At 61.4% G+C, this 55,884-nt stretch carries 55 protein-coding genes and 1 tRNA gene (1 of these 56 only partly in view); 36 read left to right on the forward strand and 20 right to left on the reverse strand.

The window, feature by feature from the left end; translation table 11 throughout:
• On the reverse strand, positions 1 to 848 hold an 848-nt coding region (locus tag POF53_RS18415; RefSeq protein WP_498968882.1), incomplete at its 3' end, for a sulfurtransferase.
• 35 nt (positions 849 to 883) lie between these two features.
• The gene (locus POF53_RS18420; protein WP_050707373.1) at positions 884 to 1,549 is read right to left on the reverse strand and encodes a TetR/AcrR family transcriptional regulator; all 666 of its coding nucleotides are present in this window, start codon (positions 1,547 to 1,549) and stop codon (positions 884 to 886) included.
• A 173-nt stretch (positions 1,550 to 1,722) separates the two neighbouring features.
• Between POF53_RS18420 and POF53_RS18425 the strand changes: the two genes are divergently transcribed.
• From POF53_RS18425 to ggt, 6 genes are all read left to right on the forward strand, one after another.
• The gene (locus POF53_RS18425) at positions 1,723 to 3,126 is read left to right on the forward strand and encodes a coniferyl aldehyde dehydrogenase (RefSeq protein WP_498968931.1); all 1,404 of its coding nucleotides are present in this window, start codon (positions 1,723 to 1,725) and stop codon (positions 3,124 to 3,126) included.
• Between the two features lie 13 nt (positions 3,127 to 3,139).
• Complete coding sequence (locus POF53_RS18430) at positions 3,140 to 3,625, forward strand: twin-arginine translocation pathway signal protein (RefSeq protein WP_203648564.1); 486 nt, start codon at positions 3,140 to 3,142, stop codon at positions 3,623 to 3,625.
• A gap of 135 nt (positions 3,626 to 3,760) precedes the next feature.
• Complete coding sequence (locus POF53_RS18435; RefSeq protein WP_254465150.1) at positions 3,761 to 5,368, forward strand: GMC family oxidoreductase; 1,608 nt, start codon at positions 3,761 to 3,763, stop codon at positions 5,366 to 5,368.
• Positions 5,369 to 5,469: 101 nt separating this feature from the next.
• On the forward strand, positions 5,470 to 5,949 hold the full coding sequence (gene coaD, locus POF53_RS18440; RefSeq protein ID WP_028689146.1) for a pantetheine-phosphate adenylyltransferase: 480 nt from the start codon (positions 5,470 to 5,472) through the stop codon (positions 5,947 to 5,949).
• A 109-nt stretch (positions 5,950 to 6,058) separates the two neighbouring features.
• Positions 6,059 to 6,310: a YfhL family 4Fe-4S dicluster ferredoxin gene (locus tag POF53_RS18445; protein ID WP_011531711.1), complete on the forward strand. Its 252-nt coding sequence runs from the start codon at positions 6,059 to 6,061 to the stop codon at positions 6,308 to 6,310.
• The gene (gene ggt, locus POF53_RS18450) at positions 6,310 to 7,992 is read left to right on the forward strand and encodes a gamma-glutamyltransferase (RefSeq protein WP_234562335.1); all 1,683 of its coding nucleotides are present in this window, start codon (positions 6,310 to 6,312) and stop codon (positions 7,990 to 7,992) included. The genes POF53_RS18445 and ggt overlap by 1 nt, the downstream gene beginning before the upstream one ends.
• 162 nt (positions 7,993 to 8,154) lie before the next feature.
• Here ggt and mutM read toward each other — a convergent pair whose 3' ends face one another.
• Positions 8,155 to 8,967: a bifunctional DNA-formamidopyrimidine glycosylase/DNA-(apurinic or apyrimidinic site) lyase gene (gene mutM / locus POF53_RS18455; protein ID WP_498968886.1), complete on the reverse strand. Its 813-nt coding sequence runs from the start codon at positions 8,965 to 8,967 to the stop codon at positions 8,155 to 8,157.
• A 3-nt stretch (positions 8,968 to 8,970) separates the two neighbouring features.
• Positions 8,971 to 9,843 (reverse strand): HDOD domain-containing protein, encoded by an 873-nt coding sequence (locus POF53_RS18460; RefSeq protein WP_267967221.1) that lies wholly within the window; start codon positions 9,841 to 9,843, stop codon positions 8,971 to 8,973.
• 180 nt (positions 9,844 to 10,023) lie between these two features.
• Between POF53_RS18460 and POF53_RS18465 the strand changes: the two genes are divergently transcribed.
• Entirely contained in the window at positions 10,024 to 11,220 is a 1,197-nt protein-coding gene (locus POF53_RS18465) for a class I SAM-dependent rRNA methyltransferase (RefSeq protein WP_232854885.1), read from the forward strand.
• A 171-nt stretch (positions 11,221 to 11,391) separates the two neighbouring features.
• Here POF53_RS18465 and POF53_RS18470 read toward each other — a convergent pair whose 3' ends face one another.
• Positions 11,392 to 13,068: a DUF4153 domain-containing protein gene (locus POF53_RS18470; protein ID WP_234562337.1), complete on the reverse strand. Its 1,677-nt coding sequence runs from the start codon at positions 13,066 to 13,068 to the stop codon at positions 11,392 to 11,394.
• 317 nt (positions 13,069 to 13,385) lie between these two features.
• On the opposite strand from POF53_RS18470, the gene ilvD reads away from it, so the two are divergent.
• Entirely contained in the window at positions 13,386 to 15,227 is a 1,842-nt protein-coding gene (gene ilvD / locus POF53_RS18475) for a dihydroxy-acid dehydratase (RefSeq protein ID WP_232854883.1), read from the forward strand.
• Positions 15,228 to 15,498: 271 nt separating this feature from the next.
• On the opposite strand, the gene POF53_RS18480 is transcribed toward ilvD, so the two are convergent.
• The 4 genes from POF53_RS18480 to serA all read right to left on the reverse strand — a co-directional run bounded on the left by POF53_RS18480 (position 15,499) and on the right by serA (position 20,750).
• The gene (locus POF53_RS18480; protein ID WP_254465152.1) at positions 15,499 to 16,521 is read right to left on the reverse strand and encodes a putative 2-aminoethylphosphonate ABC transporter substrate-binding protein; all 1,023 of its coding nucleotides are present in this window, start codon (positions 16,519 to 16,521) and stop codon (positions 15,499 to 15,501) included.
• 30 nt (positions 16,522 to 16,551) lie between these two features.
• A complete protein-coding gene (locus POF53_RS18485; RefSeq protein ID WP_232854881.1) occupies positions 16,552 to 18,276 on the reverse strand; it encodes a putative 2-aminoethylphosphonate ABC transporter permease subunit in 1,725 nt (574 codons plus the stop codon).
• A gap of 1 nt (position 18,277) precedes the next feature.
• Positions 18,278 to 19,336, reverse strand: a complete 1,059-nt coding sequence (locus tag POF53_RS18490) for a putative 2-aminoethylphosphonate ABC transporter ATP-binding protein (RefSeq protein ID WP_203648586.1) — start codon at positions 19,334 to 19,336, stop codon at positions 18,278 to 18,280.
• 184 nt (positions 19,337 to 19,520) lie between these two features.
• On the reverse strand, positions 19,521 to 20,750 hold the full coding sequence (gene serA, locus POF53_RS18495) for a phosphoglycerate dehydrogenase (RefSeq protein WP_203648588.1): 1,230 nt from the start codon (positions 20,748 to 20,750) through the stop codon (positions 19,521 to 19,523).
• Between the two features lie 170 nt (positions 20,751 to 20,920).
• On the opposite strand from serA, the gene POF53_RS18500 reads away from it, so the two are divergent.
• The 4 genes from POF53_RS18500 (at position 20,921) to POF53_RS18515 (ending at position 25,073) form a co-directional block, all read left to right on the forward strand.
• Positions 20,921 to 22,318, forward strand: a complete 1,398-nt coding sequence (locus POF53_RS18500) for a D-2-hydroxyglutarate dehydrogenase (RefSeq protein ID WP_232854880.1) — start codon at positions 20,921 to 20,923, stop codon at positions 22,316 to 22,318.
• A 25-nt stretch (positions 22,319 to 22,343) separates the two neighbouring features.
• Positions 22,344 to 23,009, forward strand: coding sequence for a fumarylacetoacetate hydrolase family protein (locus POF53_RS18505; protein ID WP_498968891.1), 666 nt, complete (start codon positions 22,344 to 22,346; stop codon positions 23,007 to 23,009).
• A 151-nt stretch (positions 23,010 to 23,160) separates the two neighbouring features.
• Positions 23,161 to 24,081 carry an SdiA-regulated domain-containing protein gene (locus POF53_RS18510; protein WP_203648594.1) on the forward strand — a complete coding sequence of 307 codons (921 nt, stop codon included), beginning with the start codon at positions 23,161 to 23,163 and terminating at the stop codon, positions 24,079 to 24,081.
• A gap of 86 nt (positions 24,082 to 24,167) precedes the next feature.
• Positions 24,168 to 25,073: an SdiA-regulated domain-containing protein gene (locus POF53_RS18515; protein ID WP_232854878.1), complete on the forward strand. Its 906-nt coding sequence runs from the start codon at positions 24,168 to 24,170 to the stop codon at positions 25,071 to 25,073.
• Between the two features lie 171 nt (positions 25,074 to 25,244).
• Here POF53_RS18515 and rpiA read toward each other — a convergent pair whose 3' ends face one another.
• Complete coding sequence (rpiA, locus tag POF53_RS18520; protein ID WP_011536226.1) at positions 25,245 to 25,919, reverse strand: ribose-5-phosphate isomerase RpiA; 675 nt, start codon at positions 25,917 to 25,919, stop codon at positions 25,245 to 25,247.
• A 133-nt stretch (positions 25,920 to 26,052) separates the two neighbouring features.
• Here rpiA and ilvA point away from each other — a divergent pair, with 133 nt between their 5' ends.
• Positions 26,053 to 27,567 carry a threonine ammonia-lyase, biosynthetic gene (ilvA, locus tag POF53_RS18525; protein WP_203648598.1) on the forward strand — a complete coding sequence of 505 codons (1,515 nt, stop codon included), beginning with the start codon at positions 26,053 to 26,055 and terminating at the stop codon, positions 27,565 to 27,567.
• 128 nt (positions 27,568 to 27,695) lie between these two features.
• Positions 27,696 to 28,121 carry a DUF2269 family protein gene (locus tag POF53_RS18530; RefSeq protein ID WP_203648600.1) on the forward strand — a complete coding sequence of 142 codons (426 nt, stop codon included), beginning with the start codon at positions 27,696 to 27,698 and terminating at the stop codon, positions 28,119 to 28,121.
• Between the two features lie 115 nt (positions 28,122 to 28,236).
• Here POF53_RS18530 and POF53_RS18535 read toward each other — a convergent pair whose 3' ends face one another.
• Positions 28,237 to 28,893: a histidinol-phosphatase gene (locus POF53_RS18535; protein WP_498968895.1), complete on the reverse strand. Its 657-nt coding sequence runs from the start codon at positions 28,891 to 28,893 to the stop codon at positions 28,237 to 28,239.
• A 141-nt stretch (positions 28,894 to 29,034) separates the two neighbouring features.
• On the opposite strand from POF53_RS18535, the gene POF53_RS18540 reads away from it, so the two are divergent.
• From POF53_RS18540 to POF53_RS18550, 3 genes are all read left to right on the forward strand, one after another.
• Positions 29,035 to 29,514 (forward strand): RNA pyrophosphohydrolase, encoded by a 480-nt coding sequence (locus POF53_RS18540; protein WP_028688498.1) that lies wholly within the window; start codon positions 29,035 to 29,037, stop codon positions 29,512 to 29,514.
• Positions 29,515 to 29,536: 22 nt separating this feature from the next.
• Positions 29,537 to 31,810, forward strand: a complete 2,274-nt coding sequence (ptsP, locus tag POF53_RS18545) for a phosphoenolpyruvate--protein phosphotransferase (RefSeq protein WP_232854875.1) — start codon at positions 29,537 to 29,539, stop codon at positions 31,808 to 31,810.
• 137 nt (positions 31,811 to 31,947) lie between these two features.
• A complete protein-coding gene (locus POF53_RS18550; RefSeq protein WP_203648604.1) occupies positions 31,948 to 32,391 on the forward strand; it encodes a hypothetical protein in 444 nt (147 codons plus the stop codon).
• Between the two features lie 163 nt (positions 32,392 to 32,554).
• Here POF53_RS18550 and gabP read toward each other — a convergent pair whose 3' ends face one another.
• The gene (gabP, locus tag POF53_RS18555) at positions 32,555 to 33,940 is read right to left on the reverse strand and encodes a GABA permease (RefSeq protein ID WP_203648614.1); all 1,386 of its coding nucleotides are present in this window, start codon (positions 33,938 to 33,940) and stop codon (positions 32,555 to 32,557) included.
• 606 nt (positions 33,941 to 34,546) lie between these two features.
• Here gabP and POF53_RS18560 point away from each other — a divergent pair.
• The 5 genes from POF53_RS18560 (at position 34,547) to POF53_RS18580 (ending at position 38,853) form a co-directional block, all read left to right on the forward strand.
• Positions 34,547 to 35,320 carry an ABC transporter ATP-binding protein gene (locus tag POF53_RS18560; protein ID WP_498968898.1) on the forward strand — a complete coding sequence of 258 codons (774 nt, stop codon included), beginning with the start codon at positions 34,547 to 34,549 and terminating at the stop codon, positions 35,318 to 35,320.
• 13 nt (positions 35,321 to 35,333) lie between these two features.
• The gene (locus POF53_RS18565) at positions 35,334 to 36,095 is read left to right on the forward strand and encodes an ABC transporter substrate-binding protein (RefSeq protein WP_498968900.1); all 762 of its coding nucleotides are present in this window, start codon (positions 35,334 to 35,336) and stop codon (positions 36,093 to 36,095) included.
• A gap of 57 nt (positions 36,096 to 36,152) precedes the next feature.
• Positions 36,153 to 36,845, forward strand: a complete 693-nt coding sequence (locus tag POF53_RS18570; protein ID WP_203648618.1) for an ABC transporter permease — start codon at positions 36,153 to 36,155, stop codon at positions 36,843 to 36,845.
• Positions 36,846 to 37,535: an ABC transporter permease gene (locus tag POF53_RS18575; RefSeq protein ID WP_232854873.1), complete on the forward strand. Its 690-nt coding sequence runs from the start codon at positions 36,846 to 36,848 to the stop codon at positions 37,533 to 37,535.
• 94 nt (positions 37,536 to 37,629) lie between these two features.
• The gene (locus POF53_RS18580) at positions 37,630 to 38,853 is read left to right on the forward strand and encodes a methyltransferase (protein WP_498968902.1); all 1,224 of its coding nucleotides are present in this window, start codon (positions 37,630 to 37,632) and stop codon (positions 38,851 to 38,853) included.
• Between the two features lie 225 nt (positions 38,854 to 39,078).
• On the opposite strand, the gene mdtI is transcribed toward POF53_RS18580, so the two are convergent.
• Together mdtI and POF53_RS18590 are read right to left on the reverse strand one after the other, a co-directional pair.
• The gene (mdtI, locus tag POF53_RS18585; protein ID WP_050703396.1) at positions 39,079 to 39,396 is read right to left on the reverse strand and encodes a multidrug/spermidine efflux SMR transporter subunit MdtI; all 318 of its coding nucleotides are present in this window, start codon (positions 39,394 to 39,396) and stop codon (positions 39,079 to 39,081) included.
• A complete protein-coding gene (locus POF53_RS18590; protein WP_498968904.1) occupies positions 39,390 to 39,749 on the reverse strand; it encodes an SMR family transporter in 360 nt (119 codons plus the stop codon). Before POF53_RS18590 ends, mdtI begins: the two co-directional genes overlap by 7 nt.
• Before the next feature lie 527 nt (positions 39,750 to 40,276).
• On the opposite strand from POF53_RS18590, the gene POF53_RS18595 reads away from it, so the two are divergent.
• From POF53_RS18595 to POF53_RS18635, 9 genes are all read left to right on the forward strand, one after another.
• Positions 40,277 to 40,855: a hypothetical protein gene (locus POF53_RS18595; RefSeq protein ID WP_203648623.1), complete on the forward strand. Its 579-nt coding sequence runs from the start codon at positions 40,277 to 40,279 to the stop codon at positions 40,853 to 40,855.
• Positions 40,856 to 40,864: 9 nt separating this feature from the next.
• Entirely contained in the window at positions 40,865 to 41,071 is a 207-nt protein-coding gene (locus tag POF53_RS18600; protein ID WP_023629980.1) for a helix-turn-helix domain-containing protein, read from the forward strand.
• A gap of 18 nt (positions 41,072 to 41,089) precedes the next feature.
• Positions 41,090 to 41,476, forward strand: a complete 387-nt coding sequence (locus POF53_RS18605) for an Aq_678 family protein (protein WP_203648624.1) — start codon at positions 41,090 to 41,092, stop codon at positions 41,474 to 41,476.
• Between the two features lie 22 nt (positions 41,477 to 41,498).
• Positions 41,499 to 41,750, forward strand: a complete 252-nt coding sequence (locus POF53_RS18610; protein ID WP_028688480.1) for a hypothetical protein — start codon at positions 41,499 to 41,501, stop codon at positions 41,748 to 41,750.
• A gap of 98 nt (positions 41,751 to 41,848) precedes the next feature.
• A tRNA-Thr gene (locus POF53_RS18615) sits at positions 41,849 to 41,924 on the forward strand.
• Between the two features lie 163 nt (positions 41,925 to 42,087).
• Positions 42,088 to 43,407 (forward strand): tyrosine-type recombinase/integrase, encoded by a 1,320-nt coding sequence (locus tag POF53_RS18620; protein WP_498968907.1) that lies wholly within the window; start codon positions 42,088 to 42,090, stop codon positions 43,405 to 43,407.
• Between the two features lie 928 nt (positions 43,408 to 44,335).
• Positions 44,336 to 45,319, forward strand: coding sequence for an integrase domain-containing protein (locus POF53_RS18625; RefSeq protein ID WP_498968909.1), 984 nt, complete (start codon positions 44,336 to 44,338; stop codon positions 45,317 to 45,319).
• 468 nt (positions 45,320 to 45,787) lie between these two features.
• Positions 45,788 to 46,912 carry a DUF262 domain-containing protein gene (locus POF53_RS18630; RefSeq protein ID WP_498968911.1) on the forward strand — a complete coding sequence of 375 codons (1,125 nt, stop codon included), beginning with the start codon at positions 45,788 to 45,790 and terminating at the stop codon, positions 46,910 to 46,912.
• Between the two features lie 24 nt (positions 46,913 to 46,936).
• A complete protein-coding gene (locus POF53_RS18635) occupies positions 46,937 to 47,611 on the forward strand; it encodes an MAE_28990/MAE_18760 family HEPN-like nuclease (protein ID WP_498968913.1) in 675 nt (224 codons plus the stop codon).
• 176 nt (positions 47,612 to 47,787) lie between these two features.
• Here the strand turns inward: POF53_RS18635 and POF53_RS18640 are convergent, their stop codons facing one another.
• The 3 genes from POF53_RS18640 to POF53_RS18650 are packed head-to-tail and all read right to left on the reverse strand — an operon-like array spanning position 47,788 to position 51,159.
• Complete coding sequence (locus tag POF53_RS18640) at positions 47,788 to 49,677, reverse strand: hypothetical protein (RefSeq protein ID WP_498968915.1); 1,890 nt, start codon at positions 49,675 to 49,677, stop codon at positions 47,788 to 47,790.
• Entirely contained in the window at positions 49,667 to 50,173 is a 507-nt protein-coding gene (locus POF53_RS18645; RefSeq protein ID WP_498968917.1) for an ABC-three component system middle component 2, read from the reverse strand. The genes POF53_RS18640 and POF53_RS18645 overlap by 11 nt, the downstream gene beginning before the upstream one ends.
• Positions 50,161 to 51,159 carry an ABC-three component system protein gene (locus tag POF53_RS18650; RefSeq protein ID WP_498968919.1) on the reverse strand — a complete coding sequence of 333 codons (999 nt, stop codon included), beginning with the start codon at positions 51,157 to 51,159 and terminating at the stop codon, positions 50,161 to 50,163. Before POF53_RS18650 ends, POF53_RS18645 begins: the two co-directional genes overlap by 13 nt.
• Positions 51,160 to 51,580: 421 nt before the next feature.
• Between POF53_RS18650 and POF53_RS18655 the strand changes: the two genes are divergently transcribed.
• Complete coding sequence (locus POF53_RS18655) at positions 51,581 to 51,775, forward strand: hypothetical protein (RefSeq protein WP_498968921.1); 195 nt, start codon at positions 51,581 to 51,583, stop codon at positions 51,773 to 51,775.
• A gap of 406 nt (positions 51,776 to 52,181) precedes the next feature.
• Here the strand turns inward: POF53_RS18655 and POF53_RS18660 are convergent, their stop codons facing one another.
• From POF53_RS18660 to POF53_RS18670, 3 genes are all read right to left on the reverse strand, one after another.
• The gene (locus POF53_RS18660) at positions 52,182 to 52,634 is read right to left on the reverse strand and encodes a DUF2442 domain-containing protein (protein WP_498968923.1); all 453 of its coding nucleotides are present in this window, start codon (positions 52,632 to 52,634) and stop codon (positions 52,182 to 52,184) included.
• On the reverse strand, positions 52,622 to 52,852 hold the full coding sequence (locus tag POF53_RS18665) for a DUF4160 domain-containing protein (protein WP_498968925.1): 231 nt from the start codon (positions 52,850 to 52,852) through the stop codon (positions 52,622 to 52,624). The genes POF53_RS18660 and POF53_RS18665 overlap by 13 nt, the downstream gene beginning before the upstream one ends.
• Before the next feature lie 397 nt (positions 52,853 to 53,249).
• Positions 53,250 to 53,585, reverse strand: a complete 336-nt coding sequence (locus POF53_RS18670) for a hypothetical protein (RefSeq protein ID WP_234563084.1) — start codon at positions 53,583 to 53,585, stop codon at positions 53,250 to 53,252.
• Positions 53,586 to 53,809: 224 nt separating this feature from the next.
• Between POF53_RS18670 and nirK the strand changes: the two genes are divergently transcribed.
• From nirK to POF53_RS18690, 4 genes are all read left to right on the forward strand, one after another.
• On the forward strand, positions 53,810 to 54,955 hold the full coding sequence (gene nirK / locus POF53_RS18675; protein ID WP_254465159.1) for a copper-containing nitrite reductase: 1,146 nt from the start codon (positions 53,810 to 53,812) through the stop codon (positions 54,953 to 54,955).
• Positions 54,956 to 55,032: 77 nt separating this feature from the next.
• A complete protein-coding gene (locus POF53_RS18680) occupies positions 55,033 to 55,245 on the forward strand; it encodes a DUF3079 domain-containing protein (RefSeq protein WP_254465160.1) in 213 nt (70 codons plus the stop codon).
• A 79-nt stretch (positions 55,246 to 55,324) separates the two neighbouring features.
• Positions 55,325 to 55,573: a type II toxin-antitoxin system Phd/YefM family antitoxin gene (locus POF53_RS18685; protein WP_203648638.1), complete on the forward strand. Its 249-nt coding sequence runs from the start codon at positions 55,325 to 55,327 to the stop codon at positions 55,571 to 55,573.
• Positions 55,574 to 55,583: 10 nt separating this feature from the next.
• Positions 55,584 to 55,884, forward strand: the 5' portion of a protein-coding gene (locus POF53_RS18690; RefSeq protein WP_254465161.1) for a type II toxin-antitoxin system RelE/ParE family toxin. The gene runs 47 nt beyond the window's last position; 301 of the gene's 348 nt are visible here — the first part of the coding sequence; the start codon lies at positions 55,584 to 55,586; its stop codon lies beyond the right edge, outside the window.

Genomic DNA, 55,884 nt, shown 5'->3' on the forward strand with positions numbered 1-55,884 from the left:
CCAGTCGCCACGCCACGCTGCGGATCGTTGATCCACTCACTCCACGACCCGGCATACAGCCGCCCCAGCGGATACCCCGCCAGCGCCAGGGCAAACAGGTTGTGGCAGGCGGTCACGCCAGAGCCGCAATAGGCCACCAGATCCTCCGGCGAACGACCGGCCAGCTTTTCGGCAAAACGCTGCTTCAGCTTGTCGGTCGGCAGGAAGCGCCCGTCGGCTCCAAGATTGTCGGTGAACGCCGCACATTTGGCGCCCGGGATGTGCCCGGCCACCGGGTCGATCGGTTCCACCTCGCCAAGGAAACGCGGCAGCCCGCGGGCATCTATCAGGGTCAGTGCCGGATCGTCCAGGCGCTTGCCCAGGTGCGTGGCGTCGATCAGCAGCTTCATGTCCGGATCGCCACTGAACGTTCCCTCTCGGCGCGCCGGCGAATCCAGGCTCAGTGGCAGGTGGGCGGCGTGCCAGGCCTTGAGGCCGCCGTCGAGGATGAACACCGCCTCGCGCTTGCCCAGCCAGGCCAGCAGCCACCAGGCGCGGGCGGCGAAGGCGCCGGGGCCATCGTCGTAGAGCACCACCTGGCTGTCGTTGTCCACACCCCACTCGCGCAGGCGTTCCACCAGCCGCTGCGGATCGGGCAACGGGTGACGCCCCGTGCGGCCCTTGACCACCGGCCCGCTCAGGTCACGCTCAAGGTCGGCGAAATGCGCCCCGGCGATATGCCCCTCGGCATAGCTGCGTTGGCCGTAGTCGACGTCCTCCAGGGCAAAGCGGCAATCGAGGATCACCAGGCCGGGCGCGTCCAGGCATTCGGCCAGCTGTTGCGGGGTGATCAGTTGCGCAAGGGGCATGACAATCTCCTGATGAATGGCTCGAAGACCCCGGTTCACTGCTCCAGGGCCTGGTTGAAAGGAACGTGGAACTCATCGCACAACGCCTGCACCGCGGCACGCGAGCCTGGGGTGACATACCCCAGTTCCAGCACCACCACCTGATAGACGCCGCGCATGAACGCTTCTTCACCCAGGTGCGCGCAATGCTCGCGGGTGGTGCTGAGAAAACGCACCCAGGAGGTCAGCACGATCCACGCGTTGATGGTCAGCGACTCGATCTGCGGGCCGTCCATGCTCAGGATGCCAGCCTCGACAAAGCCCCGGTAGATCGCCTGCCCCTGCAGCAGGCAGCGCCGCGAGAAACGCCGGTAACGGGCGGCCAGCTCCGGGTCGCTGTCGAGCAGGTGCTCCAGGTCACGGTGCAGGAAACGGTAGTTCCACATCGCCGCCAGCAGCGCCTTGAGGTAGAAGCGCTTGTCCTCGACGGTGGCGATGCGGCCCTGGGGCGGGCGCAGGAAGCTGTCGACCAGTTCTTCGTACTGGTTGAACAGCACGGCGATGATCGCCTGCTTGTTGGGGAAGTGGTAGTACAGGTTGCCGGGCGAGATTTCCATGTGCGCGGCAATGTGGTTGGTGCTGACGCAACGCTCGCCCTGCTGGTTGAACAGCTCCAGGCTGCTCTGCACGATGCGCTCTCGGGTCTTCATGCGCGGGGCCATGCTCAGCTCCAGTCTCCAGCTTGATTGATCGGACCCATCTTACGGCTTCCCGTAGGTCGGGTGCACCGCCGGCCAGGTGAAAAAGAGTGCACCATCGTACCAATTAGAGTATATGCTCTATTCACTTGTCACCCCCCGGAGCCGCCATGACCTCGCCTGCCGTCCTCCCCCCTGTGCAATCCGACCTCGACCTGCAAGCGACGTTCGACGCCCTGCGTCGGGCCTTCGCCGACAACCCGATGCCCCCGGCCGCGCAACGCCGGCAGTGGCTGAAAAGCCTGCGTGAGGCGCTGCTGGCCGAGCAGGAGACGCTGATCGCGACCATCGACGCCGACTTCAGCGGCCGCAGCCGCGACGAGACCCTGATCGCCGAGCTGATGCCGTCGGTCCTCGGCCTGCGCGACGCGGAAAAACAGCTGGGGCGCTGGATGCGCGCCTCGCGGCGCAAGGTCGGCCTGGCCTTCCAGCCCGCCAGCGCGCGGATCGAGTACCAGCCACTGGGGGTGGTGGGGATCATCGTGCCGTGGAACTACCCGCTGTTCCTCGCCATCGGCCCGCTAACCGGTGCCCTGGCCGCCGGCAACCGGGTGATGCTCAAGCTCAGCGAGTCCACGCCCGCCAGCGGGCAGGCCATCAAGGACCTGCTTGGGCGTGTATTCCCCAGCGACCTGGTCAGTGTAGTACTGGGCGAGGTGGAGGTCGGCCAGGCCTTCGCCCGCCTGCCGTTCGACCACCTGCTGTTCACCGGGGCCACCAGCGTCGGCCGCCATGTGATGCTGGCCGCCGCGCAGAACCTCACCCCGGTGACCCTGGAGCTGGGCGGCAAGTCGCCGGCCATCGTCTCGGCCGATGTGCCGCTGGACACCGCCGCCGAACGCATCGCCTTCGGCAAGACCCTCAATGCCGGGCAGACCTGCGTCGCCCCCGACTACGTGCTGGTGCCCCGCGAACGCCTGGACGCCTTCGCCGAGGCTTACCGGCGCGCCGTGCATCGCTTCTATCCGCGCCTGACCGACAACCCCGACTACAGCGCGATCATCAACGAGCGGCAGCTCGGTCGCCTCAATCGCCTGCTCGACGATGCCCTTGAGCAAGGCGCCCAGGTGCTCGACCTCTACCCCGACGAGCCCCGCCAGGGCCGCCATCTGCCGCCACACCTGCTGCTGCAGGTGCACGACGGCATGCAGGTGATGCAGGACGAGATCTTCGGCCCTTTGCTGCCGCTGGTGCCCTACGACCGCCTGGACGACGCCCTGGCCTACATCAACCAGCGCCCCCGGCCCCTGGCGCTCTACTATTTCGGCTATGACAAAGGTGAGCAGGCACGGGTACTGCGCGACACCCACTCAGGCGGCGTCTGCCTCAACGACACCCTGCTGCATGTGGCCCAGGACGACCTGCCGTTCGGCGGCGTCGGCCCGTCCGGCATGGGCCACTACCATGGCCACGAGGGTTTCCTGACCTTCAGCAAGGCCAAGGCCGTGCTGGCCAAGCAGCGCATCAATGCCGCCAAGACGATCTACCCGCCCTATGGCAAAGCCTTGCAGCGCTTGGTCTACAAGCTGTTCATCCGCTGAGCGCAGGCGCCTCATGCATCGTCGCGACCTGCTCAGGTTCAGCTTCGGCGCCAGCCTGTTCCTGGGTGCAACCAGCCTGGTCGGCTGTACGCCGCAGGCGGCCTCGCCCGGTTATCAGGTCCTGCGTGATGACGACCTGCCGCTGCTGCAGGCCCTGATACCCGTCGTGCTGGCGGGTACCCTGGCTTCCACCGAATTGGTGCTGCACAGCCTCGACCACAAGCTGGCGGCGCTGTCGCCCGCCATGCTCAAGCTGACCCGGCAACTGTTCGACGTGCTCACCCTGCCGCTGACCCGAGGGCCGCTGACCGGCATCTGGGGCGGCTGGGCCGGCGCCACGGATACAGAGCTGGACCGCTTTCTCGAACGCTGGCGTGACAGTTCGCTGAACCTGCTGCGCCAGGGCCATGCCTCGCTGCTGCAACTGCTGCTCATGGCCTGGTACGAACGCCCCGAGGCCTGGGCAGCCTGCGGCTATCCAGGGCCGCCGAAGGTCTGACCTGTCACATACTCCTGTAGGAGCGGGCTTGCCCCGCGAACACCGGCAAAGCCGGTGCCAGGCACAGCGCTGCCTGCTTCGCGGGGCAAGCCCGCTCCCACGAACCGCCGACTCGCAAAATAAAAAGGGAAGCCAATGCCCGTCCCCGACCCCTTTCGCCAAGGCCTCGCTCGAGGCTGGATCACCCACGATGGCTCGCGCCTGGCGCAGGACCTGAGCCTCGAAGCCGACGTCGCCGTGATCGGCAGCGGTGCGGGCGGCGCCACTACCGCCGAACGGCTGAGCGCGGCCGGCCTCAAGGTACTGCTGATCGAGGAGGGCCCACTGAAGACCAGCAGCGACTTCCACCTGCTGGAACACGAAGCTTATGCCGACCTCTACCAGGAAGGCCTGGGCCGCCTGAGCAAGGACGGCGCCATCACCATCCTGCAGGGCCGGGCGGTGGGCGGCACCACCCTGGTCAACTGGACCTCGAGTTTCCGCACACCGCCACAGACCCTGGAGCACTGGGCCCGCGAACATGGCGTCAAGGGCTTGGACAGCGACAGCCTGAAGCCCTGGTTCGAACGCATGGAGCAGCACCTGGGCATCAGCCCCTGGATGATGCCGCCCAATGCCAACAACGACGTGTTGCGACGCGGCTGCGAGGCGCTCGGCCTGCGCTGGGCGGTGATCCCGCGCAACGTGCGTGGCTGCTGGAACCTGGGCTACTGCGGCATGGGCTGCCCGGTCAACGCCAAGCAGTCGATGCTGGTCACCAGCATTCCGGCCACCCTCGAGCAAGGCGGCGAACTGCTCTACCTGGCCCGCGCCGAACGCTTCAGCCACGACGGCCAACGCATCGACCACCTGCAATGCCAGGCCCTGGACGCCCAGGGGATCCAGCCCACGGGCCGCCAGGTTCGGGTGCGCGCCCGTCACTACGTACTGGCCGGCGGCGGCATCAACAGCCCGGCCCTGCTGCTGCGCTCCGACGCACCCGACCCTCACCAGCGCCTGGGCAAGCGCACCTTCCTGCACCTGGTCAACTTCAGCGCCGCGCAGTTCGAGGAGAAGATCGACCCGTACTACGGCGCGCCGCAGTCGATCTACAGCGACCAGTTCCAGTGGCAGGACGGCGTCACCGGCCCGGTCGGCTACAAGCTCGAAGTCCCGCCGCTGCACCCGGCCCTGGCCAGCACCCTGCTCGGCGGCCATGGCCAGGACAATGCCCTGCGCATGGCCGAGCTGCCCCATACCCATGTGATGCTGGCGCTGCTGCGCGACGGTTTTCACCCGGACAGCCCCGGCGGCCAGGTGGAATTGCGTAGCGATGGCTCGCCGGTGCTCGACTACCCGGTCACCGACTACCTGCGCGACGGGCTGCGCCGGGCCTGGCACAGCATGGCGCAGATCCAGTTCGCCGCCGGTGCTCGCCGGGTGCTGCCGGTGCATGGCGATGCCCGGTATGTCGATAACCCGGAACAGGCCAAGGCGTTGATCGACAGCCTGCCCCTGGAACTCCACCGCATGCGCCTGGGCAGCGCCCACGTCATGGGCGGCTGCGCCCTGGGCGAGGATCCTCGGCAGGCGGTGTGCGACAGCCTGGGCCGGCATCACCAGCTGGAAAACCTGTCGATCCACGACGGTTCGCTGTTCCCCACCAGCATCGGCGCCAACCCGCAGCTGTCGGTCTATGCCCTGACCGCCCTGCTCAGCGAGGCGCTGGTCGGCCGCCTGGCATCCGCGCATGACAGCCAATAGCCATGCTGTCTATAGTGCCATCGACCAGCCACGCGACTTGGCCGAGCTCAATCGCTGCGCTACCATCCGACTCCCCAACGCACTCCAGCCAGGATGACGCGATGAACCGAGTGTTGTACCCGGGTACTTTCGACCCCATTACCAAAGGCCATGGCGACCTGGTCGAGCGCGCTTCGCGCCTGTTCGACCACGTGATCATTGCCGTGGCGGCCAGCCCCAAGAAAAACCCCCTGTTCCCCCTGGAACAGCGGGTAGCGCTGGCCCGCGAGGTCACCAAGCACCTGCCCAATGTCGAGGTCATCGGCTTCTCCTCGCTACTGGCGCATTTTGCCAAGGAACAGAACGCCAATGTGTTCCTGCGCGGCCTGCGCGCGGTGTCCGACTTCGAATACGAGTTCCAGCTGGCCAACATGAACCGCCAACTGGCGCCGGACGTCGAGAGCCTGTTCCTTACGCCATCCGAGCGCTATTCGTTCATTTCCTCGACGTTGGTCCGGGAAATCGCCGCGTTGGGCGGTGATATCAGCAAGTTCGTCCACCCCGCCGTGGCCGATGCGCTGACTGAGCGCTTTCGCAAGTAAGCCGCGCGGTCACGATGTCGCGCCCGCGTGCACTGCGGGCGCGAATCCGGCACAATTGTGCCCATCGCTTTGAAACATGCCCGGGCCCAACGCCCCGGCCGGAGTCTCCATGTCCCTGATCATCACCGACGATTGCATCAACTGCGACGTCTGCGAACCCGAGTGCCCGAACGCCGCCATCTCGCAAGGCGAGGAGATCTACGTGATCGACCCGAACCTGTGCACCCAGTGCGTCGGCCACTACGACGAGCCCCAGTGCCAGCAGGTCTGCCCGGTGGACTGCATCCCCCTGGATGAAGCCCACCCGGAAACCGAAGACGAGCTGATGGCCAAGTACCGCCGGATCACCGGCAAGGCCTGATGCCGTTCGTCGCCGCGCTCCGCCACGCAGCCCTCGGCGCCCTCCTGGCGCTACTGGCCCATGGCGCCCTGGCCGCCGGGCCAGGCCAGGCGGCGATCGCCAGCCCGCACGGTGAAGCCACCGCGGCGGCAAGGCAGATCCTGCAGCAGGGCGGCAACGCCTTCGATGCCGCCGTGGCCATCGGCGCCACGCTGGCCGTTGTCGAGCCCTACGGCTCCGGCCTTGGCGGTGGCGGGTTCTTCCTTCTGCGCGAGAGCGCCGACAGCCCACGCTATGCCTTCCTCGACGCCCGCGAGCGCGCCCCGGCCGCCGCCCGGGCCGACATGTATCTAAAGGACGGCAAGGTACAGCCGGGCCTGTCGGTCAATGGCCCACTGGCCGCGGCGATCCCGGGCCTGCCCCAGGCGCTGGCCGACCTGGCCGCGACCCACGGCAGGCTGCCGCTCAAGGACAGCCTGGCCCCGGCCATTCGCCTGGCCAACCAGGGCTTTGCCGTCGACCGCATCTACCGTGACCGCGCCACCATGCGCCTGAGTGCCCTGCGCGACAATGCCGAAAGCGCCCGGTTGTTCCTTGCCGACAATGACGTACCGGCGCTAGGCACGGTGATTCGCCAGCCGGAACTGGCCGCGACCCTGCAGGCCATGGCCGAACACGGCCGCGACGGTTTCTATCAAGGCCCGACGGCCCACCGCCTGGTCGAAGGCGTGCGCCAGGCCGGCGGTGTCTGGACCCTCGATGACCTCGCCGGCTACCGCACCGCCTGGCGCGAGCCACTGCGTTATCCACTGGCCGACCAGCGCGAGCTGATCAGCAGCCCGCCGCCCTCGGCTGGTGGCGTGGCCCTGGCCCAGAGCCTGGCCATGCTCCAGCGCCTGCCCTGGCAGAGCGCCGAACCGGTGCAGCGCAGCCATTATGTGATCGAAGTACTGCGCCGGGCCTACCGCGACCGCGGGCTGCTGGGCGACCCGGACTACGTGGCGAACCCCATCAACCGCCTGCTGGGGCGCCAGTACCTGACCGGCCTGGCCGACAGCATCGACGTGCACCAAGCCACCCCCAGCAGCGCCCTTCCCCCCTCACCGGCCTGGCGCGAGGGCGACCACACCACCCACTTCACGGTGATCGACGCCGACGGTAATGCGGTTTCCGCCACGCTCTCGGTCAACCTGCCGTTCGGCGCGGCGTTCAGCGTGCCCGGCACCGGCGTGGTGCTGAACAACGAGATGGACGACTTTGCCGCCGATCCCACCGGCAGCAACAGCTATGGACTGGCCGGCAGCCAGGCCAACGCAGTGGCGGCGGGCAAGCGGCCCTTGTCGAGCATGAGCCCGACCTTCATCGAAAGCCCAAGCCAGTTCGCCAGCTTCGGCACGCCCGGCGGCAGCCGGATTCCGAGCATGGTGCTGCTGTCGGTGATGGGGTTCCTCGAAGGGCGGCCGGTGGCCGAGTGGCCGGCGACGCCGCGCTATCACCATCAGTACCTGCCGGATGTGGTGGAGCATGAGCCGGGGACGTTCAGCGCCGCACAAAAAGCCGAGCTGCAGGCGCGCGGGTATAGGTTGAAGGATGTGGGGCGTAACTATGGCAACCAGCAGGTGCTGTATTGGGACAAGGCTGCCGGGACCGTGGAGGCGGCCAGTGACCCCAGGGGTGTAGGGCAGGCGGCGGTAGTCGACTGATCCGGCCCGGGGCAAGCCCGCTCCTACAGATCCCCTGCTACCCCTTGAGGCAGCAAAAATCCTGTGGGAGCGGGTTCACCCGCGAACACCGGCGAAGCCGGTGCCATCCTCCGCGCCACCTTCTTCGCGGGTAAACCCGCTCCCACAGGGCTCGCATGTCACTTAACGCTGGCATTTCGGGCAGAACACGCTCGCCCGCTGCCCCAGCTTCACTTCGCGCAGCTCGGTACCACACAGCTTGCAAGGCTGGCCACCGCGCCCATAAACGTACAGTTCCTGCTGGAAATACCCCGGCTGGCCATCGCCACCGATGAAGTCGCGCAGGGTGGTCCCACCCTGCTCGATGGCCGCCGCCAGCACCCGCTTGATCTCGATCGCCAGCTTCAGGTAGCGCGCCCGGGAGATCCCGCCCGCCTCGCGGCGCGGGTCGATCCCGGCGGCGAACAGCGCTTCGGTCGCGTAGATGTTACCCACCCCCACCACCACCGCGTTGTCCATGATGAACGGCTTGACCGCCATCGACCGACCCCGCGACAGCAGGAACAGCCGCTCGCCGTCGAACAGGTCGGTCAGCGGCTCCGGCCCCAGCCGTATCAGCAATTCGTGGTTGAGCGGGTCGAGGCTCCAGAGCATGGCCCCGAAGCGGCGCGGGTCGGTGTAACGCAGCATCAACCCCGACTCGAGCTCGATATCCACATGTTCGTGCTTGGCCGCTGGCAAGCCCAGTTCGACCAGGCGCAGGTTGCCCGACATGCCCAGGTGGCTGATCAAGGTGCCGACCTCGGCGTTGATCAGCAGGTACTTGGCGCGGCGCTCGACGCTGACGATGCGCTGCCCCGACAGACGCACGTCGAGGTCTTCCGGGATCGGCCAGCGCAGGCGCCGGTCGCGCACCACCACGCGGCTGACCCGTTGGCCTTCCAGATGGGGCGCGATGCCGCGCCGCGTCGTCTCGACCTCTGGCAGTTCCGGCATGGCTCAGTGCCCGCCCGATTCGCGGATGTCCTGCTTGAGCTGCTCGAAGTCGTATTCGGTCAGGCCGATGTATTCCAGCACCAGCGGTCCGACCATCTCCCACTCGTGGTCCACGGTCTGGTTGCCCAGCACGCGGTAGGACGCACAGATGTGCTCGGACATCTTCAGCACCGCCAGCAGGTTCTTCAGCTGGGTCTGGGTATTGCGCGAGGACTCGTCACGGAACACCGCCAGGGCGTTGTGGTGGTTGGCGATGGCGGCGCTGATGTGCTCCGGCAGGCGCCAGGACTTGGCGGTGAAATAGCCGACCACCGAGTGGTTGGTGTTGAACACGCGGTTCTCGGTGTCCACCACGCGAATCTCGTCATTGGCCTTGGCGTAGGACTCTTCCAGCACTTCCATGTAGTTGGGGAAGCGCTTGTGCATCAGCGGCACGCCGCAGTCGTGGAACAGGCCCAGGGTGTAGGCCTCGTCCACCGCCTGGATACCGGTGCGCTTGGCCAGGGTCAGGCAGGTCATGGCCACGTCCTGGGCGGTGTCCCAGAACGGGTTGAGGGTGACGATGGTCTCGTCGCTCATCTCGCCCCTGATCGACTGGGCGTTGATCAGGTTGATGATCGAGCGGCTGCCCAGCAGGTTCACCGCGCGCTGGATCGAGCCGATCTTGTTCGCCAGGCCGAACTGCGCCGAATTGACCAGTTTCAGCAGGGCGCCAGACAAGCCCGGATCCTGGCTGATCAGCTTGGCGATGGTCTCGAGGTCCGGGTCGGGCATGTACTGCTCGAACTGCAGGTCGACCATGATCTGCGGCTGCGGCGGGATGGTGATGCCCTGCAGGGCTTGCTGGATCTGTTCGGCGGTAAGTTCCTGGGACATTCGTGCATTCTCGCTGGGGACGGGGGATTCTAACCCTGTACGCCGGCAGGGTAACTATCAGTGGATCGTTGGATCCAAGAATTTCTTTAGCCCCGCGATGATGCCAACGTTTGGTCGCGCCCCACAGCGAAGCCTTGGCCAACACGGTATACTCCCGCTCTTTTTTCCCGGAGCGACGTCATGTCCCTGCCCAGCCTTCGCCTCAAAGCCAATGCCGACCGCCGCCTGCGCGCCGGCCATCTGTGGGTCTACAGCAATGAAGTCGACGTCGCCGCGACCCCGCTGCAAGGCCTGAAGGCGGGCCAGCAGGCCATCCTCGAAGCCGCCAACGGCAAGCCCCTGGGTGTGGTGGCGATGAGCCCGAACAACCTGATCTGCGCCCGCCTGCTGTCGCGCGACATCAAGCTGCCGCTGGACAAGTCGCTGCTGGTGCACCGCCTGAACGTCGCCCTGTCACTGCGCGAGCGTCTGTTCGACAAGCCGTGCTACCGCCTGGTCTACGGCGACTCCGACCTGCTCCCGGGCCTGGTGGTCGACCGCTTCTTCGACATCCTCGTGGTGCAACTGGCCTCGGCCACCATGGACGCGCACAAGGACGACGTCATCGCCGCCCTGGTCCAGGTCCTGAAACCAAGCGGCATCCTGTTCAAGAACGATTCCGCCGCCCGCGACGCCGAAGGCCTCGGCCGCTATGTCGAGACCGTCTACGGCGAAGTACCAGACTGGGTCGCGCTGGAAGAAAACGGCGTGAAGTTCGAGGCCCCGGTGCGCGAAGGCCAGAAGACCGGCTGGTTCTACGACCACCGCATGAACCGCGCCCGCCTGGCCCCCTACGTCAAGGGCAAGCGCGTGCTGGACCTGTTCAGCTACATCGGTGGCTGGGGCGTGCAGGCCGGCGCATTCGGCGCCAGCGAAGTGTTCTGCGTGGATGCCTCCGGCTTCGCCCTCGACGGTGTCGAGCGCAACGCCGCGCTGAACGGCATCAGCGAGAAGCTGACCTGCATCGAAGGTGACGTGTTCGAAGCGCTGCGCGAGCTGAAGGCCGCCGAAGAGCGTTTCGACGTGATCATTGCCGACCCGCCCGCCTTCATCAAGCGCAAGAAAGACCTGAAGAACGGCGAGGCCGCCTACCGCCGCCTCAATGAACAGGCCATGCGCATGCTGAACAAGGATGGCATCCTGGTCAGCGCCTCGTGCTCGATGCACCTGCCCGAGGACGACCTGAACAACATCCTGCTGACCAGCGCCCGCCACCTGGACCGCAACCTGCAACTGCTCGAGCGCGGCGGCCAGGGACCGGACCACCCGGTGCACCCGGCGATCGCCGAGACCCGCTACATCAAGAGCATCACCTGCCGGTTGCTGCCCAACAGCTAAGCAACGTTTGTTTGAGGCTGCTGCGCAGCCTTTCGCGGCACAAGGCCGCTCCTACAGTGGTTGATTACGCGGTCACTGTAGGAGCGGCCTTGCCGAGGCGTCGGACCGGCCGGAAAGGGCCGCAGAGCGGCCCCGGCTCCCTCAAACGCTCACGCTCATGCCCGTCAACCACTATCGCCTGAAGTCCGGCACCAGTTCCTGCCCATCAATACTGAGCGTCTTGTAACGCGGAGCCACCAGTTTCACCGCACCCTCGCGAATCCCCTTGGCCAGGCCCTCGAGGTTTTCCATCCGGCCGCTCAGGCTGCCCACCTCACGCCACTCGCGCTCCTCCCAGGTGAACACGAACACACTCGATGCATAGGTGTGCCGGGGGATCATCAGCACTTCATTGTGCCCATCACCATCCAGATCGACCGCCCACAAATAGCATCCCTTACCACCGCACTGGCTTTGTCCAAGGGTCGAGTCGGCCAGTGACTCGCTGGTGGATTGCACAGGCCCCAGCCACTCGAACTTCGGACCATGGGTTTCGACCACCTCCGGCCGACGCACCTGCGCCATCAACCCCAGCAATTGCTCGCGGCGCCCCGCATCGAACAGTTCATCGGTTTCCAGCCGCTTCTCCAGTTGCTCGAAGGCTGCACGCCCAGGCTGACCGAGGTCGCGGTACAAGGTCCCGGCATCGAACTCGGTGATTGGCGTGCGTCCACCGAGCAGGCGCTCGACCTGACTCTTCGCACTCAACACCTGCGGGTCGAGCAACGGTGTGTAGAACAGCACTATCAGCACCGCGCTGAGCAAGGCGATCAACGGGTTGCTCAGCCGCAGGCTATTCAGCCAGGCCTGCCGTGAGCTCACCACCGCCCACACCGCCGCCAGGCTGTGCGCCAGCATCACACCCACCAACAGCATGGCCATGATGCGCGACGGGGTCAGGCCGTACTGGTCGATGCGCATCCAGCTGGCATAAGCCGCCAGGCCCACCAGTACCGGCAGGCAGAACAGGCTGGCTTCGACCAAGCGTTTGAGCGGCGCAGGATAGGCATTGCCCTGATGGCCGTCCTGAAACACGCCATTGGCCAGGAACAGGTTGATACCTGCCAGCACCAACAGCAGAGCGGTCGAATAACCCGTGTCCCACACCGGCTGCAGGCCGCTGAAGGGCAGTGTCAGGGTGAACACCACGGCGATCAGCGCACTCAACGGCAACAGGAAGCGACAGAGTGTCAACAGAATGCCGCGCAACAACCCGATGACCTTCTCGTTGTCCCGCCCCATGCGCATCCCCAGGGAGAACACCACCGGCAGCACCAGCCAGAGAAACACCGGGGACTCCACTACATCCGTGACCTGCGGTATGCCGAGCATGCCGAACAGCAACGCACACAACCACAGCAACTGCCAGAACAGGCCGGTCAACAGTTGCGCCAGGAAAAGAATGAACACGTTGTTCCAGGCATGCCGGAACAGGTCCTCATAGCGCGGCCGCCCATTTTCTCGGGTCGGCCAGGCAAGAATGAACGCGGTGCCGATATAGCCCAGCACGATGGCGGCCAGGAACCAGGTCTGCTGCAGCCAGCCCATGCGCCCGCTATCCAGGACCCAGGCACTGATCCCGCTGATCAGCAGGGTCAGGCCCAGCACCAGCCAGCCGGTGCCACGCTGGCGCACCGCGCTGCCGAGCAGTTGCAGGTTCACGCCGGCCACCACCACCGCGGCGCACAGGGCGACCGACAGGTTGAAACCGAGCAGCTCGCCCTGCCCCTTCACGGTGGCGAGCAACACCAGGCCCTGGATCAGGCCGATGACGACATAGAACAATAAGGAGCGGCTAGGCGCTGGCATTGCAAATCCTTTTGGCCAGTGGGACAGGAAGCGCGCAAGTCTACCCAAACCCGCCCGAACCACGCCAAGGCCTTTACCTTGCGGGCTGGCGACAGCCAATTATCACAACGCCATTCCCTCGCGGGCGCGGCGGTGTAGAATCGATCCATTCATCGCCAGACATCCCCGGCGGGTTTATGAGCTCTGGTCGAGCCTGCGGCGATCCCGCGCGGTCTTCGGCCCCCATCCTTGCCAGCGGCAACCGGCCTTCGGCGTTTCAGGACAAGAGAAGCTCACTCCCTATTTACGTGACGTGATTTAGCCGCCAGGAGCGCTCCATGCCTGATTATCGTTCCAAGACTTCCACCCAAGGCCGCAACATGGCCGGTGCCCGTGCCCTGTGGCGCGCCACCGGGATGAAGGACGAAGACTTCAAGAAACCGATCATCGCCATCGCCAACTCGTTCACCCAGTTCGTCCCGGGGCATGTGCACCTGAAGGACCTGGGCCAGCTGGTCGCCCGCGAGATCGAACGCGCCGGTGGCGTGGCGAAAGAGTTCAACACCATCGCCGTGGATGACGGCATCGCCATGGGCCACGACGGCATGCTCTACTCGCTGCCCAGCCGCGAGATCATCGCCGACGCCGTCGAGTACATGGTCAACGCCCACTGCGCCGACGCCATCGTCTGCATCTCCAACTGCGACAAGATCACCCCCGGCATGCTGATGGCCGCCCTGCGCCTGAACATCCCGGTGATCTTCGTCTCCGGCGGCCCGATGGAAGCTGGCAAGACCAAGCTGGCCAGCCACGGCCTGGACCTGGTCGACGCCATGGTCATCGCCGCCGACTCCTCGGCCTCGGACGAAAAAGTCGCCGAGTACGAGCGCAGCGCCTGCCCGACCTGCGGTTCGTGCTCCGGCATGTTCACCGCCAACTCGATGAACTGCCTGACCGAAGCCCTGGGACTGGCCCTGCCGGGCAACGGCTCGACCCTGGCCACCCACTCCGACCGCGAGCAGCTGTTCCTCACCGCCGGTCGCACCATCGTCGAGCTGTGCAAGCGCTACTACGGCGAGAACGATGAGTCGGTACTGCCGCGCAGCATCGCCAACTTCAAGGCGTTCGAAAACGCCATGATGCTCGACATCGCCATGGGCGGTTCGACCAACACCATCCTGCACCTGCTGGCCGCGGCCCAGGAGGGCGAGGTGGACTTCGACCTGCGCGACATCGATCGCCTGTCGCGCAAGGTGCCGCAGCTGTGCAAGGTGGCGCCGAACATCCAGAAGTACCACATGGAAGACGTGCACCGCGCCGGCGGCATCTTCAGCATCCTCGGCTCGCTGGCCCGTGGCGGCCTGCTGCACACCGACCTGCCGACCGTGCACAGCCCAAGCATGGAAGAAGCCATCGCCAAGTGGGACATCACCCAGACCGATGACGAAGCCGTGCACACCTTCTTCAAGGCAGGCCCGGCCGGCATCCCGACGCAGACCGCGTTCAGCCAGTCGACCCGCTGGGAAACCCTCGACGATGACCGCGAGAACGGCTGCATCCGCAGCTTCGAGCACGCCTACTCGCAGGAAGGCGGCCTGGCCGTGCTGTACGGCAACATTGCCCTGGACGGCTGCGTGGTGAAGACCGCAGGTGTCGATGAGTCGATCCACGTGTTCGAAGGCACCGCGAAGATCTTCGAGAGCCAGGACAGCGCCGTGCGCGGCATCCTCGCCGACGAAGTGCAGGCCGGTGACATCGTCATCATCCGCTACGAAGGCCCGAAAGGCGGCCCGGGCATGCAGGAGATGCTGTACCCGACCTCGTACCTGAAGTCCAAAGGCCTGGGCAAGGCCTGCGCCCTGCTCACCGACGGTCGTTTCTCCGGCGGTACCTCGGGCCTGTCGATCGGCCACGCCTCGCCGGAAGCGGCAGCGGGCGGCGCCATCGGCCTGGTGCGCGATGGCGACAAGGTGCTGATCGACATCCCCAACCGTTCGATCAACCTGCTGGTCAGCGACGAAGAGCTGGCCGAACGTCGCGTCGAGCAGGACAAGAAGGGCTGGAAGCCGGCCGAGGTGCGTCCACGCAAGGTGACCACCGCGCTCAAGGCTTACGCCCTGCTGGCCACCAGCGCCGACAAGGGCGCGGTGCGCAACAAGGCAATGCTCGAAGGGCTGTGAGGCTCTGACGGCATAAAAAAACCGGCGCCTGGTGCGCCGGTTTTTTTATGCCTGTGGCCCCTGCATTGCCCATGCAGGCCCTTTGGGCTGCGTTGTCGCGCTGGGAACTGTCCCCTGTGGGAGCGGGTTCACCCGCGAACACCGGCGCAGCCGGTGCCATACACCGCGCTGGATTCTTCGCGGGTAAACCCGCTCCCACAGGGTCAAGCTAAATCAATAGGTTACGTGTTGTTCCATAGGAGCGGGTTTACCCGCCAATGAGGTCGACGCGTTATTGCTGCGCGACCTTTTCCGACTTGCCGTCATAGCGCTTGCGCCACTCGCTGAGGATCTGGTCGCGGTTCTTCGAGGCCCAGGCGAAGTCGTTCTTGATCAGGCGCTGCTCGTAGTCCGCCGGCAACTCGGTCTGCGGCTTGGCGATGCCGGGCGCGGCGAGCACGGCGAAGTTCTCCTTGTACAGCTCCATGGCCGCGGGGCTGGCGGAGAAGTCGGCCAGGCGCCTGGCGGCATCGGCCTTCGGCGAGCCCTTGATCACTGCGGTGGCTTCGATCTCCCAGCCCAGGCCTTCCTTGGGCAGCACGATATCCAGCGGCGCGCCCTGGCGCTTGAGCTGCACGGCCGGGTATTCGAACGAGATGCCGATCGGGAATTCACCGGCGGCGGCCAGCTTGCACGGCTTGGAGCCGGAATGAACGTACTGGCCGATGTTCTGGTGCAGCGCATCCATGTAGGCCCAGCCCTGCGGTTCGCCAAAGGTCTGCAGCCAGGCGCTCACATCCAGGAAGCCGGTGCCGGACGAAGCCGGGTTGGGCATGACGATCTTGCCCTTGTACTCAGGCTTGGTCAGGTCCTGCCAGCTCACCGGCTTGCTCAGGCCCTGCTTCTCGGCCTCGACGGTGTTGAAGCAGAGGGTCGCGGCCCACACGTCCATGCCCACCCAGGCCGGCGGGTTGGCGGCGTCGCGGTAGTTGGGCGAGATCTTGCCCAGGTCCTTGGGCGCATAGGCTTCGAGCATGCCGTTCTGGTCGAGGATGGCCAGGCTGGAAGCGGCCAGGCCCCACACCGCGTCGGCCTGCGGACGTTCCTTCTCGGCCAGCAGTTTGGCAGTGATGATGCCAGTGGAGTCACGCACCCACTTGATCTCGATGTCGGGGTTGGCCTTTTCGAAGGCCTGCTTGTAGCTCTTGAGCTGCTCGGCCTCGAGGGCGGTGTAGACGGTCAGCTGGGTCGCGGCCGAGGCCTGCAGGCTGAAGACGGCGGATACGGCAGCGGCAAGTGCGAGGGGCTTGAACATGATGCGGTTCCTATCAGTGTGGGCAGTCGGTCAATGGCCTGGCGCGCGCTGGCGCCAGGCCTGGGAGCGGCGCAGCAGGCCGCGTGAGGCAGCGGCCAGCAGCAAGGATGCGGCAGCGCTGGTAAGCAGGATCAGGGTCGACATGGCGGCGGCACCGCCAACGTTGCCGGCGTCGTCCATGTTCAGCACGGCGACGGCGGCGAGGATGGTGTCGGGGCTGTACAGGAAGATCGCCGCCGACACGGTGGTCATCGCCGAGACGAACAGGTAGCGGATGATGTCCAGCAGCGCCGGCAGGCAGATCGGCACGGTGACCCGCATGAAGTGCCTGTACAGCGGCGCCTTGAGCGACAGCGCGGCGGCCTCGAACTCGCCGTCGAGCTGGCGCAGGGCGGTGGTGGCGGTCATCTGCGCGGTGGTCAGGTAGTGGGCGATGGTGCACACCACCAGCAGCGCCATGCTGCCGTAGAACACATGCAGTGGGTTGCCATTGAGGTTGAAGAAGAACACGTAGCCCAGGCCCAGCACCAGGCCAGGCACCGCCATCGGGATGAAGCTCAGCAAGCGCAGCAGCTGGTTGAGCATGCGCTGCCCCTGGGTCTTCTCCATCAGGTAGGCGCCGGTGAAAATCACCACGCTGCCGATCAGCGCGGTGCCGATGGCCATGGTCACGCTGTTGCGGTAGGCCAGCCAGCCGCCACCGGCGGTGTCCTCGAACATGTAGTGCTTGAGCGACAGCGACAGGTTGTACGGCCAGAACTTGACCAGCGACGAGTACACCGCCATGCCGATCACCGCCAGCAGTGCCGCGCACACCAGCAGCACGATGGCCAGGAAGCAGCCATCGCGCAGCCTGGAAGGCTTGGGCTCGAACACCTGGGCGCGGCCGCTCATGGCCTCGCCCTGGCGGCGACGCAACCAGGCATCGACGGCGAAGCTGAGCAGCGCCGGCACCAGCAGCACCATGCCGATCAGCGCGCCGCGACCGAACTGTTGCTGGCCGACCACCGCCTTGTAGGCTTCCAGGGCCAGCACCTGGTAATCCCCACCCACCACGACCGGCACGCCGAAGTCGGTGATGGTCAGGGTGAACACCAGGCAGAACGCGGCGAACACCGCCTGGCGCGTGGCCGGCCAGGTGATGCTGAAGAACGCCCGCGTCGGCCCCGCCCCCATGCTCGAGGCCGCATCGAACAGCCTTGCGTCGGCCAGCGACAGCGCCGAGAGCAGGATCATCAGGGCGTGGGGGAAGGTGTAGATGACCTCGCCGAGGACGATGCCCCAGAAGCCGTAGATATTGTCGCTGAGCAGCCCGCGCAGCAGGCCCTGGTTGCCGAACAGGTAGACCAGCGCGATGGCCGGCAGCATCGACGGCGCCAGCAGCGGCAGCAGCGAGATGCCGCGCCACAGGCCCTTGGCCGGGATCAGCGTGCGTTGCAGGGCATAGGCGAACAGGTAGGCCAGCGGCACGACGATGGCGGCGACGGTGAAGGCCACCGACAGGCTGTTGCCGAGCAGCCAATGGAAGTTCTCGCTGGCGAACAGTTCACGGGCAGCTGGCAGGCCGCCGCCCTGCCCGGCTTCAGCGCTGAAGCCGCGCCAGAAGATCGCCAGCAACGGCATCAGCACCGCCAGCACCAGCAGGATCAGCAGCAGGCTCTTGCCACCGATCACGAACAGACGGTCCCCCAGGGCAACACCACTGCGAGGTGCGGCATTGGTTGAGGTGAGCGGCAGGGTCATCGGCGCGGCCATCTCAGGCAAACACCTGCAGGCTCTGCGGCGGCAGGGCCACCCAGATGTCCTGCGAACCCAGGCGCGGCATCGCCTCCGGCGCCAGCTCCGCGAGCAACGCATGGCCCGGGAAGGCCTTGAACTCGAAGCTCATGCGGCAGCGGTTGCCGAGGAAGGTGATCTCGCGAACCTTGGCCGGGAACAGGTTTTCCTCGTGTACCACCGGGTTGACGGTGATCGCCTCGGGTCGGCAGAACAGCCGGCCGCTGCTGGCTCCTGCGGCGTTGGCTGCCAGGCGCATGTGCAGGCCACCGACCTGGGCATGGCTGTCGCCGCTGCGCTGGAACGGCAGCCAGTTGCCCTGGCCGACGAATTCGGCGACGAACGGCGTGGCCGGCTGGTCGTAGATTTCCTGGGGCGTGGCGTACTGCTCGACCTGGCCGTTGTTCATCACGGCAATGCGGTCGGCCATCAGCATGGCCTCGTCCTGGTTGTGGGTGACCATCAGCGTGGTGATGCCCAGCTGGCGCTGCAGTTGGCGCAGCTCGGTGCACAGGTGCTCGCGCACGCGCGCGTCCAGTGCCGACATCGGCTCGTCGAGCAGCAGCAGCGACGGTGAGGGCGCCAGGGCGCGGGCCAGGGCCACGCGCTGTTGCTGGCCGCCGGATAGCTGGCCGGGGTATTTCTTTTCGCTGCCCGTCAGGCCGACCAGTTCGAGCATTTCACCGACCCGCTGGCGCGAGGCCTCACGATTGCTGCCGGTCAGGCCGTAGGCGATGTTGGCTTCGACGGTGAGGTTGGGGAACAACGCGTAGGACTGGAACAGGATGCCGTAGTCGCGGGCCTGGGGCGGCAGCTCGGAGATATCGCGGTCGCCAATGTACAGCGTGCCACGATCCTGGCGCTCGAGCCCGGCGATGCAGCGCAGCAGGGTGGTCTTGCCACAGCCCGACGGGCCGAGCAGGCACACCAGCTCGCCGGCGGCGATGTCGAGGGAGACGTCGTTGAGTGCGGTGAAGGCGCCGAAGCGCTTGTGGATACCGCGCACTTTCATCTGTGCGCCTGGAGTGGCGTTGTTCATGGCAAGGCCTCATCGAAGAGATGGGGCCATGCTAGGAGGGCTGTGAGACGGTTGTGTGGCGAGGGGGCAAAAACGAGTGATAGTGGTATTGGTGGATTTTTGTAGCGACCATCCGGTTTTCAGGCGTTAGCTGATAAAAAAAGGGAGGCCACCAGGGCCTCCCTTTTTCTTGACGCAGTGAAACTCAGAACAGTACGCGCGAGCGGATGGTGCCCTTCACGTGCTGCAGTTTCTCCTGGGCCAGGTCCGAGTACTCGGCGTCGACGTCGATGACCACGTAACCCACTTTCTCGTTGGTCTGCAGGAACTGACCGGAGATGTTGATGGCGTTCTCGGCGAACACTTTGTTGATCTCGCTGAGCACGCCCGGGATGTTTTCGTGGATGTGCAGCAGGCGGTGCTTGCCTGGGTGGGCCGGCAGGGCCACTTCCGGGAAGTTGACCGACGACACGGAGGTGCCGTTGTCGCTGTACTTGACCAGCTTCTCGGCCACTTCCAGGCCGATGTTGGCCTGGGCCTCGGCGGTGGAACCACCGATGTGCGGGGTCAGGATCACGTTGTCCAGGCCACGCAGCGGGCTTTCGAACTCTTCGTCGTTGGAGCGCGGCTCGACCGGGAACACGTCGATGGCGGCGCCGATCAGGTGCTTGTCCTTGATCGCGGCGGCCAGGTGGTCCAGCTCGACCACGGTGCCACGGGCGGCGTTGATCAGGATCGAGCCCTTCTTCATCGCGCGGATTTCCTTCTCGCCGATCATCCACTGGGTGGACGGCAGCTCAGGCACGTGCAGCGAGACGATGTCGGCCAGGCCCAGCAGCTCGTGCAGGCTGGTGACCTGTACCGCGTTGCCCAGCGGCAGCTTGGTCAGCGGGTCGAAGAAGTACACCTGCATGCCCAGGCTCTCGGCCAGGACCGACAGCTGGGTGCCGATCGAGCCGTAGCCGACGATGCCCAGTTTCTTGCCACGGATCTCGAAGGAGTTGGCCGCGCTCTTGATCCAGCCGCCACGGTGGCAGGAAGCGTTCTTCTCGGGGATGCCGCGCAGCAGCAGGATGGCTTCGGCCAGCACCAGCTCGGCCACCGAACGGGTGTTCGAGTAGGGGGCGTTGAACACGGCGATACCGCGCTCGCGGGCCGCTGCCAGGTCAACCTGGTTGGTGCCGATGCAGAAGCAGCCGACCGCGACCAGTTTCTTCGCGCAGTCGAAGATCTCTTCGGTCAGTTGGGTGCGCGAACGGATGCCGATGAAGTGGGCATCAGCGATCTTTTCCTTCAGCTCGGCTTCCGGCAGCGAACCAGTGAGGTATTCGATGTTGGTGTAGCCGGCGGCCTTGAGGGTATCGACCGCGTTCTGGTGCACACCTTCAAGAAGAAGGAACCTGATCTTGCTCTTGTCGAGAGAAGTCTTGCTCATCTGCGTAAACCTGTATCCCGGAGAAAAATGGCGAGGAGAGTGGAGCGGCGCGGCGTCGGCCTTAGCACGAACGGCGGGAGGGCTATGCTAGCATACGCGACACAACCTGAGCTTATCCCGACAGGTGAAGCGTGCTCAGGGTGACTATGAATAAGTCGAGAGTTCCGGCGATGACCCAGTCCGTGGTAATTGATGAGCTGATGACCCTGGTCGACCCTGGCAAGGTCCTCACCGACCCGGCCTCGCTCGAGGCCTACGGCAAGGACTGGACCAAGCACTACCCGCCGGCGCCGAGCGCCATCGTCTTCCCCAAGTCCGTCGAGCAGGTGCAGGCCATCGTGCGCTGGGCCAACCGGCACAAGGTCGCCCTGGTGCCGTCGGGCGGGCGTACCGGGCTGTCGGGCGCCGCCGTGGCCGCCCATGGCGAGGTGGTGGTGGCCTTCGACTACATGAACCAAATCCTCGCCTTCAACGAATTCGACCGTACCGTGGTCTGCCAGCCGGGGGTCGTCACCCGCCAGTTGCAACAGTTCGCCGAGGACCAGGGCCTCTACTACCCGGTGGACTTCGCCTCGAGCGGCTCCAGCCAGATCGGCGGCAATATCGGTACCAACGCCGGCGGGATCAAGGTGATTCGCTACGGCATGACCCGCAACTGGGTGGCCGGGCTGAAGGTGGTCACCGGCAAGGGTGAGCTGCTCGAGCTGAACAAGGACCTGATCAAGAACGCCACCGGCTACGACCTGCGCCAGCTGTTCATCGGCGCCGAAGGCACCCTGGGCTTCGTAGTCGAGGCGACCATGCGCCTGGACCGCGCGCCGCGCAACCTCACCGCCATGGTGCTGGGCACGCCCGATTTCGACGCGATCATGCCGGTGCTGCACGCCTTCCAGGGCAAGCTTGACCTGACGGCCTTCGAGTTCTTCTCCGACAAGGGCCTGGCCAGGATCCTCGCCCGGGGCGATGTGCCCGCACCGTTCGAGACCGACTGCCCGTTCTATGCGCTGCTGGAGTTCGAAGCCAGCACCGAGGAGGTGGCCAACGAAGCCCTGGCCACCTTCGAGCACTGCGTCGAGCAGGGCTGGGTACTGGACGGGGTGATGAGCCAGAGCGAGACCCAGCTGAAGAACCTGTGGAAGCTGCGCGAGTACCTGTCCGAGACCATCTCCCACTGGACGCCTTACAAGAACGACATCTCGGTCACCGTATCGAAGGTGCCGGCGTTCCTGCGCGATATCGACGCCACCGTCGGCGAGCACTACCCGGACTACGAAGTGGTCTGGTATGGCCACATCGGCGACGGCAACCTGCACCTGAACATCCTCAAGCCCGACCACATGACCAAGGACGACTTCTTCGCCTCCTGCGCCAAGGTCAACAAGTGGGTGTTCGAGATCGTCGAACGCTACAACGGCTCGATCTCCGCCGAGCATGGCGTGGGCATGACCAAGCGCGACTACCTGGGCTACAGCCGCTCGCCGGAGGAAATCGCCTGCATGAGGGCGATCAAGGCGGTGTTCGACCCGAACGGCATCATGAATCCGGGTAAGATCTTCGCTCCCGAATAAAAAGCAGTATTCACAGGAGTCGGCCATGAGTTACCAGCACCAGTACGTAGACGGCACGCGCATCCACTTCCCGCTGGGCAAGGTGGTATGCATCGGCCGCAACTACGCCGAGCATGCCAAGGAACTGGACAACCCCATCCCCAGCGAGCCGCTGCTGTTCATCAAGCCCGGCAGCTGCGTGGTGCCCCTGGAAGGCGGCTTCAAGATTCCGACCGAGCGTGGCTCGGTACATTACGAGGCGGAGATTGCCGTGCTGCTGGGCAAGCCCCTGTCCACCCACCCTTCCGAGGAAGAGGTGCTCGACGCCATCTCCGGCTTTGCCCCGGCGCTGGACCTCACTCTGCGCGATGTGCAGGCGAAGCTGAAGGAAAAGGGCCTGCCCTGGGAACTGGCCAAGTGCTTCGATGGTGCCTGCGTGCTGCCGCCGTTCGTGTCAGCCGATACCTTCGAGGGCCTGACCGATATCGGCATTCGCCTGACCATCAACGGCGAGGTGCGCCAGGACGGCAACAGCGCGCTGATGCTCAACCCGATCGTGCCGATGATCCAGCACATCGCGGCGCACTTCTCCCTGCAGGCAGGCGATGTCATCCTCACTGGCACCCCGGCGGGCGTGGGGCCGTTCAATGTCGGCGATGAGCTGGTGCTGGAACTTCCCGGTGCAAGCCGGTTCGAAGGCCGGGTGCTTTGACTCCGGGCGACGACGGTGCAATGCCGTCGTCGCTGCTTGTGCCGGTGGGATTTGTCGTTTTTTTCACAATTGATCCGGATAATTCGTCTATTAACCTTCATTTGCCGACAGTGGCGACCACGCTGCCGCCTACTTTCAGGATCTCCATTCGATGACCAATCCTTCCAGCGCATCCCTTCCGCCAAAGCGACGCCTGATCACCCGCTGGTCGCTGTGGCTGCTTGCGCTGGCGATCATCGCCTATGGCCTGGTGGTAGCCATGCACTGGGATGACCGTGGCCTGCTGTGGATAAAGGAAGGCTTCGAAAGCCAGACCGAGCGCCAGGAAAGCATCTGGCTGCCGGATTACGTGGCCGACATCGATGCCAAACCGTTGCCGGGGATGGAGCGTGACGAGGCGTCGGACCTGGCGTTCAATCCGCACACCCGTACCTTGTTCGCGGTCATGGGCAAGCACCCGTTCCTGGTCGAACTCAACCTCGACGGTGACGTGCTGCGCAAGATCCCGCTGGTGGGTTGGTCCAATCCGGAAGGCGTGGCGGTACTCGAGAACGGCCAGATCGCCATTGTCGACGAGCGCAACCATGATCTGACACTGGTCAAGGTGGATGCCGCCACGACATCGCTGAACCGCGCCGACTACCAGCCCTACGACCTGGGCGATACGGAGGATGGCAACAAGGGCTTCGAGGCCATTGCCTGGGACCTGATCCGGCAGCGACTGATCATTGGTGCCGAGCGGCCACCGAAGATGTTCATCTGGAGCACCGATGGCCACGGCCCGCTCAAGGGCGACAAGCAACCGCTGCCCAGTGACGAACTGGACCTGCGCAACCTGTCCGCGCTGGGCATCGACCCACGCACCGGGCACCTGCTGGCTTTGTCGGCGGACTCCAACATGCTGCTCGAGCTGGACGAGAAGGGTGAGCAGGTCAGTTTCATGACCTTGCTGGGCGGCTTCAATGGCCTGGCTGACACCATTCCCCGGGCAGAAGGGGTGGCAATGGATGACCAGGGCAACCTGTACATCGTCAGCGAGCCCAACCTGTTCTATCGCTTCAAAAAGCACTGATCGATCAGATATTTCTGATGGTGGCATTAAGCTTTGCTTCAGTTGATAGTGGTTAGATACGTGCTCCTTTCGCCGAGTCCGACCGCATGCGCCGCCACCTTCGCCTGATCTTAGCCTTCATCGTGCTTGTTGCCCTGCTCGTCCTGGGCGCCGCCGGGCATGAGTTCCGCCTGTTCGAGCGCGGCTGGTTCAACCTCAAGACCTGGTGGCAGCCGGCCGAGCAGAGCATCGGCCTGGATCGCTACCAGGTGGCGATCGAAGCGCAGCCCATCGTCGGGCTGGACGATGACATCTCGGCGCTGACCTACGATCCCGACCGCAAGAGCCTGTTCACCGTCACCAATGCCCGCTCGGAGCTGATCGAGCTGTCGCTGGACGGCCGCATCCTGCGCCGTGTTCCACTGACCGGCTTCGGCGACCCCGAGGCGGTGGAGTATGTAGGGCCCAACAGCTACGTGATCACCGACGAGCGCCAGCAGCGGCTGATTCGCGTGCGTCTTGACGATGACACCCTGTTCCTCGACGCCAGCGATGCCGAGCAGCTGTCCCTGGGCATCGGCCTCAATGGCAACAAGGGTTTCGAGGGGCTGGCCTACGACTCGGCGGGCAAGCGCCTGTTCGTGGCCAAGGAACGGGACCCGATGATGATCTACGAAGTCCATGGTTTCCCTCATGACAATCCCGACAAGCCCTATGCGGTGCATGTGGTACAGGACCGCAAGCGTGACCGGCGCTTGTTCGTGAGGGATTTGTCGAGCCTGCAGTTCGACGAGCGCAGCGGGCATCTGCTGGCGCTGTCGGACGAGTCGCGGCTGGTGCTGGAGCTGGATGTGAAGGGCAAACCGCTGAGTACGCTGTCGCTGCGCAAGGGGTCTCAGGGTTTGAAGCAGACCGTGCCGCAGGCGGAGGGGATTGCGATGGATGACGCCGGGACCATCTACCTGGTCAGCGAGCCGAACCTGTTCTATGTGTTCAAGCAGCCGGCTGATTGATTGCCTGGGCTGGCGATATCGCGTTTACGTCTACCCCTGTAGGAGCGGCCTTGTGCCGCGAAAGGGCCGCAAGGCGGCCCCGGCAATCTTTGTTCAACGCTGAAATCTGGGGCTGCTACGCAGCCCTTTCGCGGCACAAGGCCGCTCCTACAAGGATCGCGCAAGGCTTGTTTACTCGGCCTTGAGGGTTTTCACGCCTTCAGCGGTCCCCAGCAGCAGCACATCCGCCGGACGCGCCGCGAACAGGCCATTGGTGACCACGCCGACGATGGCGTTGATCTGGCTCTCCAGCTCCACCGGGTTGGTGATCTGCAGGTTGTGCACATCCAGGATGACGTTGCCGTTGTCGGTCACCACGCCTTCACGGTAGACCGGGTCGCCGCCCAGCTTGACCAGCTGGCGCGCGACATGGCTGCGGGCCATCGGAATCACCTCGACCGGCAGCGGGAAGGCGCCCAGTACCGGCACCAGCTTGCTGGCGTCGGCGATGCAGATGAAGGTCTTGGCCACCGCCGCGACGATCTTCTCGCGGGTCAGGGCCGCGCCGCCGCCCTTGATCAGGTTGAGGTGGGCGTCGCTCTCGTCGGCGCCGTCGACGTAGAACTCCAGCTCGCTGACGCTGTTCAGCTCGTAGACCGGGATGCCATGGCCCTTCAGGCGCTGGGCGGTGGCCTCGGAGCTGGCGACGGCGCCGTCGAAGGCGGTCTTGTGCTGGGCCAGGGCGTCGATGAAGAAGTTGGCGGTCGAACCGGTACCGACGCCGACGACGCTTTTCTCATCCAGTTTCGGCAGGATGAGATCGACGGCGGCCTGGGCGACGGCCTGTTTGAGTTGGTCCTGGGTCATGCGGGCTCCGGGAGGGGCTGGGCGGATTTCAAAGTTGCCTAGTATAACGGCTCCCACGGCTTTGCTGTGGTCGCCCGACGTGACGCTGCGGTAGACTCCCAGCCCTTGTCCCGCGGCCCAGTGATGCTTTCCGATGCTCGAACAGTACGTCAAGAAGATCCTCACCTCGCGCGTCTACGACGTTGCCGTCGAAACCCCGCTGCACAGCGCCGGGCAGTTGAGCAAGCGCCTGGGCAACACGGTGCTGCTCAAGCGCGAGGACCTGCAGCCGGTGTTCTCGTTCAAGATCCGCGGGGCCTACAACAAGCTGGCGCAACTGAGCGCCGAGGAACTGGCCCGCGGCGTGGTCACCGCTTCGGCCGGCAACCACGCCCAGGGCCTGGCCCTGGCGGCGCGGGAGCTGGGGATCAAGGCGACCATCGTCATGCCCAAGACCACCCCGGAGATCAAGATCGAAGGCGTGCGGTCCCGGGGCGGCAAGGTGGTGCTGCACGGTGACACCTTCCCCGAGGCGCTGGCCTACTCGCTGAAGCTGGTGGAGGAGAAGGGCTTCGTCTACATCCACCCCTACGACGATCCGCACACCATCGCCGGGCAAGGCACGGTGGCCATGGAAATCCTGCGCCAGCACCCGGGCCAGCTGGATGCGATCTTCGTGCCGGTCGGCGGCGGCGGGCTGATCGCTGGCATCGCCGCGTACGTGAAATACCTGCGCCCCGAGATCAAGGTGATCGGCGTCGAGCCGGACGACTCCAACTGCCTGCAGGCGGCCATGGCCGCGGGTGAGCGCGTGGTGCTGCCACAGGTCGGGCTGTTCGCCGATGGCGTGGCGGTGGCGCAGATCGGCCAGCATACCTTCGACATCTGCCGTCACCATGTGGACGAGGTGATCACCGTCAGCACCGACGAAATCTGTGCAGCGATCAAGGATATCTACGACGATACCCGCTCGATCACCGAACCTGCCGGCGCGCTGGGCGTAGCCGGCATCAAGAAGTACGTCGAGCTCAAGGGCGTCGCCGGGCAGACCTTGGTGGCCATCGACTCGGGCGCCAACGTCAATTTCGACCGCCTGCGCCATGTGGCCGAGCGCGCTGAACTGGGCGAGAAGCGCGAGGCGATCATCGCCGTGACCATCCCGGAGCGTCCGGGCAGCTTCAAGGCCTTCTGCGAAGCCATCGGCAAGCGCCAGATCACCGAATTCAACTACCGCAAGCACACCTCGGACGAGGCGCATATCTTCGTCGGCGTGCAGACCCACCCGGAAACCGACCCGCGCGCGGTGTTGGTGCAGCAGTTGATCGAGCAAGGCTTCCCGGTTACCGACCTGACCGACAACGAACTGGCCAAGCTGCACATCCGCCACATGGTCGGCGGCCACTCGGCCGGAGCCAGCGACGAGATGGTGTTGCGCTTCGAGTTCCCCGAGCGGCCGGGTGCGCTGTTCAACTTCCTCAACAAGCTGGGTGGGCGCTGGAACATCTCGATGTTCCACTACCGCAACCACGGCGCCGCCGATGGCCGGGTGGTCGCGGGCCTGCAGGTGCCGGAGGACGAGCGCCACCTGGTGCCGGCGGCGCTGGCCAAGATCGGCTATCCGTACTGGGACGAGACCGAGAACCCGGCTTACCGGCTGTTCTTGGGTTAACTGACTAAGCTGGGCGTATGGTCCTTCGCGGGTAAACCCGCTCCCACAAGGTTGGCGCGTCACCTGTGGGAGCGGGTTTACCCGCGAAGAGACGGGCGCGAATTACCCTGCTGAAGGACGATGAAGACATGGAACACCTGACCACCCTCAAGACCCTGCACATCCTCGCCACTGCCCTGTTGCTGCTGGGCGGCCTGGGCCTGGCGACCTGGACTGTCCGCGCCCGCCGCCAGGGCGATGCCGAGGCCTACGGCAAACTGTTGCGCCGACCGCTGGTGTTCGTCTGGCTGCTGATGGGGCTGTGCCTGGTGAGCATGCCGTTCACCGGCTGGTGGCTGGTGCACCTGGTCGGCTGGCCGCTGGGGCAGACCTGGGTACTGGCGTCCAGCGTCATCTATACGCTTGGCGCGCTTGCCGTGTGGTGGCTGGTGGTACGCCTGAACCGGCTGCGCAAGGCTGAAACCGTGGGTTTGAAGTTCACCTTGGCATTGGCGGTGTTCAGTGGCGTCTGCTTCCTGTCCATTGCCGGCTTGATGGGCGCCAAGCCGATCTGAGACAGCAGGAGGGCTCCGCCCTCCCTCGCGGCACAAGGCCGCTCCTACAAGCAATCACAGCCCCCTGTAGGAGCGGCCTCGTGCCGCGAAAGGGCCGCAAAGCGGCCCCGCGCCCTCAATCGCGCAACGAAATAACCTGCCACCCCCGCCGCTCGGCCTCGACCCGCAGCCTCGGATCCGGATCCACCGCCACCGGGTTCGCCACCACCTCCAGCAACGGCACATCGTTCAGCGAGTCGCTGTAGAAGTAGCTGCCTTCCAGATCGAACCCGTTCTCCAGCATCCAGCGTGCAAGCCGCGCCACCTTGCCTTCACGGAAACAAGGTATATCGGTGCTACGCCCGGTATAGCGACCATCGCGCACCTCGCACTCGGTCGCCAGCAAGGTACGCACACCCAGGCGGCGGGCGATGGGCGCGGTGACGAAGCGGTTGGTGGCGGTGATGATCACCAACTGGTCGCCGGCCTCGCGGTGCTGGCGCAACAGGGCTTCGGCCCTGGGCAGGATGATCGGCTCGATGCAGTCACGCATGAACTCTCGGTGCCATTGCTCCAGCTGCGCAGGTTCGCTGGCCGCGAGGATCTCCATGGAGAAGGCCAGGTAGGCCTGCATGTCCAGGGTGCCGTTGAGGTAGTCCTGGTAGAAGGCGTCGTTGCGTTGCTTGTAGGCGACCGGGTCGAGAATGCCCCGCTCGCACAGGTAGTCACCCCAGGCGTGGTCGCTGTCGCCACCGAGGAGGGTATTGTCCAGGTCGAATAAAGCCAGGCGCATCGCGGTCACTCGCATCAGCCACGGAAGAGCCCCGCAGAATACGGAGTTTTCACCTCGCTGCACATAAGCTTGGCGGGCGCGTTGCTGCGCGCTCAGGCTTTGTGGAACAATGCGGTGACATGCGTTTGCGAGGTTGCTGCCGTGATCGACCCGGATGGTTTTCGCCCCAATGTCGGGATCATTCTCACGAATGATGCCGGGCAGGTGCTATGGGCTCGGCGGATCAACCAGGATGCCTGGCAGTTCCCCCAGGGTGGCATCAACCCTGACGAGACGCCGGAAGATGCCCTGTACCGCGAGCTGAACGAAGAAGTGGGCCTGGAACGCCAGGACGTGGAAATTCTTGCCTGCACCCGTGGCTGGTTGCGTTATCGTTTACCCCAGCGCCTGGTGCGCACCCACAGCCAGCCGCTGTGCATCGGCCAGAAACAGAAGTGGTTCCTGCTGCGCCTGGTGAGCAATGAGCAACGGGTGCGCATGGACCTCACCGGCAAACCGGAATTCGATGGCTGGCGCTGGGTCAGCTACTGGTATCCGCTGGGCCAGGTGGTGACATTCAAGCGCGAGGTATACCGTCGCGCCCTGAAAGAGCTAGCCCCGCGCCTGCTGACGCGCGACTGACGACGGAGTCCGACCCCGAGCCATGCTCAATACGCTGCGCAAGATCGTCCAGGAAGTGAACTCCGCCAAAGATCTCAAGACGGCGTTGGGTATCATTGTCTTGCGCGTCAAGGAGGCGATGGGCAGCCAGGTCTGCTCGGTCTACCTGCTCGACCCGGACAGCAACCGCTTCGTGCTGATGGCCTCCGAGGGCCTGAACAAGCGCTCCATCGGCAAGGTCAGCATGGCCCCCAACGAGGGCCTGGTCGGCCTGGTCGGCACCCGCGAGGAGCCGTTGAACCTCGAGAACGCCGCCGACCACCCCCGCTACCGCTACTTCGCCGAGACCGGCGAAGAGAAATTCGCCTCCTTCCTTGGTGCGCCGATCATCCACCACCGTCGCGTGGTGGGGGTACTGGTCATCCAGCAGAAGGAGCGCCGCCAGTTCGACGAAGGCGAAGAAGCTTTCCTGGTCACCATGAGCGCCCAGCTCGCCGGGGTTATCGCCCACGCCGAGGCCACCGGCTCGATCCGCGGCCTGGGCCGCCAGGGCAAGGGTATCCAGGAAGCCCGCTTCGTCGGCGTGCCGGGCTCCCCGGGCGCTGCCGTCGGCCGCTCGGTGGTGATGCTGCCGCCCGCCGACCTCGAGGTGGTGCCGGATCGCACCGTCGAAGACATAGACACCGAACTCAAGCTGTTCAACAACGCCCTCGAAGGCGTGCGCGAGGACATGCGCAAGCTGTCGGCCAAGCTCGCCACCCAGCTGCGCCCCGAAGAGCGCGCGTTGTTCGACGTCTACCTGATGATGCTCGAGGACGCCGCCCTCGGTGGCGAGGTGGTCGAGGTCATCAAGACCGGCCAGTGGGCCCAGGGTGCCCTGCGCCAGGTGGTCGGCGAGCACGTCAACCGCTTCGAGCTGATGGACGACGACTACCTGCGCGAGCGTGCCTCGGACGTCAAGGACCTGGGCCGGCGCCTGCTGGCGTATCTCCAGGAGGCCCGCTCGCAGTCGCTGGTCTATGAGGACAACACCATCCTGGTCAGCGAGGAGCTGACCCCCGCCATGCTCGGCGAGGTGCCGGAAGGCAAGCTGGTGGGCCTGGTCTCGGTACTCGGCTCGGGCAACTCCCACGTGGCGATCCTCGCCCGGGCGATGGGTATCCCCACCGTCATGGGTGTGGTCGACCTGCCGTATTCGAAGGCCGACGGCATCGAGATGATCGTCGACGGCTACAAGGGCGAGGTGTTCACCAACCCGGGTGAAGTGCTGCGCAAGCAATACAGCGATGTGGTCGAGGAGGAGCGCGAACTGGCCAAGGGCCTCGATGCCCTACGCGAACTGCCGTGCGTCACCCCGGACGGCCACCGCATGCCGCTGTGGGTCAACACCGGCCTGCTCGCCGACGTGGCCCGCGCCCAGCAGCGTGGCGCCGAGGGCGTCGGCCTGTACCGCACCGAAGTGCCGTTCATGATCAACCAGCGCTTCCCCAGCGAGAAGGAACAGCTGGCGATCTACCGCGAGCAGCTGCAGGCGTTCCACCCGCTGCCGGTAACCATGCGCAGCCTCGACATCGGCGGCGACAAGTCGCTGTCGTACTTCCCGATCAAGGAAGAGAACCCGTTCCTCGGTTGGCGCGGCATCCGCGTCACCCTCGATCACCCGGAAATCTTCCTGGTGCAGACCCGCGCCATGCTCAAGGCCAGCGAGGGCCTGAACAACCTGCGCATCCTGCTGCCGATGATTTCCGGCATCCACGAACTGGAAGAAGCCCAGCACCTGATCCACCGCGCCTGGGGCGAGGTGCGCGACGAAGGCACCGACGTGCCGATGCCGCCGGTGGGGGTGATGGTGGAAATTCCCGCCGCCGTGTACCAGACCCGCGAGCTGGCGCGCCAGGTCGACTTCCTCTCGGTCGGCTCCAACGACCTGACCCAGTACCTGCTGGCGGTCGACCGCAACAACCCGCGGGTCGCCGACCTGTACGACTACCTGCACCCGGCGGTGCTGCAGGCGTTGCAGACCGTGGTCAGCGTCGCCCACGAGGAAGGCAAGCCGGTGAGCATCTGCGGTGAGATGGCCGGCGACCCGGCCGCGGCGATCCTGCTGATGGCCATGGGCTTCGACAGCCTGTCGATGAACGCCACCAACCTGCCGAAGGTGAAGTGGATGCTGCGCCAGATCAACCTGAGCAAGGCCAGGGAACTGCTGGCCGACGCCATGAGCCATGACAACCCGCAGGTTATCCACAGCTCGCTGCAACTGGCGCTGAAGAACCTTGGCCTGGCGCGGATGATCGGGCCGAACAAGACCCTCTGAGATCCTGGGCCCGCTTTGCGGGCCTTATGTCGCGAAAGGGGCGCAGAGCGCCCCGACGATCTCGAATACCTGCTTGGGTTTCCCTGGCAACTACGCTTCAATACGCGCCTTTACCAGTCGTCCAAGGATCCGCCCCCATGGCCACCAACACCAAACAACAGAAACGCGCCAAGCGCGCCGCCACCAAGGCCAAGCAGAACCGCATGGTGCGCAGCGGCCAGGCAGTCAAGGCCAGTGCCGGCGACAGCGCCAGCGTCGAGCAGGTGTTCAACAAGGCCATGGAGTCGGGCAGCTACGACAGCCTGTTCGTGAAAATGAAGGAAGCCCAGGAAGGCGGCCTGGTGCCGATGATCTCGGTATTCCTGGTCGACCCACTGCTGGCGCTGGTGCTCAAGGGCCACAAGGAAGAACACGCCACCGACTACATCGTCCTGGTGTTCACCGCCTACCGCGCGTGGCTCGACGGCATCGACGAGGATGCGACCATGGCCTGGCTGGAGAGCGACGAGTTCCAGGACGCCTATGTCACCGCCTCGGAGGTCGTGGCCAGGCAGCAGCAACAGCAGAAGCAGTTCGGCTGATAGTGACGCTCAACTTGCGCCGGCCTCTTCGCGGGTAAACCCGCCCCCACAGGTTCCCTATCGCCTTTCAGGCTTGTGCGATCCTTGTGGGAGCGGGCCTCACAGGCAAACAAAAAGGCCGCGCCCCTCACAGGACGCGGCCTTTGCATTTCACACCAGCGGATCAGCTATCCAGCGCCACCCGCGCAGCAGCGCCACGCTTGCGGTGCAGCAGCAGGCCAGCCGCCACCACACCAATGCTCAGGATGGCCGTGGCGATGATCTCGGCACGGTGATCTTCACGCAGCGCCATCACCACCAGGATGGCAATGATGAAGGCGATGGTCGCCCAGGTCAGGCCCGGGAACATCCACATCTTGAACGAGATCTTCTCGCCCTTGGCTTCACGCTGGGCACGCATGCGCAGTTGCGACACGGCGATCACCAGGTACACCAGCAGGGCGATGGCGCCGGAGCTGGCCAGCAGGAACTCGAACACCGCGGCCGGGGCCAGGAAGTTGGCGAACACGCACAGGAAGGCCGCGGCGGTGGAGAGCAGCACGGCCCAGTGCGGGGTGCCCGCCTTGGTGGTGCGCTGGGCGATGGCCGGGGCGTCGCCACGCTTGCTCAGGGAGAACAGCATGCGCGAAGAGGTGTACAGCGCCGAGTTCAGGCAGCTGGTCACGGCGATCAGCACGACGATGTCGACGATCAGCTTGGCATTCGGCACGCCGATCAGGCTGAGGACGGTCTGGTAGGAACCTTTCTCGGCGAGGGTCGGATCGTTCCAAGGCACCATGGCCACGACCAGGAAGATCGACACCAGGTAGAACAGGCAGATACGCCAGATCACCGAGTTGGTGGCCTTGCTGATCTGGCGACCCGGGTCTTTCGACTCGGCGGCGGCGATGGTAACGATCTCGGTACCCATGAACGAGAACATGGTGGTCAGCATCGCGGCCAGCACCGCGCCCAGGCCGTTGGGCATGAAGCCCTGGGTATCGAACAGGTGGCTGATGCCGCTGACCTGGCTGCTCGGCACCATGCCGAACATGGCCGCGCAACCGACGACGATGAAGCCGATGATCGCCAGCACCTTGAGCAGGGCGAACCAGAACTCGAACTCACCGTAGTTCTTCACGCTGAACAGGTTGGTGACGGTCAGCGCCAGGGTAATGATCAGGGAGAACGCCCACAGGTCCACCGACGGGAACCAGGCATGCAGGATAGCGGCGGCGGCGTTGGCCTCCAGCGGGATCACCAGGACCCAGAACCACCAGTACAGCCAACCGATGGTGAAACCGGCCCAGCGCCCGATGGCGCGATCGGCGTAGGTGGAGAAGGAACCGGTGTCAGGCGAGGCGACCGCCATTTCGCCGAGCATGCGCATTACCAGCACCACCAGGGTACCGGCGGCGGCGTAGGCCAACAGCACGGCAGGGCCGGCGGCAGCGATGGCATGGCCGGAGCCGACGAACAGACCGGCGCCGATCACGCCGGCAATCGACAGCATGGTCACATGCCGTTGCTTGAGCCCCTGAGCGAGGTCATTGGAATTGTTACCGCTCATAAAACTACCTTTGTAAGGAGGTGGACTACACGAATGACTGGCCAGCGCGCCGGGGTGTGAGTGGGCGTCGCTGCATTCAGTGGTTTCGGGATGGCAATAAGCGGGCCAGCTGAGAATGGCTTTCGTCTGAAATGTTTCTGTAACCAAGAACGACGCGGCTTGCAGGGCATTGTGCCAAGCTTTGACCGAAAGGTCGTCAAATCCCCATGCCAAGTTGGGATTACTGAAATACCCACTTACAAACGCACCAAAGGTGCCCCTCGGTAACACCTGGGCACAAATTCAGGACACGGCAAAGCGCAACCTCAAGGCGCAACCTCGAACCCGCATAACCCGCGACACAGTGCCACCCGGCCAAAAACGGCTTCCCAGATAGGAACAAAGCTGGCACCATCGCGCCTTTTTTCATCAAAGCTCCGGTGCTGGGCAGAACGCCAATGCGGATATCCTGGCGACAGTCCACTGCAGCGATGCGACAAACTGTCCCACCAGCGACCCGAGCCCCCCGCGACCCGGTTGGCCGCCGTTGCGCCGCTATGCTAGCGTGGCGCTCGCCAGGAAGGCCGCCAACAGCTGGGAACGCACCCGAACACATGAGGACCGCACATGGCCCAGGCCACGCCCGCGCTGGAAATCCGCAACCTGCACAAACGCTATGGCGAGCAGGAAATTCTCAAGGGCATTTCGCTGACCGCGCGCGACGGTGACGTGATCTCCATCCTCGGCTCATCCGGCTCTGGCAAGTCCACCCTGCTGCGCTGCATCAACCTGCTGGAGAACCCGCACCAGGGCGAAATCATCGTCGCCGGCGAGTCCCTCAAGCTCAAGGCGCAGAAAAACGGCGACCTGATCGCCGCCGACAACCGCCAGATCAACCGCCTGCGCAGCGAGATCGGCTTCGTCTTCCAGAATTTCAACCTGTGGCCGCACATGTCGATCCTCGACAACATCATCGAGGCGCCGCGCCGCGTGCTCGGCCAGAGCAAGGCCGAGGCCACCGAGCACGCCGAGGCGCTGCTGAACAAGGTCGGCATCTTCGACAAGCGCCACAGCTACCCCGCCCAGCTTTCCGGTGGCCAGCAACAGCGTGCCGCCATCGCCCGTACCTTGGCCATGAAGCCCAAGGTCATCCTGTTCGACGAGCCGACCTCGGCGCTCGATCCGGAAATGGTCCAGGAAGTGCTTAACGTCATCCGCGCATTGGCCGAAGAAGGCCGTACCATGCTGCTGGTGACGCACGAGATGAACTTTGCCCGCCAGGTGTCCAGTGAAGTGGTCTTCCTGCACCAGGGCATGGTCGAAGAGCAGGGATCGCCGCAGCAGGTCTTCGAGAACCCGACCTCGGCGCGTTGCAAGCAATTCATGTCCAGCCACCGCTAACGGAGCAACACGAATGCAGACCTACAAGAAATTCCTCCTGGCCGCTGCCGCCACCCTGGTGTTCTCGGCCAATGCCATGGCAGCCGAGAAACTGAAAATGGGCATCGAGGCGGCCTACCCGCCCTTCAACAACAAGGATGCCAGCGGCCAGGTGGTCGGCTTCGACAAGGATATCGGTGACGCCCTGTGCGCCAAGATGAAGGTCGAATGCGAAGTGGCCGTCTCCGACTGGGACGGCATCATCCCGGCGCTGAACGCCAAGAAGTCCGACTTCATCATCTCCTCGCTGTCGATCACCGACGAACGCAAGCGGGCCGTCGACTTCACCGACCCCTACTACTCGAACAAGCAGCAGTTCATCGCACCGAAAAACGTCGACTTCAAGACCGACCGCGCTTCGCTCAAGGGCAAGACCATCGGCACCCAGCGCGCCACCCAGGCGGCTACCTGGCTGGACGATAACGGCGGCATGGACGGCGAGTTCAAGGTCAACCTGTATGACGGCCAGGAAAATGCCTACCTCGACCTCACCTCCGGCCGCGTCGATGCCATCCTCGCCGACAAGTACGCCAACTACGACTGGCTGAAATCCGAAGCCGGCAAGAACTACGAGTTCAAAGGCGACCCGGTGAACGAAAGCGATAAGGTCGGCATTGCCGTGCGCAAAGGCGACAATGAGCTGCGCAACAAGCTCAACGCCGCACTGAAGGAAATTGTCGCCGACGGCACCTACAAGAAGATCAACGACAAGTACTTCCCGTTCAGCATCTATTGATTCGCCCCGACAGGCATCGCCGCCCTGGCGATGCCTGTCCCTTGAACAAACTTACCCATGAATATCGACCTGCACGGATTCGGCCCGGCCATGATGGCCGGTACCCTGATGACCGTAAAACTGGCGCTCTGCGCCTTGCTGCTGGGGCTGGTCCTGGGCCTGCTCGGCGCCCTGGCCAAGACCTCGCCGGTCAAGCCCTTGCAATGGCTTGGCGGCACTTATTCCACACTGGTGCGCGGCGTACCCGAACTGCTCTGGGTGCTGCTCATCTACTTCGGCACCGTCGGACTGATGAACAGCCTGGGCGAGCTGCTGAACATGCCGGGCCTGGAGCTCAGCGCCTTCACCGCCGGGGTGATCGCCCTCGGCCTGTGCTTCGGCGCCTACGCCACGGAAGTGTTCCGCGGCGCGATCCTGGCCATCCCCAAGGGACACCGTGAAGCGGGCCTGGCACTGGGCCTGTCCAAGGGTCGCATCCTCTCGCGGATCATCCTCCCGCAGATGTGGCGCATCGCCCTGCCGGGCCTGGGCAACCTGTTCATGATCCTGATGAAGGACACCGCGCTGGTGTCGGTGATCGGCCTTGAAGAAATCATGCGCCATGCACAGATCGGCGTGACCGTGAGCAAGGAGCCGTTCACCTTCTACGCGGTCGCCGCCTGCATCTACCTGGGCCTGACCATCATCGCGATGATCGGCATGCACTTCCTGGAAAAGCGCGCCGCTCGCGGCTTCATGAGGGCCGAGTAAATGAACTGGGAAGTCATCATCAAGTGGCTGCCACGCCTGGCCCAGGGCGCGACCCTGACCCTGGAGCTGGTGGCCATCGCCGTCATCGCCGGCCTGATCCTGGCCATTCCGCTGGGTGTGGCGCGCTCTTCGCGGCACTGGTACGTGCGCGCCCTGCCCTACGGCTACATCTTCTTCTTCCGCGGCACACCGCTGCTGGTGCAGCTGTTCCTGGTCTACTACGGCCTGGCCCAGTTCGACGCAGTGCGCAACAGTTCGCTGTGGCCGTACCTGCGCGATCCGTTCTGGTGCACGGTGCTGACCATGACCCTGCATACTGCCGCCTATATCGCCGAGATCCTGCGCGGCGCCCTGCAGGCGATCCCCAAGGGCGAGATCGAGGCGGCCCGGGCGCTGGGCATGTCGCGGGGCAAGACGCTGCTGTACATCATGCTGCCGCGCGCCACGCGCATAGGCCTGCCGGCCTACAGCAACGAAGTGATCCTGATGCTCAAGGCCAGCGCCCTGGCCAGTACCGTGACGCTGCTGGAACTGACCGGCATGGCGCGGACCATCATTGCCCGGACCTACCTGCCGGTGGAGATCTTCTTTGCCGCCGGGGTGTTCTACCTGCTGATCTCGTTCGTGCTGGTGCAGGGCTTCAAGGTGCTGGAGCGCTGGCTGCGCGTGGATGCCTGCCAGGGACGTTGAACCCGGGGCCGCACGCGGCCCCCTCTCTGTAGGAGCGGCCTTGTGCCGCGATGGGCTGCGCAGCAGCCCCTCTCGCTAGCGCCCCGGTGCTCGAATGACCACACCCCCCATCCTGCAAACCAACCAGCTCCTCGAGCGCTTCCAGGCCCTCGACCGCTTCCTCACCCGCCACCAGCCCCTGTGGCACCCACGCCCGTTCACCCACCTGCGCCTGGCGTGGGAAGACCAGCACCCGCAACTGTCCCATTGGCTGCGCCAACGCACCCTCGAGCAAGCTGAATCCTCCGAAACCTCGGAGGCCCCGCCCCCCTTCCCACAACTGGCCGCCGAAGCCGCGCAGCTGTCCGCCGTCGGCGAGCTGCCCGATGCCGGCCTGCATCCCGCCGGCCACCGCCTCGATGTCGGTGTCCCCGGCCGCAAATGGCAGCAGATCGAAGCCTTCAGCCGTCGCCTGGCGTTCAGCCAACCCGCCCGGCACTGGCTCGACTGGTGTTCCGGCAAAGGCCACCTGGGCCGTCGCCTGTTGCAGACCGACCAGCAACTGACCTGCCTGGAGTACGACGCCGAGCTGGTCGACGCCGGCAAGGCCCTGAGCGAGCACCATCACCTGCCTGCCACTCACGTGCACCAGGACGTCATGGCCGCTGACAGCGCCCGCCACCTGGACGGCGACAAGAGCGCGGTCGCCCTGCACGCCTGCGGCGACCTGCATGTTCGGCTCATGCAGCTGGCAAGCCAGCAGGGTTGCCGGCAGATCGCCGTTGCGCCCTGCTGCTACAACCGCATCCAGGGCGCGACCTATCAGCCACTCTCCGGCGCCGCCCGGGCCTCGGCGCTAGCCTTGACCCAGGAAGACCTGGGCCTGCCGCTGAGCGAGGCGGTCACCTCCAGCCTGCGCACCCGCCGCCAGCGCGACACCTCAATGGCCCGCCGCCTGGGCTTCGACCTCTTGCAGCGCCAGCAACGTGGCATCGACGGCTACCTGCCCACGCCATCGCTGCCGGTCAGCTGGCTGGCAAAACCCTTCGAGCAGTACTGCCGCGACCTGGCCGAACTCAAGCAGGTCACGATCAACGGCAACCCCGACTGGGCCACCCTGGAAGCCGCAGGCCAGCGACGCCTGGCCGAGGTGCGTAACCTCGAGCTGGTTCGCAATCTGTTCCGCCGCCCCCTGGAAATGTGGCTGGTGCTCGACCGCGCCCTGTTCCTTCAGGAGCAAGGCTACGTGGTGCGTGTCGGGGTGTTCTGCGATTACCCGCTGACGCCCCGCAACCTGCTGCTGCTAGGCGAGCGTGACACAGCGCCGCAGCACGGTTGACAGCCTGTGGATAACTCTGTGAACAAGCTTGTGATGAAAATCACCAAATCTTGGATCCAGAGGCTATTTGCGCTGCTTTGCTTATTCCACCATGGGCGTCAAAGCCAGTAAAAACAGGACTTTGCGCAAAGACCGATGGTAGCGCTGGCCGGCATGCCTTTCGCGCAAGCGGCCAATGCCCATTGTGCATAAACCATTCGGCCAAGCGCTTTGGCGGGGGTGTTGTCAAGCCAGTTTGAGCAAGCTCATGCCTACCAGCAGCAGCACCAGGCCGAGCCAGCCGCGCCCGGCCAGGCGCTGACCGAACAGGGCCCAACCCATGGCTACGGTGGCGAGAATGCCGAAGCCACCCCAGATCGCGTAGGCCAGCGACAGGTCGATGTCCTTGACCGCCTGGGCCAGCGCGGTGAACGCCGCCAGCACGCAGAGGATCGAGGCCACGCCCAGGCCCTTGCGACGGAAACCGTCGGAATACTTGAGCAGCAGGTTGGCCAGGACTTCCAGCACAATGGCCAGGCCCAGCCAGGCAAATGGCATCAGCATGGCACGGCCTCCCCTTCACGTTCGACAGCCTTGACCCGGGTGCCGGCCTTGACCAGCAAGATGCCGGTGATCATCACCGCCAGGCCCAGGGCCTTGGTCCAGCCCAGGCTTTCGCCGAGCCAGAGCACGCTGATCAAGGTGATCAGCACGATACCGAACCCCTCCCACAGCGCGTAGGCGACACCCACCGGCACACGCTTGACCGCCAGGGCCAGGAAGAAATACGACAGACAGATCATGACGTACATGACGGCATGCCCCAGCACGGGGAAATGGGTGGCGGCGAGTTTCATCGACGCCGTGCCGATCACCTCGAAGGTGATGGCGACGATCAGGTAGATCCAGGAACGCATGATGCCCTCCCATGGGCGACAGCAGCCGAGCGCACAGGCATCGGCACCAGACAGAGACGTTTACGGCTGTAGAGGGAGGGTGGCGCTAGAGGTCGCCGGTCCAGTGACGCTCACGGGAAACCAGGCGGGAGGAAGAGAGGAGCTTGAAAGCTTTACTGTTCAACATAATGAACACAAGATTAGCTGAGCTGATCGATTAAGTCAAAACGATAGGCTAAGACTAAATATTTCTCGCGAAAAATTGCGTGCCTCCAGATTTATCCCCTTAAAGCCTGCTGAAAGCTTCGTAAATTATATTCCCCACAGTCGTTCCTATAGGGATGACCCTGCGACTGCTCTATAGCGTAGGCAAGCTTCCTCAGCGTGGGAGCGGGCTAGCCCCGCGATCACCGGCAAGGCCGGTGCCATGCCTACTCCCTCCTCCTGCGACAAACCGTCGCCACAGGCCAAATAACAAAATTAATTATTGTTTTACGATAATTATTCAAGAATAATCCGCTCCGTTCATCACTGTACGGAGGCACCCCATGAACAGTAGATCCGTGGCCTATGCGCGTTCGCGCCTACGCACCATCGGCGCATTCGCCGCCTACCTGGCGTGGACAACCGCGATCGTCGAGCTGACGATCACCCCGTTGCTTTTTATTTTCGATTTCCCCGACATGCTCAACGGCTACCTGCAAGCCTACGGCGACCAGATGCCCCTGCTGCTGGAACCCGGCTACCAGGCATCCCCCCTGGCCATCGGCCTGGTATTGGTGGTGGACATGATCCCGACGATGATTTCCGTCATCGCCCTCTGCCTGACCGGCCTGTTCTTCCATCGGCTGTCCCGTGGCCAGACCTGGACCTCGGACAATATCAAGCTGCTCTGGTGGGTCGGCCTGCTGTGCATCTTCACCCCGTTGCTGTGGCCGGTGACCTATACCTTGCAGGGCCTGGCCCTGGCCATCGACCTGCCGGCCGGCGAAAGGAGCTTCAGCTTCTCGATCGGTGTATCATCGCAGGCTGTCTACGAGATCATGAAAGGCATCCTGCTGTGTGCCTTCTCGCTGCTCATGCGTGACGCCAAGACCATCAGCGATGAACACAACTGTTATGTCTGACTGCTTCCTATGCCGATAATCATCCGCCTCGACGTCGTCATGGCCCGGAACAAGATGCGTTCCAAGGACCTGGCGGAAATCATCGGTATCACGGAAGCGAACCTGTCGCTGCTGAAAAACGGCAAGATCAAGGGTTTCAAGATCGAGACCCTGGAGAAGCTGTGTCGCGCCCTGAACTGCCAGCCCGGCGATCTGCTGGAGTTCAGCGACGAATGATCAAGGACTGCAACACCCATGGCACTTTTCCACAACAGTTTGGCCGCCCTCGTGCTGGCCTGCCTGGCCTTGGCTCTGGCCGGCTGCGGCCCGAGCTACACCTATAGATACTCGCCACCGCCCAGCGCGCATGGCATGAATTGCATCAACAGCTGTTCGACGGAGCGCAACCACTGCCAGCAGATGGCGCGCCTGCAGGAGAACAGCGAACGTGCGCTGTACCAGGCCGAGATGAGGGCCTACCAGTACTGCCAGAACGGCAAGAGCAAGAAGGAAGCGCGTCACAGTTGCCACTACCCGAGCTACCCCTTCCACACGGGGAGCAGCTACAGTTGCGGCAATGACTACGACTCCTGCTACATGGCCTGCGGCGGCACCATCCAGCGCATCCTGAACAAAGACTGATCCCGGAACGGACTCGAACATCGTGAAACACACCAAGCCTTTCGCCCTGCTGACCCTCGCCCTGGCCATGACCGGCTGCGCCAGCGGCACGCCTTCGAGCAAGCCCGCCCCGCTGAACTGGAACATGCCCGGCATGCAACTGGGCGGCGACCGCGGCCTGCCCCTGCACAACGCCGACGGCAGCTGCCGCAAGCGCGGCTGCGACAATGGCAAGCTGTTCTTCAACCCGGGCCAGCCCGAGCCGAGCGTCAACTCGATCCACCGCGGCTGGTAGGAAATTTCTCCTTTGTGCGCGGTGACTTAGGGGAATGTGCGATGGATGCAACGAAGTGGTTTACAGCGGCAAATCCATCGCTATAATGACGCCCCTGTGCCGGTATAGCTCAGATGGTAGAGCAACTGACTTGTAATCAGTAGGTCCCGGGTTCGATTCCTGGTGCCGGCACCATTCAAGGTTCCATAGAAAGCTTTCAAAATCTCTGGAACCCCCGAAAAACCCGCCTTCTGGCGGGTTTTTTCGTTTTGGCGTTCCGTCGGATTCCGAGGGTAGCCAGCGCTAATAAGGGTAGTTTTAAGGATAGAGGTCCGTTTCGATATCGGAGACTACCCTTATGGCCCGCACCACTGCCCCGCTTACAGACACCGCCTGTCGCACGGCAAAGCCCAGAGAGCGCGAGTACAAGCTCTTCGACGGCGACGGTCTCTACCTGCTTGTGCAACCCAACGGCCGCAAAGGCTGGCGGCTCAGGTACGTGAAACCCGATGGCCGCGAAGGCCTGACCGCCCTCGGCAGCTACCCGGTAGTCGGGCTGGGTGACGCACGCCGCAAGCGCTTCGAGATCAAGCAGCAGCTCGCCAACGGCATAGACCCCATCCAGTACAAGCAACAAACCAAGACCCAGGCCGTGATCAACGGTCGGACCTTCGAAAGCGTTGCACTCGACTGGCACGCCAGCATGGTGCCGAAGTGGGCGCCCGGCCACGCCAAGACAGTGCTCAGCCGATTGAAAACTCACGTATTCCCTTTGATCGGTGCCAGAGCAATCGTTGAGTTGGACACCCACGACCTCATGCAGCCACTGGAGGCCGTGACAAAGCGCGGCACCATCGACGTGGCGCTCAGGATCAAGAACTACCTGCAAAGCATCATGCGTGAAGCCAAACGGCTGCGGCTGATCACAGCGAACCCAGCTCACGACCTCAATGGCTCGATCAAGACACCACGGGTAACTCACAGACCCGCACTACCCTTATCGCGGCTGCCAGAGCTACTGGCATGCATTGAGGACTACAGAGGTCGCCCGCTCACGCGCCTCACGGTGATGCTGTCGTTGCATGTATTCGTACGCTCCAGTGAACTGCGCTTCGCCCGTTGGAACGAGTTCGACCTCAAGCGTGGCATCTGGGAGATCCCCGACACCCGCCCGGCGCTGGACGGAGTACCCTTTTCCACAAGGGGTACAAAAATGGCCGGGGATATCCACGTTGTACCCCTATCGCCGCAGGCAGTGGCCTTGCTTGAGCAGATCCACGCGATCACCGGCAAGTTCGAGCTGGTGTTCGCGGGGGATGCCAAACCGTGGAAGCCGATGTCCGAGAACACGGTGAACGCCGCGCTAAGGACGATGGGCTATGACACCAAGGTGGGTATCTGCGGCCACGGGTTCCGAGCCATGGCGTGCAGTGCGCTGGTCGAGTCCGGGCTGTGGTCGGAGACGGCTATCGAGCGGCAGATGAGCCACAAGGAACGCAACAACGTACGGGCCGCTTATACCCACAAGGCCGAGTTCCTCGAAGAGCGCCGGATGATCATGACCTGGTGGAGCCGGTTTCTGGAGGCGAACCGCGAGGACCATGTGACGCCGCATGAGTTTGCCAAGCAGACGGGCGAGAACGTCACGCGCCTTCGCAGTGCCAAGAGGACCGAGTAACCCGCCGCACCACAACCTCAACTCGCTGTGAAGTTACCCACAGCACCGCATGAAGCTCCTCCGCGCGGGTCCTTCCAAACGGGGCTGCAAAGCCGCCCCGTTTGGAAGGACCATACCTAAGAAAAAACTGCTGGCACAGAGTACGTCTGTGGAAAACCACTGATGTCCACCGGGGGATAGTTTTATCCACAGGCGCTAAATCCCTGAAATCGCTTTGCTTGACGAATATTGTCCACAGGCGTAGACCGGGAGTTGCAAGCGCTGTCGATGACAGCACCCTAGGTGACCCGAACCTTAAAGGTCACGCCGCTCCCGCGGTGGTTCTTCCCAAGGGCGATTCGCATCCGGCAGCTCGCCCGGTCACTACCCATGTGATGGATGCTCTTACACATAAAGCGCTCGTGCGCCAGACGCTCCGTACCTCGCTGCCCTGCAGCAACCTATCCGCTTGGCCGAATACTGCGCCAACCTGTGCCCGTCTCTTTTCCTGAAAAGAGACGGGCACTTCTACCACTGCTGCAGCCCTGATCGCACAAGGCTTTGCGGCATTCCCCCTCGTGACAATCGCCGTGACAAACGCCGATGTCACTAGCAACAGCGATGTAGATGATGGTGCCGCAGACCAAGGAATGGACTGCACCTGACTGACAGTCAGGCACGCCCCGGTCATCGCATTGCTGCTTGCACATGGCTCAGGATCTCGCGGCACTGGTCTCGTCAGCCAATGCAGCCTCCACCCGCCCACCGGTAACGGTACTCAGGAGGCCAGATCATGAGATGCCCTTGCTCCGGGACGTAAGGAGCCGCCAGTCCCGCGCTAGAGGACATCCCCACAGGTCGCAGGGGCCTTGATCCCTGATAACACTCAACATTCTTGGCGGGATGACGTGGGGCGAGGATCGGAGACCAGGCGATGAGGTGATTCGACATGGCATTGGTGGGTAGACGCGATGGCCGTAATTTCGGCTACGGTAGGCAACTGAGCTATGCAGGACCGCAGGCGTTGAAAGACATGTTCGGCGGCGGCCACTACGGCACGGTGAAGACGCACTGTGATCGGTGGCAGGCATTCGTCAGATGGTGCCGCTCCGAACTGGGGCCCGGCATCAATGATGCGCGGCAGATTGATCGCAAATTGTTGGCCGACTACGCGGCGTATCTGCGTGAAGTGGTTAGGCGCGGTGACCTCGCCGTCAGCACCGCACAAAACCGGCTATCTAGCGTTAACAGGACCATGGCGGCGCTTCGCGGTGATCAGTATGTGAAATTGCCCAGTCCGAGCAAGGCGTTGGGTATGCAGCGCAGCGGAGTTCGAGACTCAGTGCCGCAGGGCCAAGACCGCGAACAGGTTAAGCAGGTCGTCGAAGCGCTTTGCCGTCATCATCAGCTTCGGGCCGCTGCGATCGTTTTGTTGGCACGAGCCACCGGCATGCGCTTGCGTGAGGCCATCTTGGCTGACCTGCCACGGCTAAGCCGTGAGGCTAACGACCTAGGCAGGATCAATATTCAGGAAGGCACCAAAGGCGGCCGCGCCGGCGCCTCGGCGCCACGATGGATTGCGGTGGACCACCATGTTCAAGACGCACTTGGGTTTGCACAGCAGGTGTCGCCTGCGAGTAGCCGCAACCTGATTGCGCCAGACGAAAGCTATCTGAATGTTCTGCAGGAAATCATCCGCCCAGCACGGGACGTGCTGCATGCACACAAGCTCAAAGGCTTCCATGAGCTACGAGCGGCGTATGCATGTGAACGCTATGAGCAAATCACCCAACACCCCGCACCAATCAACCGCGGCCAATGTTGTCAGATAGATAGGAACCTCGATCATGAGGCCCGGAGGCAAATCAGCTATGAGCTGGGGCATGGCCGGAGCGACGTGGTCGCTGCCTACATTGGGGGCGAGCGTGTGTAAGCCATTCGATATGGAGATGTTCCTAGCTGGCGTGCTGACCGGGTCACACGCGACACGGCAACGTCATTTGCGCCAAGCGAAAATTATTCAAGTTGAAATCACAAGACGCTGGCAGCGATGTAGTCCTTGGTCTTGGCAGAGAAAGCATGTAGTTTGGTTCCTTGACCACCATTTAAGCGAGCGCAGTGATGCGACACGATACTACTACCGTTTGACTGCACAGTTACTTGCTGCCCGCCTAGAACGGCCATGGATGTTCTGATTAGCAGTGGCGAACCGACTTTGACAATGACAAGCGGTATTCAGACAGTGGGCTAGCGTCACTAAAAACCAAAAAACATTTGCCATGCTTTCATTGTAGCGCTAGCGCGACGAATGAAGTAATGTATTGGGCAATGCCAGCCTGCAAGATTCTCGCGTTGGTTTTTTGACAGCACCATTTATAAAAATTGAAAAAGGAATTTTAAAATGTCAGACATAATTAAGCTTGAAGAACAGATTTATGCTAAGAGACGCGAAGTCAGATATGACATGCGCGATCTCACTGTTGAGTACATATCAGATAAGTACAGAGATGGCATAGAGTATTCTAGTGCAGATGAAGATGAACGAGGTGCCGTCGACATTAAAAGAAACGTTCTTTTCATTCCGGATTATCAACGTGACTTTACTTGGGATGAAAGACGTTCCTCAAAGCTAATTGAATCAATCCTATTGGGCTTACCTATCCCATTTATATTTGTTGCTGAAAATCGTGACGGTGCGTGGGAAATCGTAGACGGCTCACAACGCATTAGAGCGATTCATTATTTCACTGAAAACAAGCTTGTACTCTCCGGTCTTGAGTCACTCAGCCAAGCTAATGGGCTCACATTCCAACAATTAGAGAAGGGGCGACAGGGGAAGTTTCTCGATACCGCCCTTAGGTTAATCATATTGTCTGAAGAAACCACAGACGATGTAAAAAAAGATATGTTTGAGCGCATAAACCGCGGAAGTGACCTTCTCAAACCAATGGAGAAACGCAAAGGCATATATACCGGTCCGTTCACATCCTTCATTTATGAGTATGTTGAGAATAGTACGCTATTCCGAGAACTGCTCCTAATTGATAAATGGCTGGAAAATAGGCAAGAGCGACAAGAGTTACTTTTACGTTTCTTTGCATTATCAGAAAACGATGCTTATATACAAGGTGTACCGGGCAGTCTTTCTGACTTCCTGGACAAATATATCGAAAGAAAAAATATTGAGTTATCTAGACTTAGTCCAGAAGACGCAAAATCAGAAATACAATCGTACACAGATAAAATCGATAGCGTCAACAAAGTTGTCAAGGCAATGTTCCCTTTTGGGTACAGGCATAAATCGAATCCACAGACTAAGCGCTCCGTATTTGAAGCCATATCTATTGGGACGCTGAAAGCTCTTCAAAGCAACAAAATCAATCATGGCTTAACATCCCGCCAAATTGAAACAATGCTACAGAATGATGAATTCAAAAAGAATACCCATGTACCAAATCAACTGCACAGAAAGCAAAAACTTACAGATCGTGTAAATTATATCCGCGACATGCTTATCGAGGCTTGACAAATGTACTCGATAAAGCAAGACATGAACCTAAGACTGTCGGAAACGACAGACCTATTGAATCTTATTTCATCCATAGAAGATGGCCACATAACAAGCCCAAGGAGAATCAATACTCCCGCCTTGAGGGCAACCGTTATACTATCACTATACAACATCGTTGAAGCGACTATCACTCAGACGCTAACCAGATTGCACGACGAAATAAACACAAGCAAAGTAAACTACAACAACCTAAACAAAAACCTAAAAGATCTTGCCTTAGTTTACTTCTACAAGCACAAGGAAAAAAGAGCAAGCATTCACGACTCGCTAGATGTATTGCATCATACAGTTGACCTTTTAAGAGGAAAGGGCTACTTCTCTGTAAACTATGAAGAGATGACTGAGAGCTATCAGCTTTATAGTGGAAACTTAGATGCAAAAATCATACGAAAGGTCATGAGCAAATACGGAATTACGATTTCCGAATCCTATGGCTCGAAACTACTAGCCGTAAAAAATGGGCGTAACGCCCTTGCGCATGGAAACAAATCCTTTGAGGAATTTGGTAGAGATGTAATGTTGCCGTCATTAAGAGTCTACTACTCTGATGTTGAAAATTTCCTTAGTGAAGTCTTGAAGGAAAGTGACATTTTCATAAAAGAAAAAAAATACCGCATTAAGAAGTCGCTTGCCAAGACCAAGAAAAGCAGATAGACCCAATAAATCTTAGCTATAGTCTGATTTAATAGTTCCAGGTCGTGATTATCGCGACCTGAAACTATCCCCCTAACAGCAAATACTTCCACTCTGATTTTTTACATGAAATTCGAAGTTGCGACCAAGAACCAACTAGTATACAGCAACAGCGAACATCACAAACCAGCCTTCTTTTATTGAGTTTCTATAGAAGGGATCATCGGAAATAGCCCGTAACGACCACCCCCGGCACTTCCATAAAATACCTCAACATGCGCAATATCCTGTATACCCGTAGGAGGATCAATATTCTCCAGGACTATGAATTGACCTAGATTACTAATTTTTGACAGATGATCGAAAAAATTCACCTTAACAGATGTCTTCGCCAGCTTAATTTCATCTTCGGTAAGCGCACCTTGCCGAGGATTCTTTAGGGGATCTCGGTATGTTAACAACGGTGAGTCAAGGATGATAAATCCTGGATGTGGGAGATTCTGCTGTCGGCAATAAATCAGCAATGCAACCTTAAATGCCGCATGAGTTATTGCCCGAACCCCTTTACCATTGTCGATGCGCAATTTTCCGTCAATTATAACTTCGTACTTATCCTTATCAAAAGAGACTACTTTCTCCCCAGGGAAGCCCCACTCATTTAAAACATAGGTAACGACCTTGCAAAATTCGTGAATTACGTCTCCTGGCACAGTTAGATCGGGTCGGTCCGATTTACTAGGGGCCTTTAACTCTTCATACTCTTTAATTTTTCTGAGATAACTTTCTCTCCGATCCAGAAGAGAAACTCCTCTTACCACGTGATCTTTCTTGAGAAGGACCTCATCAAGTGACAATTGACGCTCATCCTTTTCTGGCACTTGAGCCTCTAAGATTTTCTCTATTTCGACAATCCGCTCCTCCAATGTAGGAATTGTCTCTTCAATCTTATATAGCTCAACACGCAAAGAACCAATTGTATCCTCTAACTCAGACTGAAGTGTCTTTACTTTTTCAATCTCAACCAACGCCGAATACTGCTCATCTCTTACCTTATCCATCTGATTTTTGATACTTTGCGCTTCAGCAGGAGCACCACAAACAGAGCAATCAGCATCCTCTAGTGAAAGCAAAAAACTCGCCTCTTCTATAGACGCGAGCCTCGCGATATCAGAATCATATATGCTATTCAACTGATAGAATCTTTGAAGGTGTAGGCGTATATCCTCTGCACGTTCTAGTGACTGGGATAAATCCTGAGAAACAACTCTTTTCTCAGAAATCAAATCTGATGATAGCGATCTATATGACTGCAACTGCAATCGGATTTTCTCTAAACTAGCGTCCAACCTTTCCTTTTGCGCATACAAGTCCGATGTATCTGTGTACTCTGACTCTAATTCCGATTCGACATCGCCAAGCAAGCTCTGAATAACTTCAATTTTTACAGCTTTGGATGCCTGGAATTTTTTCGAATCAAGGACAGGAATAATAGACTTGTCATCCAAACCGGTTAACAAGGATCTAAAAACGCTACGCTCTTTTGGCCTAGCTACAGGTCCTAGGTCACTCTCTACAGGGGACCGTTCAGCTTGGATGCTTGTCTCGTCGACGAGGACATATGGGATCAACTCCCTAAAACTAAAATTTTCTTTTTCACCAGATTGATTTTTAGCTAATTGCCTACCGGACAACTCTAGATAATCCAACAATAGCCCTGGGAGACTTTCTTTACTTTTAGATCTCTGACTAGGTTGGAGAACTCTATTCTCCTGTGGAAGCTGTGCAAACTCGTACAGGCCATCATAAAATTTGTAAGCGCCACCAGAAAGTGAGCGCTGAACTGTATGTACGCCGGAACCAATTAAATCGAACCCCATCAATACCGTATCAAACCCTTTCCGTTCGGGGAGATCAGGTAGGGTATTTTCTCCACCAAGCATGAAATCAATTGCCTTCAATGCAAATGATTTTCCTGTGTTAGACGCACCATAAACCAGGTTTAAGCCGCTACCGAACTCAAGTTTGATTGGCTCAACCTGAGGTCCTATGAACTCAAGCGTCCGAATTTTTATGCCTTTATATTCCATTATCAGTCAAATCCGAAAAATCATTCTGGAATTCTACTGTCCAATTACCTATCTTAGACGTAATCAAATCTTGCAGTTGGAGCCTAGACATGCCACCTATCATTTCGGCAAGCCACTCAGCTCTACTTTTGAGACTCATCGAATACTCTGAAGATAACAACTGAACCAACGGATATGCAGTTTCTGTAGCTTGATAACAGAAGCCACTAGCTGAAGGCACAACCGCAACAAGCCCGAACTGTTGCATCAAGCCTAAGCCATTTTTTACTAATTCCCGACGAACAAGTATCTCGCCACTTCGCTGGGGAAGTTTTGGATGCAAGCTTGGTGGGCCTCCTACATCAGCACTGTGGACAATAAGGTGGTCAAGCCAAACCAACTCATTTATATCATAAGCGGAAGGATAGGAGGCATTTAGGATCACAACAGTCCGAACACCAGTCTCTATTGGCCCATTAAACAACGAGCGCGTGCCAGAGTCATTCAACTTATCCATTTGAACTTCCCATCATTTACAAAGTGGTGACAGATCCCTTGCTTTACTGGCACTCTCGCATATTTTGCAGTGGTTCCAGAAGTTTGAATAGCAGCAGCCTGAGTCATAACAGACTGAACTTTATCCATGCCATTTGGATGGGCCGTTTCAAAAACATCCACCACACCGTGATAGATGTCTTCCTCAAAGCCGTCAATCACTTCAGCATCGGTATTGTCTCGATAATATCTTTTGAACGCATCAGCATCAAAAAAGCGTTCTCGCTGAAGCGTTAGATTTTTTTTGTACTGAGGGAATGCATCCAGTTCTTCATGATTGTTAATGATCACACTTTCTTTTTCTGCATAGACACCAACAAGCTGTCTTATGTATTCCGATTCAGAATCTAAAATAGCCGGGGGCACAATCCCTCTCGGCGACATACCCGGATCAGCACCAAAGTACTTGAACAGCACTTTCTTTGCTGCTGGATCAGACAGCATATCTTCAAGAGCTATCCGCGTTACGCTTGAATAGTTAAAGCGTTCCAGCACCAGCCTTAGCTCATCAGAAAGAGGAATGTCGCCATTTTCAATAATTTTATACCGGCAGTATTTATCCCACTCATCGACAACTGCTGATTTCAGCTTGCTCGGATTAAATATCAACGTTTCTAGATTTCTGTTCAAGCCTTTTGGTGCAACAAAAAAGTATTTGGACGGGGGTGTGAAATCACCCTTCCAAGAATAGTACAAAATCTTACCAAGTTCACAAATTGCTGTGTCAGTCGGCAGGCGCTTGGCATATTGCTTACATTGATAGTTTTCCCAATCACCTTCATGCTTACTTTCAGTCAAAAAACCTACCACATCTCGCCCGAGATCTTTCGCGCCTGAGAATCTGCACACCTCAACATAAGCACCCAACTTGTTAGACACCCAGTCTCTAACAAATAGCTCCAACTGAGCATCATCTAAAGTTAATACAGCACGAGCATAGTCTTCCATTTCCCACACCCAACGTCGAGTTCACTGACTCCATACAAGCCCTCAGCCGTTCTGATTGAGGATAAGCATGCTTCCGACCGCACTACAACTGAATAGCGGCACAATGATACTATTGAGATGATTATTGTGCCAGCATGCACTCAGCACGCTTAGCAGCGCGGACAATCACTTTTCTTCAGAAAACGATGAAAACTAACACTTCGCGCTGTGATTCGTTAAGGATAGCAATAGGGATAGAAAAAAGACCTAAAGGCTTAAACTGCTGTTTTCACTGAATTTTTCTTCAAGTTCGACTCCTGGTGCCACCATACACAGTACTCAAAAGGCTCACCGAAAGGTGGGCCTTTTTTGTTTTCGGTGTCGAGATGTGACCCAAATGGCAAATCCCCCCAACCTTGCGCAAGGCGTTGTGGATTCCGCCATGGCGTTCTCAAAGGCGTTCCGGCAAATCCCTGCGGACTGCTTTGCGTTCGACCTATTCTCCATGTTCCCCACAAGCTGCTGTGAAGTCGCGAGCTTACTGCTGGCGTGGTTTCTGTGTGAGGAACATGAGGGCATTACCGTCGACGTGGTGATGGGCGAGCTGAAGGAAGATCCGGAGCAACGGCATATCTGACTGAGGCTCGAAGGGCACAATCTGGATATCACCGCTGACCAGTTCGATGCAGCTCTCCCCCACACCCTCATCACCCAAGCCGGGGGATGGCATGAGAGATTCACCGAGATTCGCGTGGCGCCATTCCAAATGGGTTTCCACGAGGACTACGGGGATGACTGCAGGCAAGACTTCATCGACGACTACAGGGCCTTGGCACACAAGGCACGGGCGCAGCTCGGACCGTAGGCACAGAGCTAGCTCACGTTTCGGGGCTGCGATGTCGCGCCGAGAATCAGGTTCGCAAGCGCACCGCGTCTTCTGTAGGAGCGGCCTTGTGCCGCGATGGGCCGCAAAGCGGCCCCGGCAATCGCGGATCACAACAGGGAAACCTCAAGCCCCCACCGACAGGACTCAAAACACCCGATCAGGCGGCCTTCTGCTCCAAACTCTCCCACCCCAAGCATGCCAGTGCCAAAGTGCGCGGAACCGCTTCACGCCCACTGCTATAGCGACTGATGCTTCGGGCGCTGACGCCCAGCGCTTCGGCAGCCTGGTCAAGCGTCATCCGATGCCGCAAACGCCAACAAATAAAAACGCGGGTATTTTCATCAGGGGCATTCTGGGCAAGCGCATCCAGCAGCAGGGTATCCGCACCAATCTGAATATCCAGCGCCGGCCACTCCACCGACCATCCCCCGTCGCCCAATACGACACCTTCGAACGCTTTACGATTGGACAGCGGCGCCAATCCCGGATACGTCTTGAACGCATCGCTCATATCCAGGGTGAAATGCTGACCATTGGTAAAGGTAAGCTCAAGGCTGGTGCCCGATAGAGGTTGCACACCCTTGAGACGGGGACGTTTCATCGATGCCATTTCATCCACTCCTCCAACAAATCGGCCTGATTGGCCGCAACCCAAGCCAGGGCTTCTTCCACCACTTTGGCAGGTGCTCTGCCTTGGGTAACCGTCACAAATTCCAGACTGATCACCACATCCACTCCACCGCCCGTAAGGTGGACATGGGGTGGGAGATGATCTCTTTCCCTTAGCTCGATTCGGTACTTGTCGCGAAATCGATGTTTGGTAGACATGGCCTGATCGTATCGCCAATTTGGCGATACATCAACCGGTACGAACCGGCTGCTAGGGTATCCACAGCATCGGGGAGGCACATCTGAGCGGGCGCGTTCTTGCGGGGGTTGTAAAGCCGCACCTCTGATGAGGACCAACCAGCAAAAAACTACAACTCATGTCTGCGGCAAACCACTGATGCCATTAAATAAATCTGTCACCTTTTTTGTCACACCATTCAAGGTTCCATAGAAAGCTTTCACAATCTCTGGAACCCCCGAAAAACCCACCTTATGGCGGTTTTTTTCGTTTTGGCGTTCCGTCGGATTCCGAGGGTAGCCAGCGCTAATAAGCAACCTGCAGCGCGACATAAAGACGGGCCAATGATGGATGTCTTTGTCTTGAGCGTGTCGGTTGTTAGCCCTTCACGTTATTGACTGGCGGCAGGTTCATGTGAATGGTGCATGATCCCATTTCGTTCACTTTATTCGTGCCTGGTTCATCCACAAGCTGTACCGAAATTCTGCCCATATGGACAGGTCCGGTGAGCGTTTTCAGCCTGACCCGCCTGTAGTTTCCAAACTTCTCCAGCGCGCCAAATGGCGTCGACCCAAGAATCTCATACTCGCAGAACCCGACTTCCGGATTCTCGGCCACGGCAAATCGACTGGCATAGATGTAAATCGAGGGCACGTCTGGGTGCCTCGAAACGTACTCGATACCCATGTTCAATTCATTGAGATTCGGATTCATTAGCTACCCCATGATTATCTATCCACAGAGACTCTACCGCTGACGAACCGAGGAAACCATCTCCAACCCTTCGTAGAATGAGCCGACATGGCAGCCTGAACGTCGGCTTCCCACCTGCGACACATCGCCCACCCCACCCACTTCTTGTTCTCCCTCAATAAACCCTACATTCAAAGCGGCTATTCCTGTGCCCGACGGCTTTCGTCGACTTAAGGAGAAGTCCCATGAATGAGCAAGAAGGCGTGTCCCTGACCCGGCGCGGCATACTGGCCGGTACCGTGTTGCTGGGCGTCGGCGCCTCGGCGCTTGGCAGCGGCCTGGCAAAGGCCGCGACCGCCGTACCGGGCCAGGACCCGGCGGTTGACCTGGCGAAACTGGAGCGTGTCAGCGTCGAGCTGGTGGCGCCGCCGCAAGTCCACGCCCATACCCAACGCGCCGAGGGCAAGCCGCGGATCGTCGAGTTCCGCATGGTCATCGAGGAGAAGGAGCTGGCTATCGACACCGCCGGCGCCTACATCCACGCCATGACTTTCAACGGCTCGGTTCCCGGCCCGCTGATGGTGGTGCACGAGGGCGACTACGTGGAGCTCACCCTGGTCAACCCAGCCAGCAACAGCATGATGCACAACATCGACTTCCACGCTTCCACCGGCGCCCTCGGCGGCGGCGAGCTGACCCACGTGAAGCCCGGCGAGCAAGTGATATTGCGCTTCAAGGCCGACCGTGCCGGGGTGTTCGTGTATCACTGCGCACCGGGTGGGGCGATGATTCCCTGGCATGTGGTGTGCGGCATGAACGGCGCGATCATGGTCCTGCCCCGCGACGGCCTGAAGGACCCCGAGGGCCAGCCGTTGCGCTACGACAAGGTCTGGTACATCGGCGAGCAGGACTACTACATCCCCCGCGACAAGGACGGCAAGTACAAGCGCTACGCCAACCCCATGGCCAGCTTCGGCGACATGAGCCAGCTGATGAAAGGGCTGGTGCCCAGCCATGTGGTGTTCAACGGCAGCGTCGGTGCCCTGACCGGCAAGCAGGCGCTCACCGCAAAGGTCGGCGAGACTGTGCTGATCGTCCATTCCCAGGCCAACCGCGACACTCGCCCGCACCTGATCGGCGGCCATGGCGACTATGTCTGGGCCTCGGGCAAGTTCGCCAACCCGCCGCAACGCAACCTGGAAACCTGGTTCATCCCCGGCGGCGCGGCAGGCGCTGCGTTGTACACCTTCCGCCAGCCCGGGTTGTACACCTACCTCAACCACAACCTGATCGAAGCGGTGATGCTCGGCGCCGCCGCGCATGTACAGGTCGAGGGCCAGTGGAACGACGACCTGATGAAACAGGTGCAGGCGCCCGGGCCGATCAGCTAGCGGCATTGACCCCGATCAAGCCCCTTGGCCATGCGCGGCATAGCCTGAGCGCAGGCATTCACTTCATGGAGGGAGACATGGCCAAGCGATTTCCCAGCAACCCCAGCCATCCCGAACGGATCTGCTGGGGCTGCGACCTGTACTGCCCGGCCAAGGCACTGGCGTGCGGCAACGGCGCGGACCGAACCATGCATCCGGTGGAGTTGTTCGGGGAGGATTGGAACCAATTGGATGATCGCCTTGACAGGCCAATCGACAGCCATGTGGATCGCCCATCGAATACTGGCTGACGCGGCTTGCCAGACCTACGGTCTTGATTCAGTCTGAATTTGGACTACGATGCATTCCACTGCACTCGAGGACACTCAGATGAGAGTCGAAACTATCAGCTACCTGAAGCGCCATGCCGCAGACCTCGACCTGGAAGAGCCCATGGTGGTCACCCAGAATGGCACACCCGCGTATGTGATTGAATCCTATGCAGATCGCAAGCGTCGCGACGAAGCCATCGCCCTGGTCAAGCTTCTGGCCATGGGCTCACGCGAGTACGCTCAAGGCAAACACAGCTCTGCGGACGATCTCAAGGCGCGTCTTTCCAGGAAGTTCGCCGAGGACTAAGCGATAACGCATGGCCAAGCCAAGTATTCGTTTCACCGACTCCGCGTCACAAAGCCTTGAGGACCAGGTTCATCATCTGGCGGTCTACAACGGCGCCCCGGCAGCACTCGACACGATCCCCAACCTGATCGATGCCATTGAGCACAAGCTCTCGATGGCACCCGCCGCCTATCCCATCAGTCCTCAGGCCAGCGAGCTGGGCGTGGCGCACTACCGGGAACTGAATCTTGCGGGTTACCGTGTGTTCTACGAGATCGTCGAGGACGGGCGAGTGGTGGCCGTTGAGCTGGTCTTGAGGCAGAAGCAAAGCA

The organism is Mitsuaria sp. RG, from assembly GCF_028369275.1.
Classification (GTDB): domain Bacteria; phylum Pseudomonadota; class Gammaproteobacteria; order Pseudomonadales; family Pseudomonadaceae; genus Aquipseudomonas; species Aquipseudomonas peradeniyensis.

Bases quoted from the DNA above. Each gene is read 5' to 3' on its own strand.
- POF53_RS18660 (WP_498968923.1), bottom strand. From the start codon at position 52,634: ATGGCATCGATGAAACGTCCCCGTCTCAAGGGTGTGCAACCTCTATCG.
- POF53_RS18630 (WP_498968911.1), top strand. From the start codon at position 45,788: ATGTCAGACATAATTAAGCTTGAAGAACAGATTTATGCTAAGAGACGC.
- POF53_RS18580 (WP_498968902.1), top strand. From the start codon at position 37,630: ATGACCACACCCCCCATCCTGCAAACCAACCAGCTCCTCGAGCGCTTC.
- POF53_RS18655 (WP_498968921.1), top strand. From the start codon at position 51,581: ATGGCGTTCTCAAAGGCGTTCCGGCAAATCCCTGCGGACTGCTTTGCG.
- POF53_RS18530 (WP_203648600.1), top strand. From the start codon at position 27,696: ATGGAACACCTGACCACCCTCAAGACCCTGCACATCCTCGCCACTGCC.
- POF53_RS18510 (WP_203648594.1), top strand. From the start codon at position 23,161: ATGACCAATCCTTCCAGCGCATCCCTTCCGCCAAAGCGACGCCTGATC.
- POF53_RS18465 (WP_232854885.1), top strand. From the start codon at position 10,024: ATGTCCCTGCCCAGCCTTCGCCTCAAAGCCAATGCCGACCGCCGCCTG.
- POF53_RS18570 (WP_203648618.1), top strand. From the start codon at position 36,153: ATGAATATCGACCTGCACGGATTCGGCCCGGCCATGATGGCCGGTACC.
- coaD (WP_028689146.1), top strand. From the start codon at position 5,470: ATGAACCGAGTGTTGTACCCGGGTACTTTCGACCCCATTACCAAAGGC.
- POF53_RS18680 (WP_254465160.1), top strand. From the start codon at position 55,033: ATGGCCAAGCGATTTCCCAGCAACCCCAGCCATCCCGAACGGATCTGC.
- POF53_RS18665 (WP_498968925.1), bottom strand. From the start codon at position 52,852: ATGTCTACCAAACATCGATTTCGCGACAAGTACCGAATCGAGCTAAGG.
- POF53_RS18635 (WP_498968913.1), top strand. From the start codon at position 46,937: ATGAACCTAAGACTGTCGGAAACGACAGACCTATTGAATCTTATTTCA.
- POF53_RS18505 (WP_498968891.1), top strand. From the start codon at position 22,344: ATGAGTTACCAGCACCAGTACGTAGACGGCACGCGCATCCACTTCCCG.
- POF53_RS18590 (WP_498968904.1), bottom strand. From the start codon at position 39,749: ATGCGTTCCTGGATCTACCTGATCGTCGCCATCACCTTCGAGGTGATC.
- POF53_RS18595 (WP_203648623.1), top strand. From the start codon at position 40,277: ATGAACAGTAGATCCGTGGCCTATGCGCGTTCGCGCCTACGCACCATC.
- POF53_RS18575 (WP_232854873.1), top strand. From the start codon at position 36,846: ATGAACTGGGAAGTCATCATCAAGTGGCTGCCACGCCTGGCCCAGGGC.
- POF53_RS18485 (WP_232854881.1), bottom strand. From the start codon at position 18,276: ATGGCCGCGCCGATGACCCTGCCGCTCACCTCAACCAATGCCGCACCT.
- POF53_RS18625 (WP_498968909.1), top strand. From the start codon at position 44,336: ATGGCATTGGTGGGTAGACGCGATGGCCGTAATTTCGGCTACGGTAGG.
- rpiA (WP_011536226.1), bottom strand. From the start codon at position 25,919: ATGACCCAGGACCAACTCAAACAGGCCGTCGCCCAGGCCGCCGTCGAT.
- mdtI (WP_050703396.1), bottom strand. From the start codon at position 39,396: ATGCTGATGCCATTTGCCTGGCTGGGCCTGGCCATTGTGCTGGAAGTC.
- POF53_RS18535 (WP_498968895.1), bottom strand. From the start codon at position 28,893: ATGCGCCTGGCTTTATTCGACCTGGACAATACCCTCCTCGGTGGCGAC.
- mutM (WP_498968886.1), bottom strand. From the start codon at position 8,967: ATGCCGGAACTGCCAGAGGTCGAGACGACGCGGCGCGGCATCGCGCCC.
- ggt (WP_234562335.1), top strand. From the start codon at position 6,310: ATGCCGTTCGTCGCCGCGCTCCGCCACGCAGCCCTCGGCGCCCTCCTG.
- POF53_RS18650 (WP_498968919.1), bottom strand. From the start codon at position 51,159: ATGGAAGACTATGCTCGTGCTGTATTAACTTTAGATGATGCTCAGTTG.
- POF53_RS18670 (WP_234563084.1), bottom strand. From the start codon at position 53,585: ATGAATCCGAATCTCAATGAATTGAACATGGGTATCGAGTACGTTTCG.
- POF53_RS18430 (WP_203648564.1), top strand. From the start codon at position 3,140: ATGCATCGTCGCGACCTGCTCAGGTTCAGCTTCGGCGCCAGCCTGTTC.
- POF53_RS18470 (WP_234562337.1), bottom strand. From the start codon at position 13,068: ATGCCAGCGCCTAGCCGCTCCTTATTGTTCTATGTCGTCATCGGCCTG.
- POF53_RS18480 (WP_254465152.1), bottom strand. From the start codon at position 16,521: ATGTTCAAGCCCCTCGCACTTGCCGCTGCCGTATCCGCCGTCTTCAGC.
- POF53_RS18445 (WP_011531711.1), top strand. From the start codon at position 6,059: ATGTCCCTGATCATCACCGACGATTGCATCAACTGCGACGTCTGCGAA.
- POF53_RS18500 (WP_232854880.1), top strand. From the start codon at position 20,921: ATGACCCAGTCCGTGGTAATTGATGAGCTGATGACCCTGGTCGACCCT.
- nirK (WP_254465159.1), top strand. From the start codon at position 53,810: ATGAATGAGCAAGAAGGCGTGTCCCTGACCCGGCGCGGCATACTGGCC.
- POF53_RS18605 (WP_203648624.1), top strand. From the start codon at position 41,090: ATGGCACTTTTCCACAACAGTTTGGCCGCCCTCGTGCTGGCCTGCCTG.
- POF53_RS18435 (WP_254465150.1), top strand. From the start codon at position 3,761: ATGCCCGTCCCCGACCCCTTTCGCCAAGGCCTCGCTCGAGGCTGGATC.
- POF53_RS18550 (WP_203648604.1), top strand. From the start codon at position 31,948: ATGGCCACCAACACCAAACAACAGAAACGCGCCAAGCGCGCCGCCACC.
- POF53_RS18460 (WP_267967221.1), bottom strand. From the start codon at position 9,843: ATGTCCCAGGAACTTACCGCCGAACAGATCCAGCAAGCCCTGCAGGGC.
- ilvD (WP_232854883.1), top strand. From the start codon at position 13,386: ATGCCTGATTATCGTTCCAAGACTTCCACCCAAGGCCGCAACATGGCC.
- POF53_RS18560 (WP_498968898.1), top strand. From the start codon at position 34,547: ATGGCCCAGGCCACGCCCGCGCTGGAAATCCGCAACCTGCACAAACGC.
- POF53_RS18600 (WP_023629980.1), top strand. From the start codon at position 40,865: ATGCCGATAATCATCCGCCTCGACGTCGTCATGGCCCGGAACAAGATG.
- POF53_RS18645 (WP_498968917.1), bottom strand. From the start codon at position 50,173: ATGGATAAGTTGAATGACTCTGGCACGCGCTCGTTGTTTAATGGGCCA.
- POF53_RS18685 (WP_203648638.1), top strand. From the start codon at position 55,325: ATGAGAGTCGAAACTATCAGCTACCTGAAGCGCCATGCCGCAGACCTC.
- POF53_RS18420 (WP_050707373.1), bottom strand. From the start codon at position 1,549: ATGGCCCCGCGCATGAAGACCCGAGAGCGCATCGTGCAGAGCAGCCTG.
- ilvA (WP_203648598.1), top strand. From the start codon at position 26,053: ATGCTCGAACAGTACGTCAAGAAGATCCTCACCTCGCGCGTCTACGAC.
- POF53_RS18640 (WP_498968915.1), bottom strand. From the start codon at position 49,677: ATGGAATATAAAGGCATAAAAATTCGGACGCTTGAGTTCATAGGACCT.
- gabP (WP_203648614.1), bottom strand. From the start codon at position 33,940: ATGAGCGGTAACAATTCCAATGACCTCGCTCAGGGGCTCAAGCAACGG.
- serA (WP_203648588.1), bottom strand. From the start codon at position 20,750: ATGAGCAAGACTTCTCTCGACAAGAGCAAGATCAGGTTCCTTCTTCTT.
- POF53_RS18565 (WP_498968900.1), top strand. From the start codon at position 35,334: ATGCAGACCTACAAGAAATTCCTCCTGGCCGCTGCCGCCACCCTGGTG.
- ptsP (WP_232854875.1), top strand. From the start codon at position 29,537: ATGCTCAATACGCTGCGCAAGATCGTCCAGGAAGTGAACTCCGCCAAA.
- POF53_RS18490 (WP_203648586.1), bottom strand. From the start codon at position 19,336: ATGAACAACGCCACTCCAGGCGCACAGATGAAAGTGCGCGGTATCCAC.
- POF53_RS18620 (WP_498968907.1), top strand. From the start codon at position 42,088: ATGGCCCGCACCACTGCCCCGCTTACAGACACCGCCTGTCGCACGGCA.
- POF53_RS18515 (WP_232854878.1), top strand. From the start codon at position 24,168: ATGCGCCGCCACCTTCGCCTGATCTTAGCCTTCATCGTGCTTGTTGCC.